Origin of the sequence: Limnobacter sp. UBA7229 (assembly GCF_002473065.1) — a bacterium.
Taxonomy (GTDB): Bacteria; Pseudomonadota; Gammaproteobacteria; order Burkholderiales; family Burkholderiaceae_B; genus Limnobacter; species Limnobacter profundi.
On sequence record NZ_DKTN01000020.1, the window covers coordinates 1 to 57,523 of the forward strand.

General features: G+C 53.2%; 55 protein-coding genes and 1 tRNA gene (1 of these 56 cut by a window edge). 37 read left to right on the forward strand and 19 right to left on the reverse strand.

What is annotated here, in order from left to right:
• Positions 1-518: 518 nt before the first annotated feature.
• The 4 genes from miaA to tsaE are packed head-to-tail and all read right to left on the reverse strand — an operon-like array spanning position 519 to position 5,218.
• Positions 519-1,475 carry a tRNA (adenosine(37)-N6)-dimethylallyltransferase MiaA gene (miaA, locus tag B4C79_RS10825; protein WP_291741632.1) on the reverse strand — a complete coding sequence of 319 codons (957 nt, stop codon included), beginning with the start codon at positions 1,473-1,475 and terminating at the stop codon, positions 519-521.
• A 14-nt stretch (positions 1,476-1,489) separates the two neighbouring features.
• Entirely contained in the window at positions 1,490-3,352 is a 1,863-nt protein-coding gene (gene mutL, locus B4C79_RS10830) for a DNA mismatch repair endonuclease MutL (RefSeq protein WP_291741629.1), read from the reverse strand.
• Positions 3,353-3,382: 30 nt separating this feature from the next.
• Positions 3,383-4,687, reverse strand: a complete 1,305-nt coding sequence (locus B4C79_RS10835) for an N-acetylmuramoyl-L-alanine amidase (RefSeq protein WP_371815390.1) — start codon at positions 4,685-4,687, stop codon at positions 3,383-3,385.
• A 45-nt stretch (positions 4,688-4,732) separates the two neighbouring features.
• Entirely contained in the window at positions 4,733-5,218 is a 486-nt protein-coding gene (gene tsaE, locus B4C79_RS10840; RefSeq protein ID WP_291739162.1) for a tRNA (adenosine(37)-N6)-threonylcarbamoyltransferase complex ATPase subunit type 1 TsaE, read from the reverse strand.
• Here tsaE and queG point away from each other — a divergent pair.
• Positions 5,217-6,302: a tRNA epoxyqueuosine(34) reductase QueG gene (gene queG, locus B4C79_RS10845; RefSeq protein ID WP_291739163.1), complete on the forward strand. Its 1,086-nt coding sequence runs from the start codon at positions 5,217-5,219 to the stop codon at positions 6,300-6,302. The genes tsaE and queG overlap by 2 nt on opposite strands.
• Before the next feature lie 11 nt (positions 6,303-6,313).
• On the opposite strand, the gene purM is transcribed toward queG, so the two are convergent.
• Positions 6,314-7,354, reverse strand: coding sequence for a phosphoribosylformylglycinamidine cyclo-ligase (purM, locus tag B4C79_RS10850; protein ID WP_291739164.1), 1,041 nt, complete (start codon positions 7,352-7,354; stop codon positions 6,314-6,316).
• 156 nt (positions 7,355-7,510) lie between these two features.
• Here purM and B4C79_RS10855 point away from each other — a divergent pair, with 156 nt between their 5' ends.
• The 8 genes from B4C79_RS10855 (at position 7,511) to panD (ending at position 13,597) form a co-directional block, all read left to right on the forward strand.
• Entirely contained in the window at positions 7,511-8,206 is a 696-nt protein-coding gene (locus B4C79_RS10855) for an HdaA/DnaA family protein (protein WP_291739165.1), read from the forward strand.
• Positions 8,187-8,852, forward strand: coding sequence for an HAD family hydrolase (locus B4C79_RS10860; RefSeq protein ID WP_291739166.1), 666 nt, complete (start codon positions 8,187-8,189; stop codon positions 8,850-8,852). The genes B4C79_RS10855 and B4C79_RS10860 overlap by 20 nt, the downstream gene beginning before the upstream one ends.
• The gene (pcnB, locus tag B4C79_RS10865) at positions 8,849-10,297 is read left to right on the forward strand and encodes a polynucleotide adenylyltransferase PcnB (protein ID WP_291739167.1); all 1,449 of its coding nucleotides are present in this window, start codon (positions 8,849-8,851) and stop codon (positions 10,295-10,297) included. The genes B4C79_RS10860 and pcnB overlap by 4 nt, the downstream gene beginning before the upstream one ends.
• Complete coding sequence (folK, locus tag B4C79_RS10870; protein WP_291739168.1) at positions 10,294-10,785, forward strand: 2-amino-4-hydroxy-6-hydroxymethyldihydropteridine diphosphokinase; 492 nt, start codon at positions 10,294-10,296, stop codon at positions 10,783-10,785. Before pcnB ends, folK begins: the two co-directional genes overlap by 4 nt.
• A 75-nt stretch (positions 10,786-10,860) precedes the next feature.
• Positions 10,861-11,502 carry a deoxynucleoside kinase gene (locus B4C79_RS10875; RefSeq protein WP_040513349.1) on the forward strand — a complete coding sequence of 214 codons (642 nt, stop codon included), beginning with the start codon at positions 10,861-10,863 and terminating at the stop codon, positions 11,500-11,502.
• Between the two features lie 25 nt (positions 11,503-11,527).
• Positions 11,528-12,358 (forward strand): 3-methyl-2-oxobutanoate hydroxymethyltransferase, encoded by an 831-nt coding sequence (gene panB, locus B4C79_RS10880; RefSeq protein WP_171100234.1) that lies wholly within the window; start codon positions 11,528-11,530, stop codon positions 12,356-12,358.
• 7 nt (positions 12,359-12,365) lie between these two features.
• A complete protein-coding gene (gene panC / locus B4C79_RS10885; RefSeq protein WP_291739169.1) occupies positions 12,366-13,217 on the forward strand; it encodes a pantoate--beta-alanine ligase in 852 nt (283 codons plus the stop codon).
• Entirely contained in the window at positions 13,217-13,597 is a 381-nt protein-coding gene (gene panD, locus B4C79_RS10890; protein ID WP_008251515.1) for an aspartate 1-decarboxylase, read from the forward strand. Before panC ends, panD begins: the two co-directional genes overlap by 1 nt.
• A gap of 22 nt (positions 13,598-13,619) precedes the next feature.
• Here panD and B4C79_RS10895 read toward each other — a convergent pair whose 3' ends face one another.
• From B4C79_RS10895 to B4C79_RS10925, 7 genes are all read right to left on the reverse strand, one after another.
• Positions 13,620-14,651, reverse strand: a complete 1,032-nt coding sequence (locus B4C79_RS10895) for an L-threonylcarbamoyladenylate synthase (RefSeq protein ID WP_291739170.1) — start codon at positions 14,649-14,651, stop codon at positions 13,620-13,622.
• Positions 14,638-15,813 carry a 5-(carboxyamino)imidazole ribonucleotide synthase gene (locus B4C79_RS10900; RefSeq protein ID WP_291739171.1) on the reverse strand — a complete coding sequence of 392 codons (1,176 nt, stop codon included), beginning with the start codon at positions 15,811-15,813 and terminating at the stop codon, positions 14,638-14,640. Before B4C79_RS10900 ends, B4C79_RS10895 begins: the two co-directional genes overlap by 14 nt.
• A gap of 16 nt (positions 15,814-15,829) precedes the next feature.
• Complete coding sequence (purE, locus tag B4C79_RS10905; RefSeq protein WP_008251518.1) at positions 15,830-16,351, reverse strand: 5-(carboxyamino)imidazole ribonucleotide mutase; 522 nt, start codon at positions 16,349-16,351, stop codon at positions 15,830-15,832.
• Positions 16,352-16,355: 4 nt separating this feature from the next.
• On the reverse strand, positions 16,356-17,252 hold the full coding sequence (locus B4C79_RS10910; protein WP_291739172.1) for a phosphoribosylaminoimidazolesuccinocarboxamide synthase: 897 nt from the start codon (positions 17,250-17,252) through the stop codon (positions 16,356-16,358).
• Between the two features lie 86 nt (positions 17,253-17,338).
• Positions 17,339-18,403: a class II fructose-bisphosphate aldolase gene (gene fba / locus B4C79_RS10915; RefSeq protein ID WP_105027056.1), complete on the reverse strand. Its 1,065-nt coding sequence runs from the start codon at positions 18,401-18,403 to the stop codon at positions 17,339-17,341.
• A gap of 39 nt (positions 18,404-18,442) precedes the next feature.
• Positions 18,443-19,921, reverse strand: coding sequence for a pyruvate kinase (gene pyk, locus B4C79_RS10920; RefSeq protein WP_008251539.1), 1,479 nt, complete (start codon positions 19,919-19,921; stop codon positions 18,443-18,445).
• The gene (locus tag B4C79_RS10925) at positions 19,921-21,102 is read right to left on the reverse strand and encodes a phosphoglycerate kinase (RefSeq protein WP_008251541.1); all 1,182 of its coding nucleotides are present in this window, start codon (positions 21,100-21,102) and stop codon (positions 19,921-19,923) included. Before B4C79_RS10925 ends, pyk begins: the two co-directional genes overlap by 1 nt.
• A gap of 89 nt (positions 21,103-21,191) precedes the next feature.
• Between B4C79_RS10925 and B4C79_RS15885 the strand changes: the two genes are divergently transcribed.
• Positions 21,192-21,746 carry a rhomboid family intramembrane serine protease gene (locus B4C79_RS15885; RefSeq protein ID WP_363608923.1) on the forward strand — a complete coding sequence of 185 codons (555 nt, stop codon included), beginning with the start codon at positions 21,192-21,194 and terminating at the stop codon, positions 21,744-21,746.
• On the opposite strand, the gene B4C79_RS10930 is transcribed toward B4C79_RS15885, so the two are convergent.
• From B4C79_RS10930 to tkt, 3 genes are all read right to left on the reverse strand, one after another.
• Positions 21,700-23,691, reverse strand: coding sequence for a S8 family peptidase (locus B4C79_RS10930; protein WP_291752288.1), 1,992 nt, complete (start codon positions 23,689-23,691; stop codon positions 21,700-21,702). The two genes, B4C79_RS15885 and B4C79_RS10930, sit on opposite strands and share 47 nt — an antisense overlap.
• A gap of 263 nt (positions 23,692-23,954) precedes the next feature.
• The gene (gene gap, locus B4C79_RS10935) at positions 23,955-24,965 is read right to left on the reverse strand and encodes a type I glyceraldehyde-3-phosphate dehydrogenase (RefSeq protein ID WP_008251545.1); all 1,011 of its coding nucleotides are present in this window, start codon (positions 24,963-24,965) and stop codon (positions 23,955-23,957) included.
• Positions 24,966-24,991: 26 nt separating this feature from the next.
• Complete coding sequence (tkt, locus tag B4C79_RS10940) at positions 24,992-26,992, reverse strand: transketolase (protein WP_291762611.1); 2,001 nt, start codon at positions 26,990-26,992, stop codon at positions 24,992-24,994.
• 137 nt (positions 26,993-27,129) lie between these two features.
• On the opposite strand from tkt, the gene B4C79_RS10945 reads away from it, so the two are divergent.
• From B4C79_RS10945 to ruvB, 14 genes are all read left to right on the forward strand, one after another.
• Complete coding sequence (locus tag B4C79_RS10945) at positions 27,130-27,906, forward strand: 16S rRNA (uracil(1498)-N(3))-methyltransferase (protein WP_291739529.1); 777 nt, start codon at positions 27,130-27,132, stop codon at positions 27,904-27,906.
• An 18-nt stretch (positions 27,907-27,924) separates the two neighbouring features.
• A complete protein-coding gene (locus B4C79_RS10950; protein WP_008251552.1) occupies positions 27,925-29,415 on the forward strand; it encodes an NAD-dependent succinate-semialdehyde dehydrogenase in 1,491 nt (496 codons plus the stop codon).
• Between the two features lie 78 nt (positions 29,416-29,493).
• Positions 29,494-30,420 (forward strand): glycine--tRNA ligase subunit alpha, encoded by a 927-nt coding sequence (glyQ, locus tag B4C79_RS10955; RefSeq protein WP_008251553.1) that lies wholly within the window; start codon positions 29,494-29,496, stop codon positions 30,418-30,420.
• Positions 30,421-30,425: 5 nt separating this feature from the next.
• A complete protein-coding gene (gene glyS, locus B4C79_RS10960) occupies positions 30,426-32,510 on the forward strand; it encodes a glycine--tRNA ligase subunit beta (RefSeq protein ID WP_008251554.1) in 2,085 nt (694 codons plus the stop codon).
• 27 nt (positions 32,511-32,537) lie between these two features.
• Positions 32,538-33,101, forward strand: coding sequence for a D-glycero-beta-D-manno-heptose 1,7-bisphosphate 7-phosphatase (gene gmhB / locus B4C79_RS10965; RefSeq protein ID WP_008251555.1), 564 nt, complete (start codon positions 32,538-32,540; stop codon positions 33,099-33,101).
• A 27-nt stretch (positions 33,102-33,128) separates the two neighbouring features.
• Positions 33,129-33,896, forward strand: coding sequence for a lysophospholipid acyltransferase family protein (locus B4C79_RS10970; RefSeq protein WP_040513369.1), 768 nt, complete (start codon positions 33,129-33,131; stop codon positions 33,894-33,896).
• Between the two features lie 3 nt (positions 33,897-33,899).
• The gene (locus B4C79_RS10975; protein ID WP_291739527.1) at positions 33,900-34,655 is read left to right on the forward strand and encodes a M48 family metallopeptidase; all 756 of its coding nucleotides are present in this window, start codon (positions 33,900-33,902) and stop codon (positions 34,653-34,655) included.
• On the forward strand, positions 34,652-35,038 hold the full coding sequence (gene gloA, locus B4C79_RS10980; RefSeq protein ID WP_291739526.1) for a lactoylglutathione lyase: 387 nt from the start codon (positions 34,652-34,654) through the stop codon (positions 35,036-35,038). Before B4C79_RS10975 ends, gloA begins: the two co-directional genes overlap by 4 nt.
• Before the next feature lie 175 nt (positions 35,039-35,213).
• Positions 35,214-36,263, forward strand: coding sequence for a tRNA dihydrouridine synthase DusB (dusB, locus tag B4C79_RS10985; RefSeq protein ID WP_291752293.1), 1,050 nt, complete (start codon positions 35,214-35,216; stop codon positions 36,261-36,263).
• Positions 36,260-36,514, forward strand: coding sequence for a Fis family transcriptional regulator (locus tag B4C79_RS10990; RefSeq protein ID WP_105027068.1), 255 nt, complete (start codon positions 36,260-36,262; stop codon positions 36,512-36,514). Before dusB ends, B4C79_RS10990 begins: the two co-directional genes overlap by 4 nt.
• 43 nt (positions 36,515-36,557) lie before the next feature.
• The gene (gene purH / locus B4C79_RS10995) at positions 36,558-38,150 is read left to right on the forward strand and encodes a bifunctional phosphoribosylaminoimidazolecarboxamide formyltransferase/IMP cyclohydrolase (protein WP_171100255.1); all 1,593 of its coding nucleotides are present in this window, start codon (positions 36,558-36,560) and stop codon (positions 38,148-38,150) included.
• A 27-nt stretch (positions 38,151-38,177) separates the two neighbouring features.
• Entirely contained in the window at positions 38,178-38,726 is a 549-nt protein-coding gene (ruvC, locus tag B4C79_RS11000) for a crossover junction endodeoxyribonuclease RuvC (protein WP_105027070.1), read from the forward strand.
• Positions 38,727-38,788: 62 nt separating this feature from the next.
• The gene (gene ruvA / locus B4C79_RS11005; RefSeq protein WP_105027071.1) at positions 38,789-39,379 is read left to right on the forward strand and encodes a Holliday junction branch migration protein RuvA; all 591 of its coding nucleotides are present in this window, start codon (positions 38,789-38,791) and stop codon (positions 39,377-39,379) included.
• Positions 39,380-39,394: 15 nt separating this feature from the next.
• Positions 39,395-40,450 carry a Holliday junction branch migration DNA helicase RuvB gene (gene ruvB / locus B4C79_RS11010; RefSeq protein ID WP_105027072.1) on the forward strand — a complete coding sequence of 352 codons (1,056 nt, stop codon included), beginning with the start codon at positions 39,395-39,397 and terminating at the stop codon, positions 40,448-40,450.
• Positions 40,451-40,497: 47 nt separating this feature from the next.
• Here the strand turns inward: ruvB and B4C79_RS11015 are convergent, their stop codons facing one another.
• Positions 40,498-42,039 carry a WS/DGAT/MGAT family O-acyltransferase gene (locus B4C79_RS11015; RefSeq protein WP_291739680.1) on the reverse strand — a complete coding sequence of 514 codons (1,542 nt, stop codon included), beginning with the start codon at positions 42,037-42,039 and terminating at the stop codon, positions 40,498-40,500.
• A 136-nt stretch (positions 42,040-42,175) separates the two neighbouring features.
• Between B4C79_RS11015 and ybgC the strand changes: the two genes are divergently transcribed.
• The 11 genes from ybgC (at position 42,176) to B4C79_RS11070 (ending at position 52,262) form a co-directional block, all read left to right on the forward strand.
• A complete protein-coding gene (gene ybgC / locus B4C79_RS11020) occupies positions 42,176-42,580 on the forward strand; it encodes a tol-pal system-associated acyl-CoA thioesterase (RefSeq protein ID WP_105027074.1) in 405 nt (134 codons plus the stop codon).
• Positions 42,581-42,623: 43 nt separating this feature from the next.
• Positions 42,624-43,301: a protein TolQ gene (tolQ, locus tag B4C79_RS11025; protein WP_040513351.1), complete on the forward strand. Its 678-nt coding sequence runs from the start codon at positions 42,624-42,626 to the stop codon at positions 43,299-43,301.
• Between the two features lie 55 nt (positions 43,302-43,356).
• A complete protein-coding gene (tolR, locus tag B4C79_RS11030; protein WP_171100262.1) occupies positions 43,357-43,785 on the forward strand; it encodes a protein TolR in 429 nt (142 codons plus the stop codon).
• Positions 43,782-44,660 (forward strand): energy transducer TonB, encoded by an 879-nt coding sequence (locus B4C79_RS11035; RefSeq protein ID WP_291739675.1) that lies wholly within the window; start codon positions 43,782-43,784, stop codon positions 44,658-44,660. The genes tolR and B4C79_RS11035 overlap by 4 nt, the downstream gene beginning before the upstream one ends.
• Before the next feature lie 14 nt (positions 44,661-44,674).
• Positions 44,675-46,012 (forward strand): Tol-Pal system beta propeller repeat protein TolB, encoded by a 1,338-nt coding sequence (gene tolB, locus B4C79_RS11040; RefSeq protein ID WP_291739673.1) that lies wholly within the window; start codon positions 44,675-44,677, stop codon positions 46,010-46,012.
• A 58-nt stretch (positions 46,013-46,070) separates the two neighbouring features.
• Entirely contained in the window at positions 46,071-46,598 is a 528-nt protein-coding gene (gene pal, locus B4C79_RS11045) for a peptidoglycan-associated lipoprotein Pal (protein WP_105027076.1), read from the forward strand.
• 18 nt (positions 46,599-46,616) lie between these two features.
• The gene (gene ybgF / locus B4C79_RS11050) at positions 46,617-47,363 is read left to right on the forward strand and encodes a tol-pal system protein YbgF (RefSeq protein WP_171100266.1); all 747 of its coding nucleotides are present in this window, start codon (positions 46,617-46,619) and stop codon (positions 47,361-47,363) included.
• A gap of 86 nt (positions 47,364-47,449) precedes the next feature.
• Complete coding sequence (locus B4C79_RS11055) at positions 47,450-48,565, forward strand: YeeE/YedE family protein (protein WP_291739670.1); 1,116 nt, start codon at positions 47,450-47,452, stop codon at positions 48,563-48,565.
• Between the two features lie 67 nt (positions 48,566-48,632).
• Positions 48,633-48,709, forward strand: a tRNA-Met gene (locus tag B4C79_RS11060).
• A gap of 306 nt (positions 48,710-49,015) precedes the next feature.
• Entirely contained in the window at positions 49,016-51,304 is a 2,289-nt protein-coding gene (locus B4C79_RS11065; RefSeq protein ID WP_291739669.1) for a galactose oxidase-like domain-containing protein, read from the forward strand.
• On the forward strand, positions 51,291-52,262 hold the full coding sequence (locus tag B4C79_RS11070; RefSeq protein ID WP_291739668.1) for a hypothetical protein: 972 nt from the start codon (positions 51,291-51,293) through the stop codon (positions 52,260-52,262). The genes B4C79_RS11065 and B4C79_RS11070 overlap by 14 nt, the downstream gene beginning before the upstream one ends.
• On the opposite strand, the gene B4C79_RS11075 is transcribed toward B4C79_RS11070, so the two are convergent.
• From B4C79_RS11075 to fabR, 3 genes are read right to left on the reverse strand one after another with little or no spacing between them, the layout of a single operon-like run.
• On the reverse strand, positions 52,259-53,827 hold the full coding sequence (locus B4C79_RS11075) for an ArnT family glycosyltransferase (RefSeq protein ID WP_171100273.1): 1,569 nt from the start codon (positions 53,825-53,827) through the stop codon (positions 52,259-52,261). The genes B4C79_RS11070 and B4C79_RS11075 overlap by 4 nt on opposite strands.
• A gap of 14 nt (positions 53,828-53,841) precedes the next feature.
• Complete coding sequence (locus B4C79_RS11080) at positions 53,842-55,254, reverse strand: UbiA family prenyltransferase (RefSeq protein ID WP_171100275.1); 1,413 nt, start codon at positions 55,252-55,254, stop codon at positions 53,842-53,844.
• Positions 55,251-55,952, reverse strand: a complete 702-nt coding sequence (gene fabR / locus B4C79_RS11085) for an HTH-type transcriptional repressor FabR (protein WP_008251655.1) — start codon at positions 55,950-55,952, stop codon at positions 55,251-55,253. The genes B4C79_RS11080 and fabR overlap by 4 nt, the downstream gene beginning before the upstream one ends.
• A 317-nt stretch (positions 55,953-56,269) precedes the next feature.
• Here fabR and B4C79_RS11090 point away from each other — a divergent pair, with 317 nt between their 5' ends.
• The gene (locus tag B4C79_RS11090) at positions 56,270-56,941 is read left to right on the forward strand and encodes a response regulator transcription factor (protein WP_171100277.1); all 672 of its coding nucleotides are present in this window, start codon (positions 56,270-56,272) and stop codon (positions 56,939-56,941) included.
• 45 nt (positions 56,942-56,986) lie between these two features.
• Positions 56,987-57,523, forward strand: the start of a protein-coding gene (locus B4C79_RS11095; protein WP_291739663.1) for a sensor histidine kinase. The gene runs 1,272 nt beyond the window's last position; 537 of the gene's 1,809 nt are visible here — the first part of the coding sequence; its start codon is at positions 56,987-56,989; the stop codon falls past the right edge of the window.

Genomic DNA, 57,523 nt, shown 5'->3' on the forward strand with positions numbered 1-57,523 from the left:
AACCTGTTGATCCCTTGCTGAGCCTTGCGATGCCTGAGACCGGCCCTCCTAAACTGCGGGTCGGGTCCGTTCTCTGTCACCCATACTGGGCGACACCGGCCCTGCTCGGCACGCAAGGGCAGGTTTTCTTGAAGGCGAGGCGATCGAAACACCGCCGCCGACTGGGGAGCTGAACTTGCAATGGGTCACACGATGACCAGTCAGAAAACTTGCCGGCTTGGCGCGCAGAGACTAACGATCGCGCCCTGGCGCGAAAGCCAAGACCCGACCGTTACTTTTGGAGGGCTTGGCTTAGTACAGGATCAAGCCGACAAGCCGAAATGCCAAGTTTTCGGGCAGCGGTGACCCTGCAAGCTCAGCTCTCAACAAACCAGTCCAGTCCGACACAACTAACCCATGCCGAGTTGAGCAAATAACCGCAACGAACGGCGACCCTTCAAGCTCAGTTCCCAATAAACCAGTCCAGTGCAACACAGGCAACCCATGCCAGGTTGGCAAGAAACAGCCGCGACGAGCCGTCAAGGCAACAAAGCCTCGATCTGATTTTGTATCCAGGGTTTCACTGATTGAAGCCAATTTGACTGCAGTGGGTCAACCACTTCTTTGTTGGACGTTGAACGCAGCCAGGTAATTTGCCGTTTGGCCAATTGGCGTGTAGCAGCAACACCCCGGTCTATCATTTCCTGCCGAGTGCAATGGCCGTGCAAATGCTCCCACACTTGCCTGTACCCCACACAACGCATCGAAGGCATGCTGTCATCCAATACGTAATTGTGACGAAGCTCAATGACCTCCTCAACAAGGCCCTGCTCCAGCATGTTCAGAAAACGCGACTCAATGCGCTTGTGCAATACAGACCGGTCAGAGGGTTCGATAGCCAGGGTGGGAATTTGCAAATCGGCCTGCTGATCCCGCTGATGAAAGCTTGAAAGTGGCTGGCCGGTAATTTGAAAAACCTCCAGTGCGCGCTGCAAACGCTGGGAGTCATTGGGCTTTAAGCGCTGGGCTGTAACGGGGTCTACTTCGGCAAGGCGGGCGTGAATGGCGGGCCAGCCCTGCTCCAGGGCCTGTTGTTCTATGGCTTGGCGAATTTCAGCATTGGCGGCAGGAAGGTCGTCCATGCCGCTGACCAGTGTTTTGTAATACATCATTGTGCCGCCCAAAATAACAGGCACTTTGCCTCGCGCACGGATATCCGCAATAAGTGCGTGGCATTGAACAACAAATTCAGCGGCGCTAAAAGTGTCGCTTGGCGTGATGATATCGATCAGGTGGTGCGGCACCAAAGCCAGTTCTTGCGGGGTGGGTTTGGCAGTGCCGATGTTCATGTCCCGAAACACCAGTGCCGAGTCGAGGCTGATAATTTCTATCGGGAACCCCTGATCAGCCATCCACAAGCCCAAGGCAGACTTGCCGGATGCCGTGGGCCCAAGTACAGCCAGGGCGGGAATAGCGCCAATGCTCACGTGATTCACGCCCCCCCCTTGCTCTATTGGCCGCGCAAAAACCACTTGTCCATTTCAGACAAACTGAAATGACGCCATGTGGGCCTGCCATGGTTGCATTGATCCGACCGTTCGGTGCGCTCCATGGAACGCAACAGCGCATTCATTTCAGTAACGGTGAGCTTTCTGTTTGCACGCACTGCGGTGTGGCAGGCCAAGCCAGCAAGCCATTCATTGCGCTGGCGTTCAAGCACATGCGCCACGCCGTACTGGTGCAAGTCTTCAAGCCACTGTTGCAGCAATGCAGACAAATCCTGACCCGCCAACATGGTGGGCACGGCGCGCACCGCGATTTCCTGAGTTGAAATGAGACTCAAGCGAAAACCCAGTTTTTCCCAAAGGTGCTGACCATTGTCGACTTCACTGGCCAGGCGCGGATCAATTTGCACCAACAAGGGCACCAATAACTCTTGAGAAGAAATGGTTTGCTGATTGTCCAGCGCATTCTTGAACTGCTCATAGAGCACACGCTCATGGGCTGCATGCATATCGACCACCACCATGCCATCGGGACGCAAAGCGAGAATGTAAATGCCGTGTACCTGCGCAATCGCCTGTCCCAAATACTCCGACAATTCGGCATGATCGGCCGCTTGGCTTGGCCGGCTTTCTTGCACTAAGGGTCGCGGTGTAATTGCAGTGGGGCGCGGCGCGGATTCAATCGGCCGATAGGCTTGAATATAATCGGCAAGCTCCTCCCGCAGGAAAGGAAGCGCTGCACTTTTTGCCTGAACCTGAACCACTGGCGAGGAAGCGCTGGACGCCCTCCACACATTGCCGTTGCCTGACACTGAGGGCGTTACAGAAGGTGCCCCGACCTCAACGCTTGCGGACGAATCACTGAGAGGAGCGACAGCCCTGGAAGGAGCCAGACAGGCCTGAATCGATTGACGCACCCATTGATGCACTGCCCGCGCGTTTCGGAATCGCACCTCGGTTTTTGCGGGGTGCACGTTCACGTCTACCTCGTTGGCTGGCAAATTCAAAAAAAGCACAAAGGCCGGAAATTTGTCGCCATGAAGCACATCTTCATAGGCTGACCGGACCGCGTGCCCAATCAGTTTGTCTTTCACAAAGCGGCCATTGACATAGAAAAACTGCATATCGCCTTTCCCGCGGGCCGCGTCGGGCAGGCCAACCGCACCATGCAATTGCATATCGGCAGTTTGGACGTCAATTGGCTTGGAAGCGCCATTGGCCATGGTTTCGAGAATGCTGAAGACCCGAGCACTCCAGCTGCTTTCCTGAAAACGGCTTTGTAATTTGCCATCGCGATACACCAGCCAAGTGACCGAGGGGTTGGCCAATGCCATGCGTTTAACGACGTCCAGACACTGAAAAAACTCAGTTTGCTCTGTTTTCAGAAACTTGCGGCGCGCGGGTGTGCTGAAGTAAAGCGATTGCACATCGACTGTGGTACCAGGGCTTGCCGATGAGGGCTCGACAAGCCACCGCCCACTTTGGTTACTGATGCTGTATGCGCATTCCTGACCTTTCGGATAACTGCTCAGCGCAAACTGACTTACCGAAGCAATGGAGGCCAAAGCCTCTCCTCGAAAGCCGAGGCTCATCACACTTTCAAGTTCACTCAGCGATTGAATTTTTGAAGTGGCATGGCGTGTGACTGCCAACTCGAGTTCGTCTTTCGGTATGCCTTTGCCGTTGTCCTGAATGCAAATTCGTTGAATACCGCCACCATCGATGCGAATGGTGATCTCAGACGCACCAGCGTCCAAGGCATTCTCCAGCAGTTCTTTGACAACCGACGCCGGACGATCAACCACTTCGCCTGCGGCAATTTGGCTGATCAATACATCGGGCAACAGGGAAATCGGGCGGTGGCTCATCCACTTATTATAAGTGGCAGCGCGCCCGGTTTAGGTTAGGGGAGTGCGGGCAACAGGAGGGTTCTTGGCGAAGTAATTTGCAATACCCTTGGCGATCGCTTCAGCCAATTCTTGTTGATGGGCTGGGTTGGCCAGTTTTTTCTCCTCATCCGGGTTGCTGATGAAGGCTGTTTCAATGAGGATGGAGGGAATATCAGGCGCCTTCAGTACGGCAAACCCCGCCTGTTCCACACGCGGCTTGTGCAATCGATTCACCTTACCCAAGTTACCGAGAACCGCATCGCCCAACTTCAAGCTGTCATTGATTTGAGCGGTGGTCGACAAATCGAGCAGTACGCGGGCCAGTTGCGAATCGGTGCCTTTGATATTGACCCCACCGATTAAATCAGAGGCATTCTCCTTGTTGGCGATCCACTTCGCGGCAGTGCTGGTAGCACCTCGTTCGGATAGAACATACACCGACGATCCGCCCGCAGTGGGACGAATGAAGGCATCTGCATGCACAGACACAAACAGGTCAGCATTCACGCTGCGGGCCTTTTGCACACGTGTATTCAAAGGCACAAAAAAGTCACCGTTGCGAGTCAACATGGCCCGCATGCCCGGCATTTTGTCAATTTCTGCCTTCAGTTTTTTGCTGATGGCCAACACCACATTTTTCTCGTAGGTGCCCCCTTTGCCAACCGCACCGGGGTCTTCACCGCCATGGCCAGGATCGATGGCAACCGTGATCATTCGTCTCAGCTCTGGTGCCGGCTTCTTCTCAACGGGTGCATTGGGCTGTGCCTTGGCGACTTCGGTTCTGCTGGCACCTTTTTCTGGCGCCACACCTTCCAGCTTTAAAGTGCCGTTTGTTTCTGATTCGGCCAAACGCAAAGCACGGGAAATCTCATCTTCCCGCATGGCCGGGTCTTCAGACTTTTTCAGCAAAGCCAGCAAAGGATCTGCCGGATTCTTGGGATAAAAATCAACGACAAATCGATTTTGATACTCGGCAATTGGATCAATCGTGAAAATTTCTGGTTTGACTTCTGCTTTCAGATCGAACACCAGTCGCACGGTGTTCGCATCGTATTGCCCGACACGAATTTGTTGCACATAAGGGTCTTCGGGATGCAGGCGACTGGTGAGGTCTTTCAGGGTGTTGTCGAGTCGCATGTCAAGCAAATCGATCACCATGCGCCAGGGATTCTCAATCAGGAAGTGTTTGTACTTGATCGCGCCTGCGTGCTCTAGCGTTACCCGTGTGTATTCATCTGCGGGCCACAGGCGCACATCCACAAACTTCACCTGGTCAGCAGCAAAAGCGCCCACAGGCATTAGTTTCAGAAGCATTCCTGCCCCAACGGTTTTCAACAAGTCGCGACGCGAATTCATAGGCTATTGTTGTTCGTTCAGTTGTTTTACCAAATACTGCCCGTCTGGCGACAGGGCCCTCACCTCGATGTGTCGCCCTGTTGTTTCAGGGTTCGCGTGTTGGTGATAACTCAGGTGAATTTCGATATCCGCTTGAGGAAGCAGGCCGCCAGCCTTCTCGGGCCATTCGACCAAACAAATGGCATTTTCCTCAAAGTAATCACGAAAACCGGATTCTTCCCACTCATTCTGATCGAAGAATCGATAAAAATCAAAGTGATACACAGAATAATTCGAGAAATTGTAAGGTTCTACCAACGCATAGCTGGGACTTTTAACCGCACCCTGCACTCCCAAAGCCCGCAAAAACGCCCGCACCAATGCTGTTTTACCTGCACCCAATGGGCCGGAAAGGTAGATGCGAAGCGGCGCTTGCGCAAGTTTGGCGAGCTTTTCCCCTACACTGTGGGTTGCGGCGTCGTCGGGTAAATAGCGGGTATAAGTTTTCATGCAGGCTCATCAAGAACAAGAGAACTGGGCATTGTTGCAACGTGTGGCCAAAACACAGGGTTTGGGCTGCATGGGTGTCAGCGACACCCATTTGCAGGCCTGTGAGCCACATTTGCAAACCTGGCTAAACCAGGGCATGCACGGCGAAATGGCCTACATGGAGCGCCACGGACTGAATCGCCTGAATGCAGACACCCTGTTTCCCGGTGCGATTCGAATCGTATCACTGCGTGTGCCTTACGTACCTGAAACAACGCTGAACCAGCCTGATGCGACGACATTCACCGAGAAAACCCTGATGGAAATCGAAGCCCACAACAAACCCTATGTGAGTTTGTATGCGCGCGGGCGCGATTATCACAAGGTGATACGCCAGCGCCTGAAACGGTTCGCCGATGCCGTGAATTCCGAGGTAGGTGGATTCGGGTTTCGTGTCGCTGTGGACAGCGCTCCCACTGCTGAAGTGGAAATTGCACGCAAGGCTGGCTTGGGCTGGCGAGGCAAACACACTTTGCTTATTCACCCCGAGGAAGGTTCGCTGTTTTTTTTAGGTGAAGTATTCACGAACATGCCTTTGCCGCTGAGTGGTGAATTTGGCAAGAACCACTGTGGTACGTGTACCAGCTGCATCACAGCCTGCCCTACCCGCGCAATTGTGAAACCCTACCAGGTGGATGCCCGGCTGTGCATTTCTTACCTGACGATTGAGCACGACAGCGAAATACCCCTTGAACTTCGCCCACTCGTGGGCACCCGAATTTATGGTTGCGACGACTGCCAATTGGCATGCCCGTGGAACAAGTTCGCCAAGCCTGCGCAATACGCTGACTTCAATCCGCGCGCCGAGTTTGAAAAACCCGACTGGTTTGCCATGATGCGCTGGACTGAGCAGGAGTTTTTAAGAATAACCGAGGGCAGCGCCATTCGCCGGATTGGCTACAAGCGGTTTAGAAGAAATTTGGCAGTGGCCGCAGGCAATAGTGTGGGTGTTGTTGGCATGCGTGAGGCGCTGCTCGAAATGCGCTCAAGCGCCGATGCATTCCTGATGGAACACATCGACTGGGCTTTATCCCGGCTTGATTAGTCGGTGAACACTTATTTTGCAGGTCGAACAATGGTGTGTGCTTCGCCCTCAACACGCGGGCGTACCACGCCCACTTGATACACCTTTTCACCCGCTGCGCTTAACAAATCCATTGCAGCCTTGGCTCGTTCTGCGGGCAACACCACAACCATGCCAATGCCACAGTTGAACACGCGGTTCATTTCATCAAACGGCACCTGACCGTTTTGCTGCAACCACTTGAACAAATCCGTTTCTGGCCAGGTACCACGGTCGAGCTCAGCCACCAAATTGTCGGGTAACACACGGGGAATGTTTTCGACCAAACCACCACCAGTGATGTGGGCCAGCGCATGAACCGGCACCTTCTTGATCAACTCAAGCACAGGCTTCACATACATCCGCGTTGGGGCCATGATGGCCTCGCGCAAGGGCATGCCATCGCAAAGCTGGGTTAAATCGGGTTGGGCACGTTCCAGAATTTTGCGCACCAACGAAAAACCATTGGAGTGAATGCCATTGGACGCGAGGCCCAAAATAACATCGCCGGCCTTCACCTTGCTGGCATCCAGAATTTCGGATTTTTCAACAATGCCTACCGCAAAACCAGCCAAGTCATATTCACCGTCGGGATACATGCCGGGCATTTCAGCGGTTTCGCCACCAATGAGCGCGCAACCCGCTTGTTCACAACCATAGGCAATACCGCCCACTACACTTGCGGCTGTTTTAACGTCCAGTTTGCCGCATGCAAAGTAATCGAGAAAATAAAGGGGCTCTGCGCCTTGAACCAAAATATCGTTGGCACTCATGGCCACCAAATCAATACCCACGGTGTTGTGAATGTTCCACTCAAAGGCCAGACGCAACTTGGTACCCACACCATCGGTGCCGGAGACGAGCACGGGTTCTTTGTACCCTTTGGGTACTTCGAACATGGCGCCAAAACCGCCAATACCAGCCAGCACACCTGGGCGCATGGTGCGCTTTGCCATGGGTTTGATTGCATCAACCAGATCATCACCGGCTTGCATGTCAACGCCGGCGTCTTTGTAGGTCAAGGGAGAATTCATTGAAATTCGGTCCGAAAAATTGTGGTGCTGGGTTGCTTGCTTCAGGTTTGTGGCCACAAGCGCGAGTCGGTGTATTTTAACCGAGACAGGGCGTAAAAAGTGTTATTCAAGGGTATTATTGGGAGCTGCTCGATTCCCCCCGCTTTGGCAATGCCCATGCAACAGTTGCTTCTCGATGTGTTCACGCCCCCCAGGCCGACACTGTCCAACTTTCTGGTTGGGCAGAACGGTCAGCTTGTGCATGAACTGCGAGAACTGATCAACATGAAGGGAACCAGTCCGTTTGTGTACATCTACGGACCTTCAGGTTGCGGAAAAAGTCATTTGCTGCGGGGCGTGGCCAGCCAACTGGGAGTAAATGTATTTGCCGGCGGCAATCGCTTTGTGTTCAAGCCCGGCGAACAGGCCTTGGTGATCGACAACATTGACCGCCTGACCCCGTACTCCCAGGTGCAATTGTTCAATGCGTTCAATTCAAGCATGGCCGAGAACAAACCCGGTAAAATCGTGTTGGCGGGTGAGCACCCCACCACCGAACTGAAACTGCGTGATGACTTGCGCACACGCATTGAAGCTGGCTTGTGCTTGCGCGTGCACCCGTTGAGCGATCAGGAAAAACATGCGGCACTGCAAGCCATGGCGAAATCGCGGGGCCTGCAGTTAAGTGAAGAGGTCATTGAGTACGCACTTCGCTATTTCCAGCGTGACATGGGCTCGCTGATGGCGGTGATGGACGGGCTGGATCGCTTTTCCCTTGAACAACAAAAACCAGTGAGCGTGAATTTGCTGCGCCACTGGATGAAACGACGAGAAAGTCTGGTAATTCGAGAATATGAAACTCGCACTGTTTGACCTGGACAACACCCTGTTGCCCATTGACTCCGACCATGGATGGTCGCAATTCCTCATCAACAAAGGTGTGCTGGACCGGGCCGAATTTGAGGCGCGCAACAATCAGTTTTTTGCGGACTACAAAGCAGGCACGCTGAACATCGACGAGTTTCTGGACTTTCAATTGCGCCCGCTGCGCGACAACAAACGTGCACAACTGGCGGCTTGGCACAATGAGTTCATGGCTGAAGTCATTCGACCCAACTTGAAACCAAGCGCCATTAAGCTGGTAAAACAGCACCAGGCGGACAATGCCGTGTGCGTGATCATTACGGCCACCAACAGCTTTATTACCCAACCAATTGCACAGGCATTCGGTATTGAAGCCCTGATCGCAACCGAGCCCGAATTGGTCGATGGTGAATACACTGGCAAGGTCACTGGTGTGCCCAGTTTCAGGGAGGGCAAAGTGACAAGGCTGAACGACTGGTTGGCCGCGAAGAACTGGACTTTGAGCAGCTTTGAGAGCAGTTACTTTTACAGCGACTCCATCAATGACCTGCCCCTTCTGGAATGCGTAAGCCACCCAGTTGCAGCAAACCCCGACAACAAACTGGCTGAAATTGCACAAACACGCGGCTGGCCTGTCCTTGAGTTGTTCAAATGATCAAGAAACTGTTTAAACGGATGTTTTCCAAGCCGGCCACGCTGGGGCGTGAAACCCCGGGGCCAGCTGCGCACTTGAACCTGGGGACACCCAAGAAAGTGAAAGCAAGCTACGGCGTGCACAAACCCAAGGTGTGGGGTGTGGCCGAGCACAAAATTGATCGCCGCCTGGTTAGCCACAATGCGATCCGCGTGTGCGAAACCTTGCAAAGCAAGGGTTACAAAGCCTTTGTTGTGGGCGGTGCCGTGCGCGATTTGCTCTTGGGCATGCGTCCCAAAGACTTCGACGTGGCCACTGACGCAAGCCCTGAACAAACCCAAAGACTGTTTCGCCGCGCACGGGTCATTGGCAGGCGCTTTCAAATTGTGCACGTGATGTTTGGCCCTGAAACCATTGAAACATCAACCTTCAGAGCCCTGGCCAGTGCAAGCAACGAGAAAGATGAGCACGGCAGGGTGCTGCGCGACAATGAATTCGGGCGGCAAGACGAAGACGCCTCAAGGCGCGACTTCACCGTGAACGCCATGTACTACGACCCCAGCACGGAAACCGTGTGGGACTACCACCATGGCATGGAAGACCTGCGTGCGCGCGTGCTGCGCATGATTGGAGAGCCAAGCCTGCGCTACCGCGAAGACCCGGTTCGAATGCTGCGTGTGGTGCGTTTTGCAGCCAAACTGAATTTCGAGATTGAACCAGCCACCTACGCGCCCATCGCCGAGTTGTCTGACTTGCTGCGCAATGTGCCTGCCTCGCGGCTGTTTGATGAAATGCTGAAGCTGCTGATGAGCGGCTCGGCCATGGCCTGCTTGAAAGGTTTGCGAGAGGCTGGATTGCATCATGGTGTATTTCCCTTGCTCGATGCAATTCTGGAGCACCAACGCGGTGAACCCTTCCTGACCGAGGCTTTGGCCCGCACCGACAAACGCGTAAAAGAAGGCAAGCCACTCAGCCCTGGCTTCCTGTTTGCCTGCTTGTTGTGGCATTTGGTGCTTGAAAACTGGGAGAAGAAACTTGAACAGGGGGAACTGAAATTCCCGGCACTGTTTGCCGCGATGGACGATGTACTGGCCGAACAGGCCGAACGCACGGCCATTCCACGTCGCCTAACCGGCGACATGCGTGAAATTTGGGCATTTCAACCACGTTTCGAAAAACGTGCCGGCAAGGCGCCATTCCGCATGCTGGAGCAACAGAAATTCCGGGCATCGCTCGATTTCTATGAATTGCGTGCCATGGTGGGCGATGTAGACGCCGATGTTGAATTGGCCGAATGGTGGCGCGAATTCAGCGATGGCGATGTGAACAACCGCCAAAACATGCTGGACGCCCTGCGCGGAACACCCGCAGGTACCGATGGAGCAGCCAAGAAAAAACGTCGGCGCAGAAAACCCAAACCAGGCGCAGGTGCGATTGGTGCTGGCCAGGGCCAGCAGGGCGAGTGAACCACGAAGTGAGCCATACACTGTGCTATTTGGGCTTGGGTGGCAACTTGGGGCATCCCATGGCCTTGTTCGATGAAGTAATTGACTATTTCCGAGCCCATTCTTGCGCCAAGGCAGTGCGGGAATCTCTGCGTTTTGAGAGTGCCCCTGTGGATGCCACAGGTCCGAACTATGTGAACTCCGTGCTGGAATTGATGTGGCAAGGCAATGCCGAACAACTATTACATACATGTATGGCCATTGAGTCACAATTGGGGCGGGTTCGTACCACGCGTAATGCCCCACGCCCCATCGACGTGGATGTGCTCTTGTTTGGCCAGCAAACCGTTAATACCTCACAGCTTAAAGTGCCTCACCCCCGCATGCACTTGCGGCGTTTTGTGCTGGATCCGTTGCTGCAGTTAAACCCGGAAATCGAGATTCCCGGCCTGGGCCCAGCGAAAAATCATTTGCCGGGCACGCTGGATCAGATCGTCAAGGCAATTTGAACTTTTTTTCCAATACCAGCTTCACCCCTGCGCTACACTGAGGCCGCGCGCAAGCCACCCACCGGAGAGTAAAACTTGTTGTCAGAAAAGTATCGCCACATCGTGATTGAAGGCCCAATTGGCGTGGGGAAAACCTCGCTGGCCCGACTGATCGCCCAGCGATTTCAGGCAGAGCTGTTGCTCGAGAAGCCTGAAGACAATCCGTTTCTTGAGAAGTTTTACCAAGAACCTGCACGTTATGCCCTGCCCACCCAATTATTTTTTTTGTTTCAGCGCATTGGGCAACTGAGGGATTTAACCCAGCGGGACTTTTTCGAAAACATGGTGGTCAGTGACTTTCTGCTGGAAAAAGACCGAATGTTTGCCAGCCTGACGCTGGACGAAGAAGAACTGAAGCTTTACCAGCAAATTTACCAGCACCAAAGCCCTCAAACCAGCGTGCCTGATTTGGTCATTTACCTGCAAGCCTCGCCACAGGCACTGATTGAACGGGTGCAAAAACGCGCAACGCCCTATGAGGTGAACATTACCGAGGCGTATTTGTCCCAGTTAAGCGATGCATACAGCCGGTTTTTTTACCACTACGACGACGCACCCTTGTTGATTGTGAACACCGAGCATTTAAACCCGGTTGATCATTCCGAAGATTTTGATTTGTTGTTAAACCAGATTGACGGGATGAAAGGTCGACGCGAGTTTTTCAACTGGTCTGAGTAAGACACACCCCACAAGAGAGCACACCATGAGCGCACAACCCCAAGCCGCTGCCAACAGCACCCGCAAGGCTGTTACCTTGCCCGCGTTGCTTGAGATGAAAAAAAATCAGGAAAAAATCGCCATGCTGACCTGCTACGACGCCTGCTTTGCCAGCGTGCTCGATGCAAGCGGCGTGGATGTTTTGTTGATTGGCGACTCTTTGGGCATGGTACTGGCTGGCATGCCCAGCACCCTGCCTGTGACCATGGACATGATGGAGTACCACACACGTTGTGTAGCCGCTGGCAACAAGAATGCATTTGTGGTGGCCGACATGCCGTTTGGCAGCTACCAGGAAAGCGTGGAGCAGGCCTACCGCAATGCCGCCAGGCTGATGGCAGCAGGCGCGAACATGGTGAAACTCGAAGGCACTGCATGGCTGGCCCCGACCGTTGAATACCTGACCACACGCGACATTCCTGTGTGTGCCCATTTGGGCCTGACGCCGCAATCGGTCAGTGCGCTGGGTGGTTATCGCGTGCAGGGCCGCGATGCCAAAGCCGCGAAAATACTGAAAACCAATGCCAAGGCCATGCAAGAGGCTGGCGCCCAAATGGTGCTGTTTGAACTGATTCCGGGCAAACTTGCGGCCGACATTTCCAAAAGCCTGACGGTACCCACCATCGGCATTGGTGCCGGGGTTGATTGTGACGGACAAGTTTTGGTGCTACACGACATGTTGAATGTTTTTCCGGGCAAAAAACCGAAGTTTGTGCGCAATTTCATGGATAATCAGCCCTCGATTCAAGCTGCCGTGCAGGCCTATGTGTCTGCGGTGAAAGACAGAACCTTTCCCACAGCAGAACACACATTCTGAGTATTTGATGAGACAGATTTCTTCAATTTCCGAGCTGCGCGATCAACTGCGTGGCCAAAACCGGGTGGCTTTTGTGCCCACCATGGGCAATTTGCACGAGGGCCACATGTCCCTGATGCGAATTGCTGCCAAACACGGTGACCCCGTGGTCGCGAGCGTGTTTGTGAACCGTTTGCAGTTTGGCCCCAATGAGGATTTCGACAAGTACCCGCGCACCATGCAGGAAGATGCGGAAAAACTGGAAAAAGAACAGGTGTATGTGATGTTTGCGCCCACCGAGCGCGACCTGTACCCCGAGCCACAGGATTACCGTGTAAAGCCGCCCGATGACCTGGGTGGCACACTGGAAGGTGAATTTCGCCCTGGTTTTTTTGAAGGTGTCAGCACAGTAGTAACCAAGCTGTTTAATTGCGTGCAGCCCAAAGTGGCAGTTTTTGGCAAAAAAGACTACCAGCAGTTAATGATTATTCGGCGCTTGGTGGCCCAACTGGCCATGCCGATTGAAATTATCGCGGCGCCCACCGTGCGGGCCGAGGACGGCTTGGCGCTTTCGTCACGCAACCGTTACCTGAACGAGCAAGACCGTGCCGAAGCACCGTTTTTGTATCAACTTTTGAATGATCTCTCGAATCAGGTAAAATCGGGTCGCCCGAATTTGGACCAGTTGGTACAATTGGAGCGAAAATGCGCCGACACATTGGCAAGCCGTGGCTGGAAGCCCGATTATTTTGAGGTACGCAGGCAATCAGACCTGCAGCGCCCCACCGATGAAAACCTGTCCGATCAAACGCCGCTGGTTATACTGGCCGCGGCCAAGCTGGGTCAAACCCGCCTGATCGACAATCTGGAGATTGACTAATGCATCGTGAGATGTTGCTCGGAAAAATTCACCGAGCCAAAGTAACCCACTGCGAACTGCACTATGAAGGTTCTTGCGCGATTGATGAAAACCTTCTCGAAGCGTCGGGCATTATTGAATTTCAGCGCATCGACATTTACGTGATCGACAATGGCGAGCGTTTTTCAACTTATGCCATCAAGGGCGAGCGCGGAAGCGGCATGATTTCCCTGAATGGTGCGGCTGCACGCCGTGCTCAAAAGGGTGACTTGGTAATTATTGCGGCCTATGGCACGCTGGATGATCAGGAGTGCAAAACATTCCAGCCCAAGCTGGTGTTTGTGGATGACAACAATGTGATTGCCGAGCAGCGCGGGCACATTCCAACCCAGCAAATGTAATTAAACCAAGCAGCGTGGCAACTCAGGCGGAAGCGCGTTTCAAGCGGTCGTTGACCGCTTCCCATTCCTGATTTTGCCCTGGCCTTTCGAACAACAATTGTTTGCAGGCCAATTCGTCAGCCTGTCTCAATGTCGCGTACAGTGCTTTGGCTACCTCTGCTGGTTTGTCACTCAAAGCTTCAACCAACACTTCCCCGAACTTTTCTCGCAGTGCGTCGGCTTGCGCCAGGAATTCATCGGTCCAGCCCACACACAAGGTTTTATTCTGCAACTGCAGAGCAGCCAATTCACTGGCCTGCAATACCCACACTTTGGCATCCGGGCTGTAGTGCTTTTCAAGCGCCCCTGAAACCCGTGGGTTGGCATTTGGGGTTTTCGAAACCTCAACATGACTTTTCACGGGTACGCCCAGCACCGCCTCTATTTGTGCAGCAGTAATGGCACCCGGCCGAAGTATGGCGGGTTGCTCTTCAAGCAGTGAGACGATGGTGGATTCAATGCCCACTTCGGGCACATCGCCATCAAGAATGAACGGAATTCGATCGCCAAGCTCGGCAAGTACATGGCTTGCGCGTGTGGGGCTGACTTTGCCAAACCGGTTGGCGGAAGGCGCAGCCACTGGCACCCCAGTGGCCTTTAACAGCTTGATTGCAACCGGGTGGGAGGGGCAACGAATACCCACAGAATTCTGCCCGCCAGTCACTTCAAATGGCATGCGCTCACCTTTGGGGACCACTAAGGTTAGTGGACCAGGCCAAAAGGCATTCATCAACTTTTGCATGGTGGGGGTAAGCTCAGCCACCCAGCCGACCAAATTTGCGCCGGGAGCCACATGGGCTATCAGCGGGTGTTCAGTGGGCCGGCCCTTGGCTTTGAATATACCTTGAATGGCATCAAGCCTGGAAACGGCGGCGCCCAGGCCAAACACGGTCTCTGTTGGAAAAGCGACCAAGTGTCCGTTCTGAAGTGCTTGGGCACAACGCTGAATATTCGCATCACTGGCGGCCAACAGTTCGGCATGCATGTGAGGCATGCCGGAATCAGTCGTCGTCATCGCCAATGCCCAGAATATCCCGAACTTCTTGGGCAACCGCCAGGGCACGGTCAAGGGTTTCGGCGATCACCGTGATGTGGCCCATCTTGCGCCCAACCCTAGCCTGCTCTTTGCCATACAGGTGAAGTTTCACCTCGGGAATAGCCAATACTTTTTCCCAGGCAGGTTCGCGCGTGCTGCCGTCTTCGCCGTACCACAGATCACCCAACAAATTCACCATCACAGCCGGGCTGTGCTGGCGAGTGTCGCCCAAGGGCAAACCGGCAAGCACACGGGCCTGTTGTTCGAATTGACAGGTGACACAGGCATCGATGGAGTAATGACCACTGTTGTGGGGGCGCGGTGCAATTTCATTGACCACCAGGCCCAGATCATCGACAACAAAAAACTCGACACACAGCACCCCCACGTAATCAAGGGCGCCGGCGATGGAAATGGCGTTGGCGCGGGCTTGAGCAGCCATGGCATCATCAATGCGGGCAGGCACAATGGTGGTGGCCAGAATACCTTTGCGGTGGTGATTTTCAGCCACAGGAAAGGTGGCACATTCACCTTTGTGGTCACGCGCCACAATCACCGACATTTCCTTTTGCAGGTTGAGACGCTTTTCAAGCACACATTCAACTTCATTCAGATCGGCGAACGCCTTGCGTACCTCATCCAGCGTTTTCACACGAACCTGGCCCTTGCCGTCATAACCCAAACGGGCTGTTTTTACGATACCTGGCAGCAAATGCTCAAGATCATCGGTGATGTCAGTTGTGCTGCGTAGGGCCGCATGAGGTGCAACAGGCACGCCACAACCTGTGATGTAGGCTTTTTCTTCAATGCGGTTTTGCGCCACACCCACCGAGAAGGCCGACGGGCTGACTGGAATGCTTTTGGAAAGTGTATCCAGCGCCAAAGCAGGTACGTTTTCGAATTCGGTGGTGACACCCACGCAACGTTGGGCCAGGCGCGCCAGGCCTTGATCGTCCATGTAGTCGGCAAGCACCTGGTCGTCAGCGACTGAACCGGCAGGGCCGTTGGCGACCGGGTCGAGCACCAGCACTCGATAACCCATGCTTTGTGCGGCCATGCAGAACATGCGGCCCAATTGGCCACCGCCCAACAGACCCAGCCACTGGCCGGGTTTGGCTGTTTTGAATTCGATCTTGCTCATGTGTTTGGCTTAAAAATCAACGCAAAGGGGGCAGTTCCATTTCACGGGCCACATTGGACTGGCTCACGCGAAAATCCTGCAATTTCTGGTTTAGTTCAGTGTTGGTCAAGGCCAGAATGGCAACGGCACCCAGAGCGGCATTGGCTGCACCCGCCTCGCCAATGGCAAAGGTGTGCACCGGAATTCCCTTGGGCATTTGAACAATGGACAACAGGGAATCTTCTCCGCGCAGGTACTTGGAAGGTACAGGTACGCCCATGACCGGAACAATGGTTTTCGCTGCCAGCATGCCGGGCAGATGCGCCGCACCGCCAGCACCGGCAATGATCACCTGAATGCCACGGGTGGCCGCAGTTTCTGCGTAGGCAAACATTTCATCAGGCATTCGGTGCGCGGAAACCACACGGGCTTCATAGTCCACGCCAAAGTCGCGCAATACCTGCACGGCGTTTTTCATCACTTCCCAATCGGAAGACGAACCCATGACCACGCCCACTTTGGGATGGTCAGAGGTGTGCAGGTGTGTGGCTTCGTTCATGTGCTTATCCAATCCAAAGGCGGCCAGTCAAAATTTCATAGGCTTGACGATATTTGGCCGCTGTTTTGTCGATGATGTCTTGTGGCAGTGTAGGCGCTGGTGCCTTTTTGTTCCAGCCCGGTACGCTTTCCAGATAATCGCGTACAAACTGTTTGTCGTAAGAAGGTGGGGAAATGCCCACCTGGTACTGATCTGCAGGCCAAAAACGGGAGGAATCGGCAGTCAACACCTCATCCATCAAGGTCAAGGTGCCGTTTTCATCCAGCCCGAACTCAAACTTGGTGTCTGCAATAATAATGCCCTGGCGCGCCGCGTAGTCACTGGCCTTGGTGTATAAAGCAATTGACACATCGCGAATTTGCTTGGCGAGGTCACTGCCAACCACGTCGCTCATGGTGTCGAAATCAATATTCTCATCGTGCTCACCCATTGCTGCTTTGGTGGCTGGCGTGAAAATAGGCTCGTTCAATTTGGCAGCCATTTGCATGCCTGGGGGCAATTTGATGCCGCACACTGCGCCAGTGGCCTGGTAGTCTTTCCAGCCAGAACCGATCAGGTAACCACGCACCACGGCCTCGATTGGCAAAGCTTTCAGCTTTTTAACCACCATGGAGCGGCCCTTGATCTGGGGTGCTTCTTCAGCCGACACCACTGTTTCGGGAGCAATGCCGGTGAGGTGATTGGGCACTACGTCAGCCAGAATGTCGAACCAGAACTGAGCCATCTGGGTAAGCACCATGCCTTTTTCGGGAATGGGTTGATCCAGAATGACATCGAATGCAGACAGGCGGTCGCTGGCCACAATCAACATTTTGTCGTCGCCAACAGAGAAATTTTCCCGAACTTTGCCGCGGTGCAGCAAAGGCAGGGAAGTCAGCTTGGTTTCAAACACAGTACTCATTCAAATGGCCTCGTGGGATTCAGGCTTTAAAAATAAAACACGCGGGGCACAGCCCGCGTGAGCTTCAACAGGCTTTTGCTGACCGTTTATTGAACGATTTGCGCGAGTTCGCCTTTGGCGTATTTCTGTGCAATTTCGCTCATGGGGATCGGCTTGATTTTCGCGCCCTGCCCTTCACAACCAAATTCCATGTAACGCTGTTTGCAAATTTGCTTGGCCGCTTCACGCGCGGGTTTCAGCCACTCACGCGCGTCGAATTTGTCGGGGTTCTCGAACAAGAACTTACGCACCGCACCAGTCATGGCCAGACGAATATCGGTATCAATGTTGATTTTGCGCACACCATACTTGATGGCTTCCTGAATTTCCTCCACAGGCACACCGTAGGTTTCTTTCATCTTGCCGCCATACTGGTTGATGATGGCCAGCAATTCTGCGGGCACCGACGATGAACCGTGCATCACCAGGTGGGTATTTGGAATACGGGCATGAATTTCCTTCACGCGTGAAATGGCAAGAATATCGCCAGTGGGCTTGCGGCTGAACTTGTAGGCACCATGACTAGTACCAATGGCGATGGCCAAAGCGTCCAGTTGTGTGCCCTTGACAAACACGGCAGCCTCTTCGGGATCGGTCAGCATTTGGCTGTGATCCAGTTTACCCTCGGCGCCAATGCCATCTTCCTCGCCCGCTTCACCAGTTTCCAGGTTACCCAGGCAACCCAGTTCACCTTCCACTGTCACACCCACCTTGTGCGCCATGTCTACCACTTTGCGGGTCACTTCAAGGTTGTAGTCGAATGAAGCCGGTGTTTTGCCGTCTTCCATCAAAGAGCCATCCATCATGACCGAGCCAAAGCCCAGGTCGATTGCGCCCTGGCAAACCTTGGGGCTTGTGCCATGGTCTTGATGCATAACCAAAGGAATGTGCGGAAATGCTTCCACAGCCGCTTGAATGAGGTGCTTGATGAATGGCTCGCCTGCGTACTTGCGGGCACCCGCGCTGGCTTGAAGAATAACAGGCGCACCCACTTCATCAGCGGCGGCCATAACAGCCTGAACCTGTTCCAGATTGTTCACGTTGAAGGCGGGGATGCCATAGCCGTTTTCAGCGGCATGGTCCAGCAGTTGGCGCATGGATACGAGAGGCATTTCAAAGTCTCCGAAAAATAAAATTAGTCAAATAACTGGTTAATTCAGCAGGCCAATGTGTTCGCCAACGCGAACTATTTTCATGGTGTTGGTTCCACCCGATTTACCAATTGGCTCACCGATGGTGATCACGATCAAGTCACCCAACTCAACCACTTTGGCATCCAGCAAAGCCTGCTCCGATTTCGCCAGCAACACTTCACGGTCTTCTGTTTCGTACTGCATCATGACCGTGCGCACATCGCGATACATTGACAAGCGACGGCGGGTTTTTTCCTCGGGTGTGAGTGCAAAAATTGGAACGCCACTGTTCAACCGCGACATCCACAATGCTGTTGACCCGGACTGGGTCAGTGCGGCAATCGCCTTCACCTCAAGGTGGTGCGCAGTAAACAAAGCAGCCATGGCAATCGACTGGTCAACACGCTTGAATTTGCGGTTCAGGAAATCAGTGTCCAGGCTGATGGTGGCTGACTTTTCTGCCTCAACGCACACTCGGGCCATGGCCACGATGGTTTCCACAGGAAACTTGCCTGCAGCGGTTTCGGCCGACAACATTACAGCATCGGTTCCATCGAGCACTGCATTGGCCACGTCCGACACTTCAGCGCGAGTGGGCACAGGGCTTTCAATCATGCTTTCCATCATTTGCGTGGCCGTAATGGTCAACTTGTTGGCTTCCCGGGCTGCGCGAATCAGGCGCTTTTGGGCTGCAGGTACAGCGGCATCACCAATCTCAACTGCCAAATCACCACGCGCCACCATCAAACCGTCGCAAGAGCGAATCAAGTCATCCAGATTCTCCAAAGCCTCGCAACGCTCAATCTTGGCGATCATCATGGCGTGGCCACCTGCTGCGCGAGTCAGTTCTCGAGCCATGTACATGTCTGCGCCGCTTTTTGGAAAGCTGACCGCAATGTAGTCTGCCTCGAAAGCCACCGCGGTGCGAATGTCCTCCATGTCTTTAGATGTCAGCGCAGGCGCAGAAAGGCCACCGCCCAATTTGTTGATGCCCTTTCGGTTTTTAAGCACACCACCCACTTCAGTTTCGCATTGGATTTGACTAGGGGTTACTTTTTTGACCTTCAGTACAATTTTGCCGTCATCGAGCAACAGGGTGTCCCCTGTTTTCACATCATTCACCAGCTCGGGATAATCCAACCCAACGCGCTCATCATCGCCTGAATCACACTTGGCTTCCAGCACAAAGGGCTGACCATTGACGAGGTTGGTGGACCCATTTGCAAACACACCAATTCGAATTTTAGGCCCTTGTAAATCGGCCATCACAGCGATGTCTCGCTTCAAACGGGCTGCGATTTCACGCACTGTTTTGACCCGGTCAATGTGCTCTTGGGCTGTGCCATGAGAGAAGTTGACACGCACTACATTCATGCCCGCAGCGATCATTCGCTCAAGAACTGCGGGATCAGTGGATGCCGGCCCCAAAGTGGCCACGATTTTGGTTTGACGGGGTACGTACACGTTGGGCACCAATTTGCTCCCTGAGTTGGCCATCAAGCCGCTCTCTGTTGAAGAATTTCCACGGCTGGCAGGGTTTTACCCTCCAGAAATTCAAGGAATGCACCGCCACCGGTGGAAATATAACTGACCTGATCACCGATGTTGTACTTGGAAATCGCAGCCAAGGTATCGCCGCCACCGGCAATCGAAAAGGCCTTGGAATTTGCAATGGCCATGGCCAGGCGCTCAGTGCCTTTGCCAAACTGGTCGAACTCGAACACTCCCACAGGGCCGTTCCACACAATGGTGCCGGCTTTGTCCAAAATGGCAGCCAGTTCCTCGGCTGTGTTAGGGCCAATATCGAAAATCATGTCATCTGCGGCCACATCAGCCACCTTTTTACTGGTGGCATAAGCTGTCGGGGAAAACTCTTTGCCCACCACCACATCACTGGGAATTGGCACGGCAGCGCCACGGGCTTTCATGTTGTCGATAATTGTTTTGGCCTCATTGACCAGGTCGTGTTCAGCCAGCGACTTTCCGATGGGCAAACCCAGCGCAGCCATAAATGTGTTGGCAATACCGCCGCCCACAATCAATTGGTCTACTTTGTTGGCCAAGCTGTTCAGAATGGTCAGTTTGGTTGATACCTTCGAACCCGCAACAATGGCCACCATTGGGCGCTTGGGTGCTGAAAGTGCTGCGCCCAAGGCGTCCAGCTCAGCCGCCAGAAGCGGACCTGCACATGCCACTGGCGCATATTGGGCTGCGCCGTGCGTAGTGGCCTCCGCGCGGTGGGCGGTACCAAAGGCATCATTAACATAGATGTCACAGAGCGCAGCAATTTTTTGTGCCAGTTCAGGGTTGTTCTTTTTCTCGCCTTTGTTGAATCGGCAATTTTCCAGCAGCAATACTTCACCTGCTTTCACGTCCACGCCATTCACCCAGTCTTTCACCAGACGCACAGGGCGACCCAACAATTCACCCAGGCGCGCCGCCACAGGCGCCAAACTCAGCTTCTCGTCGTACTCACCCTCGGTAGGACGACCGAAATGGCTGGTCAACAGCAAAGCAGCATTGTTACTCAAACAGTATTCAATGCCCGGCAAGGAGGCACGAATGCGGGTGTCTTCCGTGATGTTGCCATTTGCATCCACTGGCACGTTAAAATCGACGCGGATCAACACGCGTTTGTTGGATACGTTTTGGTCGGTCAGGCGCAGGAAACGCAACATTGCTGTTCAACTCTCAAGGAAGGTTATTGGAAACAATCCGGAATTATAACGCCCCCAGCCCACTTTTCCTCGGGGTTGCCTACTCCTTTGTGATTGGAATATTGGCAATTGCAGGGCAAGTTTTTATACCCGACTTTGCCCGGCAAGGGCTTGATTTAATTGACTCATTCTTCATTTACGTTCTGGTAGCTCAGTTTACCCATTTAGGTTGGGTTCACCTAAGCCTGAACCTGGCAGGTTTGACGATTGTAGCCTGGGGATTTTCGAACCACCGCAGCCACAGAGAATGGCTGTTTGTACAGCTACTTTCCCTGCTGTGGCTCGCTTTTTATTTAAGCTGGATTGAGCCTGTTCAATGGTATTGCGGTTTAAGCGGCGCCCTGCATTTTCAATTCGCAGCCTGCCTTCTGCTTGCGCTGCACAGAACCCAAAACAAACTTGCCCTTGCCTGGCCGTTGTGGGTGCTTGCTGCCGGGCTTATTGCAAAACTGATACTTGAATGGAATTCAGGCCCCACCACCGATTCTCTGGTGGGAGGCCCGATTGCTTTCGAGGCGCACAGGGGAGGTGCCTTGGGTGGTGTTTTGTTTGGACTGGCTATGATTGGGCGGTCATTGAGGTTGAAGCAGAACCCAACTTCCTGAACAGCCCAGCCAGTAGAGTGAAGAGCAACAAACCTGGCAAGGTAGTCGCACCCCCGCCACCGCCGCCGCCACCTGCAGAAACTGCCGAGCTGGAGCCCGAACCATTGTCGGTGGTGGGCGTGGTAGTGCCGCCGGAGCTGGCGTTGGCTACCGATGAGGGCGAGCTTCCATCATCACCACTGGCCACGACTCGCAGGGCGGTAAAACTGCTGTGAGCCTCACCAACAGAATCGGTTACGGTGAGCTGAAACACCAGGTCAGAACTTGATGTTGGGGCTGGCAAGTCCACGTCGGCCGAGGTTTGGGTGCCACTCATTAGCTGCTCACCCGACACCTGCGTCCAGGAGTACGATGCGATACTGCGCCCTGCCGTCACACTGCTGGCCGAACCGCGCAAGCGAACCGGGTTTAAGCCAGTGGCGCTTTCCTGATATCCACTGGTGCCCAAGCCGTTGGCTGAAGCGGAGGCGTTAGCGACAGGACGCGTGCCTTTCACAGCAGATACCGCTGCAAAGGCATCCAGCATGCCAGTGCCACACAATGCGGTGGTGCAATTGCAGCTGCCTGAACCCTGATTGGCCGTGCAAGTGCTGCTTCTGGGGCTTAGAAAACCTGAAGTGCTGCCCAAAATTTGGCTACGCAATTGGGCGGTGCTGAGCGCAGGGTTGATTGCACGCATTAACCCGGCCGTGGCCGCCACCAAAGGCGCAGCAAACGAGGTTCCGGTTTTGCTGACCAAACTGGCCGAAGCCGGTGTGGTAGTACCTGAATTGCCCAAGCCCACCAAGCCATTGCTAAAACCGCCAGGCGCCATCAGGCTTACTGCCGTACCAATTGCGCTGTAACTGGCGCGGCTGCCATCGCGGTCTAAAGCCCCCACTGAAAGAACATTGTTGCAATTGGCCGGCGAGTCAACCGAACCACCGCTGTTCCCCGCGGCAGCTACCACCAAAGTACCCGCTGCATTCACCCGATCCACCACTGTTTGCTCAAACGAAGTACAAGTAGTGGGACTCCCCAGGCTCAGGTTGATTACATCGGCTGGGTTAGGATTGCGCGGAATTCCGGGTACATCAAGGCCGGCAGACCACAGCATGGCGTCCAGTACATCTGACAGCAAGCCACCACATTTTCCCAGCACACGAACCGGCAACACCTTCACATTCCAGTCGGCTCCGGCCACGTCAGAGTCGCTGTGGGTATTCGCAGCGATTTGACCAGCAACAAAAGTGCCATGCCAGCTTGAATTCTTGACACTACAGCCCGAGAATGCCGAGGTTTGCGCATCAGCACTGCTGATCCAGTTACCGGGGTCTGCTGCATTGGCATCGCGACCGTTGCCGTCATTGGCCGTGGGTACGTCAGAGACAAAGTCGTAACCACTGAGCAATCGCCCCATCAAATCCGGGGTTTCGAAAACCACACCTGTGTCCAGCACAGCCACCACTACATCCGCACTACCACGCACGATATCCCAAGCCTGATCAAACTTGGCACCCGCTGTGTTGAACGTTGAACGAAGGGCCCACTGGTTGGCAAAGGTTGGATCATTGGGCGTTGCAAAGGCGCGCACTGGACGATCTTCAATGGCAAATTCAACTTCGGGATCACTGACCAGCCTGTTCAGCATGGATTGCTGATCACCTGCACGCACGCTGCTGCCCCAACGCATCACATGAGTACCCACCGAACCTGCGCGCAACCAGGTGGCATCCACATTGTTTCTCGCCATCACATCGGCAAGAAATTCACCTTCTTTTTCCAGGCGGCGCAGGGACGGCGCACTGCTTAGCTCAACCGAGTTCTTCAATTTGACAATGAATTGAGCACCGCCACTTTGAGCATGGGCAGGTGCAATCAATACAATCCAAAGCATGAACAAAACGCTGGTGACCAGCACACGCAGGGGCGTCAGTTTTTGCTTTTTGGGTCGGAAGGTCAACATGGCAGTACTCGCTTATCACAATGGGTTCAGGTTACCCAGCGAGGTGTGCAATCAATTTGTTGAATAGAAAGCAGAACGGAGCCTACTTCTCAGCCACCTCGCCGAAGCCCGACGAATACCGCTTTAACGGCATGAAACAAGGCTTTTCGCATGACCAATAGGGGTAGGGAGACCCACAAAAGGGGGAGGTTTTTTTGAGGAATACAAGGCGAAAAAAAACCGGACTCAAGGCCCGGTTTTTTCATTCACTACACGCTGGGAAATTACTTGGCGTTCATCAGTGCAACTGTGGTGTCCAACATGCGGTTGGAGAAGCCCCACTCGTTGTCATACCAGCTGGATACCTTCACCAGCTTGCCGCTGACTTTGGTCAAGGTGGCATCAAATGCGCTGGAAGCCGGGTTGTGGTTGAAGTCGATGGACACCAACGGTGCCTCGTTGTACTCCAACACGCCCTTCAACGGGCCTTCTGCCGCAGCCTTCAAAATGCTGTTCACTTCTTCAACGGTGGTGTCGCGCTTGGCAATGAACGACAAATCAACCATGGACACATTGATGGTGGGCACGCGAACTGCGTAACCATCAAGCTTGCCGTTCAATTCCGGCAATACCAAACCAACCGCAGCGGCCGCACCGGTTTTGGTGGGGATCATGCTCATGGTGGCAGAGCGCGCGCGGCGCAGGTCTTCATGGTAAACATCGGTCAACACCTGATCGTTGGTGTAGGCATGAATGGTGGTCATCAAGCCTGTTTCCAGACCAATCGCATCGTTCAATGGCTTGACCAATGGGGCCAAACAGTTGGTGGTGCAAGAGGCATTGGAAATCACGGTGTCGGTGCTTTTCAATACATTGTGGTTGACACCAAATACGACTGTGGCGTCAACGTCTTTACCGCCAGGCGCGGAAATAATCACTTTCTTGGCACCGCCTTTCAGGTGGGCAGATGCTTTTTCCTTGGAGGTGAAAAAACCGGTGCATTCCATCACCACGTCTACACCCAGTTCGCCCCATGGCAATTCAGCGGGATTACGGTTGGCCAAAACCTTGATTTTGTCGCCATTCACAACCATGTAATCGCCATCCACGCTCACGGTACCGGGGAAACGGCCGTGGGCTGTGTCGTACTGGGTCAGGTGGGCGTTGGTTTTGGGATCACCCAAATCATTGATCGCCACGATTTGAATGTCGTGTTTTTTGCCGCCTTCATAGTGGGCACGCAGTACGTTTCGGCCGATGCGGCCATAGCCGTTGATCGCTACGCGAATGGTCATGACAAATCTCCTTGAAAGTAAATCAGTTATTTCTGTACCAAAGCCAATGCGGCCTCGGTGAATTTCTCGGTGGTCAGCCCGAAGTGCTTGAACAAGGCGCCTGCTGGTGCTGATTCACCAAACGTGCTCATACCCAGCACCGTGCCTTTCACCCCAGCCTGCGCAATGTACTTGTACCAGCTGTCGGTCATACCCGCTTCGATGACTGCGATTGGGGCTGTTCCAAGCACTTCGGCTTTATAGGCTGCTGCTTGACGATCAAATACATTGGTTGAAGGCATGGACACCACACGCGCTGCGATACCTTTCTCAGCCAAAGCTTTCTGCGTATTCATGGCGATTTCGATTTCCGAACCTGTGGCAATCAAGGTAACCTTGGCGTCGGCCACATCGACCAATACATAACCGCCTTTGACGATCGAGTTCAATACCGATTCAGAGCGCGCCAGGAATGGCAGGTTTTGGCGGCTGAACAACAAGCTGCTGGGGCCGTCTTTGCGCATGACCGCACTATTCCAGGCAGCCATGGATTCCACTGAATCAGCGGGACGCCACACGTCCATGTTCGGCAGCAAACGCAAGGTTGCAGCATGCTCAACTGGCTGGTGGGTGGGGCCGTCTTCACCCAAACCGATTGAGTCGTGGGTAAACACAAAAATATTGCGCTTCTTCATCAATGCAGCCATGCGCAGCGCATTGCGGCTGTAATCCGAGAAGGTCAGGAAAGTAGCGCCAAAAGGAATGTAACCGCCATGAAGGGCCACACCGTTCAGGGCGGCGCTCATGCCGAACTCTCGTACACCCCAATTAATGTGGTTACCGGCTGTGAAGCCTTCGGTGTTGCGGCGAACAGCCACGCATTTGGGCCAGTTGGTCAGATTAGAACCAGTGAGGTCAGCAGAGCCGCCCAGCAGTTCAGGCAATTCAGCAGCCAACAGCGTAATTGCATTTTGGCTGGCTTTGCGGGTGGCAATTGTTTCACCCTTGGCGGCCACTTCAGCCAGCAAACGGGCAGCAGTCTGTTCAAACTGGGCAGGCAAATCACCCGCCATCCGGCGCTTGAACTCTGCGGCCTTGGCCGGAAATTTGGCGCTGTAAGCCTCAAATAGTTTGTCCCAGGCCGACTGGCGTGCAGCGCCTTCAACCTGCGCGTCCCAGGCGTTGTAAACCTCGGCGGGAATCTCGAAAGGCGCATGCTCCCAGCCAATGGCGGCACGGGTAGCGGCAATTTCAGCCTCGCCCAGTGGGGCGCCATGCACTTTGTCAGTGCCAGCCAAATTGGGCGAACCTTCACCAATATTTGTTTTGCAGCAAATCAGGGTTGGGCCCTTGTCCAAGGCAGCGTTTTGTTTGGCTTGGGCAATTGCGGCATCCACGGCGTCTACATCATGGCCATTCACATTCGGAATCACGTTCCAGCCGTAGGCTTCAAAACGCTTGGGCGTGTTGTCGGCAAACCAGTGCTCTACTTCACCGTCAATGGAAATGCCATTGTCGTCATACATCACGATGAGCTTGGACAGGCCCAAGGTACCGGCCAGCGAACAGGCCTCGTGAGAAATACCTTCCATCAGGCAACCATCGCCTAGGAACACGTAGGTGTTGTGGTCAACGACAGGGAAACCCGCTTCATTGAATTCAGCAGCCAACAGCTTCTCGGCCAAAGCCAAACCAACCGCGTTCGCAATACCCTGCCCCAATGGGCCGGTGGTGGTTTCAACTCCGGGGGTAATGTCAACCTCAGGGTGGCCTGGTGTTTTAGAATGCAGCTGACGGAAATTTTTCAGTTCCTCAATCGGCAGGTCATAGCCGGTCAGGTGCAGCAGCGCGTAAATCAGCATGGAACCGTGACCGTTGGACAACACGAAGCGATCACGATCAGCCCACAACGGGTTCTGAGGATTGTGCTTCAGGTGGCGGGCCCACAAGGCCACAGCGATTTCGGCCATGCCCATTGGCATGCCAGGGTGCCCGGATTTGGCGGCTTGAACTGCATCCATGGCGAGCGCGCGAATCGCGTTGGCCATGTTCTTTGACGAAGAGGACATAGGTATGGGGATTGAGGGTTATGCCTGTGGCAAAGTTGGAAAAAAATGAATTTTATCAAAGCTATTCCAATAAAGCGCCCCTTCGCGGACAAACCATTGAATAAAGACAGGGAAACATGAAACACGACAAAGGCAAGCGCTTACCACGCTTCTTGCTAGAACACTGCAATAGCGTGGGCCAAGTGCTTGATCTGTCAGACGACTTGATGCACTACGCCTCCCGGGTTTTGCGCCTGCGAGAAGGAGAGGCGCTGCGCGTATGGAACGGAAAGGGCTGTGAGTACCACGCCACAATTCACTATGCGTCGAAAAAACTGGCTCAAATTCAGGTCGGCGAGCAACTGGCCCTGCGAAACACCGAGCTAAATCGACCAGTGCACGTGCTTCAGGCATTGCCAGAAGGCGACAAAATGGATTGGGTACTCGAAAAATGCACAGAATTGGGCGTAGCTGGCTTTCACCCGGTTCAAGCCCAGCGCAGCGTGGTTAAACTGGAAGGGGAACGGGCGAACAAGCGGCAAGCCCACTGGGAACGGGTCGTGTTGGCAGCAAGCCTGCAAAGTGAACGGGGGCAAATGGCCCAGGTTGAACCGGTCCGAACGCTTTCCGCTGCACTTGAACACGTCGCGCTCACATGGCCCAACGCCCATGTACTTTGGTTTACACCGCAGGCTGAACTGGCATTGAGAAAGTGGACGCCCCAAGCTAACCCTGGGGAACCTTTGATCATTTGCGTAGGGCCTGAGGGTGGATGGTCACCTGAAGAGACTGATGCTGCCACGCAACTTGGCGCCTTGCCCCTGAATTTTTCGCAGCGCGTGTTGCGAACTGAAACATTTGCAGTCGCCTGTACAGCGCAGCTAACAGCCCTGCTAAACCTTGAAGCACACTGAACAACGAGAGAAACGGACATGAGCAGTACCCAAAGCAAAACAATGAACCATCAATTCAAGTTCAAAAACCCCAGCCTGTTGCAAACCAATCCGTTTGTATACGGCAGCTTTCATGAATGCGAAACCGACTTCGAAGTGGACAATCCGTCCACTGGGCAAACCATTGCGCAGGTTGGCAATACGTCCATTGCGCTGACCCATGACGCAATTCTGTGCGCGGAAAAAGCACTGAGCAGCTGGCGCAACACCACCGCCAAAAGTCGGGCGCAAATTTTGCGCAAGTGGTTTGACCTGATTATTGACAACGCCGACGACCTGGCTTTCTTGATGACCCTGGAACAAGGCAAACCACTTGCTGAGGCCAAAGGCGAGGTCATTTACGGTGCAAGCTTTGTGGAGTGGTTTGCTGAACAAGCCAAACGCATTGAAGGCAGCGTGCTGGAATCGCCCCAATTGGGTCGCGAATTGTTGGTGCTTAAACAGGGTATCGGCGTGTGCGCTGCCATTACACCCTGGAATTTTCCGATCGCCATGATTACCCGCAAAGTAGCACCTGCGCTGGCTGCGGGCTGCACCGTGGTTATCAAACCTGCAGAACAAACCCCGCTCAGCGCGCTGGCGCTGGCCGAACTGTCCCGCCAGGCGGGTATCCCCGCGGGCGTGCTGAACGTGATCACTGGCGACTCCAGCCGTTCTGTCGAGATCGGCAAAGTGTTGTGCGAAAGTGAGGTGGTCCGCAAACTGACCTTCACCGGCAGCACCGAGGTGGGCCGCATCCTGATGCAACAATGTGCGCCAACCATCAAGAAATTAAGCCTTGAACTGGGCGGCCATGCGCCATTTATTGTTTTTGAAGACGCAGATCTGGACAAGGCAGTGGAAGGCTTGGTGGCCTCCAAGTTTCGCAATGCTGGCCAAACCTGCGTGTGCACCAACCGTATTTATGTTCAACGCAGCGTGCAACAGGCTTTTGCCGAGAAACTGCTTGCCAAAGTGGCCAAACTGGAAGTGGGCGATGGCCTGAAAACCAAAGCCAGCATTGGCCCCATGATCGACGAGCAGGCAGTCGTCAAAGTTCAAAAGCATGTGGACGATGCCCTGAGCAAAGGCGCCAAACTTCTTCATGGCGGCAAGCCTCACGAACTGGGTGGCCGTTTTTTCCAGCCAACCCTGATCGACAACGCCGACCATCGCATGCTGGTGGCTCAGGAAGAAACATTTGGGCCACTTGCTGCCATTTTTCCGTTTGACACCGAAGAACAGGCCGTCAATTACGCCAACAATACGCCTTACGGCCTTGCCGCCTACTTCTATACCGAGAACTCGGCACGCACGTTCCGCGTAAGTCGCGCACTGGAATACGGCATGGTGGGAATCAATGTGGGCGTTTTCTCCAACGAGGTGGGTCCTTTTGGCGGGGTTAAGCAGTCAGGACTGGGTCGGGAAGGCTCGGTGTGGGGCATTGAGGAATTCCTGGAAATGAAGTACCTGTGCATTGGCACGCTCTAAGCTCGACAGCCCCGGTAACCATTACAATACGGGGCAATCAATGACCAAAAAATTGAATCAAGAAGGACACAGGCGCACATGCAAAAGAAACCGCTGACGTTTCAACAGGCCATTCTGACCCTGCAAAACTATTGGGACCAACAAGGTTGCGCCCTGTTGCAACCCTTCGACATGGAAGTGGGCGCTGGCACCAGCCACACCGCCACTTTTTTGCGCGCCTTGGGCCCTGAACCCTGGAATGCCGCCTACGTTCAGCCCTCGCGCCGTCCCAAAGACGGCCGCTACGGTGAAAACCCCAACCGCATGCAGCACTACTACCAGTTTCAGGTTGTGTTGAAGCCATCGCCAGAAAACATCATTGACCTGTACCTGGGCAGTCTGGAAGCCCTTGGCATTGACACCCAACAAAACGACATTCGGTTTGTGGAAGACAACTGGGAAAACCCAACCCTGGGTGCCTGGGGTTTGGGTTGGGAAGTGTGGTTGAACGGCATGGAAGTGACCCAGTTCACTTACTTTCAGCAAGTGGGCGGCCTGGACTGTTCGCCAATTTTGGGCGAAATCACCTACGGCATTGAACGCCTGACCATGTACCTGCAAGGCAAGGAAAATGTTTACGATCTGGTGTGGACCGAGCGCGAAGAAAAAGGCGTCAAGAAAGTGCTCACCTACGGCGATGTGTTCCACCAAAACGAAGTGGAGCAATCCACTTACAACTTTGAACACAGCAATGCAGACATGTTGTTCCGCCATTTTGGCGAGTACGAGACTGAGGCCAAACATTTGATCGAAGTTGGCCTGGCCTTGCCCGCTTACGAAATGATTCTGAAAGCTGCACACACGTTCAACCTGCTGGATGCCCGTGGTGCCATTTCCGTGACAGAGCGTGCGGCTTACATCGGCCGAATCCGCAATTTGTCGCGTGCAGTGGCACAGGCCTATTTCGATTCCCGCGAGAAGCTGGGCTTTCCCATGTGCAACACCCCCAACTCACAAGCCGCTTGATACACATGAATTCAACATTACTGGTAGAGCTGTTCACCGAAGAGCTCCCACCCAAAGCGTTACAAACACTGGGCAACGCGTTCGCCGAACTGCTGAGCAAAACACTGCGCGATGAAGGCCACCTCGCGGACAACAGCGCGGTGGAAGCTTTTGCCAGCCCACGCCGACTGGCATGCCGCATCACCAACGTGGCTGCGGTCAGCCCTGAGAAAAAAATTCAGGAACGCCTGCTGCCTGTAAAAATTGGTCTGGATGCCAACGGACAGCCCACCCCACCCTTGCAGAAAAAACTGGATTCACTGGGACTGGGCGCCATTGCTGTGGATCAACTGGAAACCATCAGCGATGGCAAACAGGATGTGCTGCACATTTCGCGCACCCAGGCAGGCAAGGCGCTTGAAGATTCGCTGACCAAAGCCCTGGATACTGCCACCACCAAACTGCCCATTCCCAAGGTGATGAGTTACCAGCGCCCAGATGGCAGCACGGTGCATTTTGTGCGCCCCGCCCACCGCCTGGTTTGCCTGCACGGTGACAAGGTAGTACCCGCGCAGGTATTGGGACTGGAGAGTGACCGAATTACACTGGGCCACCGCTTCCTGAGCCAGGGTGTGCTGAATATTGCCAGCGCCGACAGCTACGAGACACAACTTGAAACCGAAGGCAAAGTCATCGCCAGTTTCACGAAACGCAAGGCAGCCATTGTGAAATCACTGGCTGAACAAGCGGCTGGAGACAAGGTGGTACAACCCGAAGATTTGATCGACGAAGTGTGTGCACTGGTTGAATGGCCAGTGGTGTACGAAGCCGGCTTCGAAAAAGAATTTCTCGAAGTGCCGCAAGAGTGCCTGATTTTGACCATGCAGGCCAACCAGAAGTATTTCGCGATCACCGATCAAAACGGCAAGATGAAAAACCGCTTCTTGCTGGTTTCAAACCTGCTTACATCGACCCCGCAGTTGATCACAACCGGCAATGAACGCGTGTTGCGCGCGCGCTTGGCGGATGCCAAATTCTTTTTCGATCAAGATCGTAAAAAAACCCTGGAAAGCCGCCTGCCCGGCCTGGCCAATGTGGTGTACCACAACAAACTGGGCACCCAGAAGGACCGCAACGGTCGTTTGGTTGAGCTCGCCGCCGCCTTGGCACCCCTTTGTGGTGCCGATGTTGAACTGGCCAAACGCGCTGCCCTGCTTTGCAAGGCTGACCTGCTCACTGACATGGTGGGTGAATTCCCCGAGCTTCAAGGCAATATGGGCGAGCACTACGCGCACCACGACGGCGAACATGCGGATGTGGCACAGGCGATTGCAGACCATTACAGCCCCCGTTTTGCCGGTGACCAACTGCCACGCAACCCAGTTGGCTTGGCGGCAGCATTGGCCGACAAGCTTGAAACCATGGTAGGTATTTATGGCATTGGGCTGATTCCCACTGGCGACAAAGACCCGTTTGCCTTGCGCCGCCATGCCCTGGGTGTGATCCGCATGGTGATTGAGAAAAACCTGAAGCTGGATTTGATCGACGCATTGAACAAGGCCAGCAGCCTGTTCTCCGCATTCCCTGATTTCAAGCAAAGCGTAGAGGGCCTTGCCGGCTTTATCCAAGACCGCTTGCGCGGGTATCTGAAAGACCAAGGCTACACCACCGCAGAAGTTGAATCAGTACTCAGTCAAAACCCGAGCCAGTTCGCCGACCTGCCCAAACGCCTTGAAGCCGTGCGCGCATTCTCGCAATTGCCTGAATCGCAAGCCCTGGCAGCGGCCAACAAGCGCATCACCAACATACTGAAAAAGACCGAAGTGGGTTCTTCTGACGTGGATGCCAGCCTGTTACAGGTAGACGCCGAAAAGGCGCTGGCTGCGCAAGTCAAAGAAGTGGAGCCACATGCCACCCGGGCGTTCGAACAGGGTGATTATCAACAGGCCCTGTTGGTATTGGCCCCACTGAAAGCCAATGTAGACGCCTTCTTTGAAAACGTCATGGTCATGGACAACAACGAAGCGCTGAAGAATAATCGCTTGGCATTGTTGAAACACATGCATGGCTTGATGAACCGCGTGGCCGATATTTCACAATTGGCCGCTTAAAGTCAGAACACAGAGCAAGGACAGTTCATGAAACTTATCGTGCTGGATCGGGATGGCGTCATCAATGAAGACTCGGACGAGTACATCAAGTCCGTGGATGAATGGATTCCCATTCCCGGCAGCATGGAAGCGATTGCTCGCTTGAACCGTGGCGGATTTCGCGTGGTCGTCGCCACCAATCAAAGTGGAATATCGCGCGGCATGTTTGATCTTGAAACGCTTTCAGCCATGCACAAAAAAATGCATGAACTGGCTGGCGTTGCTGGCGGGCACATTGAAGGAATTTTCTTTTGCCCCCACGGGCCGGACGACAAATGCAATTGTCGCAAACCCAAACCAGGTCTGTTCCAGGAAATTCAGGCACGCACCGGCTTTAACCTTGAGGGTGTGCCCTGCGTGGGCGACTCACTCAGGGACCTGCAAGCAGGTGCAAGCATGGGTTGCAACACATTCCTGGTTAAAACCGGCAAAGGCAAAAAAACACTGGAAAAAAGCAAAGACGAATTGCCCAAAGGTACTTTGGTGTTCGACAATCTGACTGCAGTCGCCGAACATTTGGTACCCGACGACCCTTTCGCAAACAATCGATAACAACTAAAACTCGTTCGGAGGCCCGTGGTGAGATCCTTCATTGGTTCTATCCTGTTTTTTGTCTACGTGGTGGTGTACACACCCATTCACGCAACGCTGTTGCTCTTGGTCTCCCCCTTCATTTCCATCCGCAACAGGTATGTGTTTGCCTGCTGGTGGAATGCACTGAACATCAAAATGTTGCGATTGTTGTGCAATATCCAGTACAACATTGAAGGCATGGAGCACCTGCCCAACACAGGCGCCATCATCCTGGCCAAGCACCAGTCAGCTTGGGAAACATTTGGTATTCCCGCAAACCTGTTACCGCGCCAGCTCTGCCTGGTGTACAAAAAAGAATTGCAATATGTGCCATTCTTCGGCTGGGCGTTGTGGGTGCTGCGCATGGTCCCAATCGACCGAAAAAATGGTGTTGAAGCATTCGAACAGGTAAAAACCATGGCCGGCAAGCGCATGAAAGAAGGCGCCTGGATGATGTTTTTCCCCGAGGGTACCCGCGTGCCTGTGGGCTACAAGCGCCGCTACAAAACTGGCGGCACCAGGCTGGCGGTTGCCACCGGCACACCGGTGGTGCCCGTGGCTCACGATGCGGGTGAATACTGGAAACGCAAGGGATTTTTCAAAAAAGCAGGAACAGTCACCTTGCGTTTTGGTCCACCCATATCCCCCGAGGGCCATGATGCAGAAAGCCTGATGAAAGTGGTTGAAGACTGGATTGAGGGTGAAATGCACAAGATCAGCCCGCACCGCTACACCAGCGCCGAAACCCCTTTGGTGGGCAAAGGCGACAGCTAATCCATGCAACTTACGGCAGCACCTCACCCCACTGAAGTTCGCAGCATTGAACTGCCGTGGGGGCTGTGCAGCTATATCCTAAAGCGGAGCAAACGCCGGTCAGTCGGGTTTTTGATTGGCGATCAAGGTTTGCAAATTTCTGCACCCTTGCGCCTTTCAATCACCGAACTGAACTCGATTATTGCGGGCAAATCGTCATGGATTGAGCAGCGCCTGAAACAATGGGAAACACGCAGCCGACAAACGATTTCCCTTTCCAGCCTGCTCGATGATGGCAAACCCATTCCAGTTCGAGGCGAACCCTACCATCTGGAAACCCTGCCACCGCGAAGCAAGGCACTGTTGAACCCTTGGACAAAAAGCATTGCTTTACCAGTCTGTGAAAGTTCTGCGCAACGCAACAAGGCCATTGAAAAAGTATTGAAGGCCCACGCCAAGGAAGTGTTTACACACATGGCCAGCAAGTTGCTTGAGCGACAGCCCGCAGCGCAGCGTTTGCCTAACTTTTCGATTCACTTGAGTAGCCCAATTTCACGTTGGGGCAGCTGCAACAGCCAGCGCGAGGTTCGCCTGAACTGGCGCTTGGTTCACTACCCGCCGCAACTGATTGAGTACGTGATTGCACACGAGTTGGCACACCTTGTTGAAATGAATCACAGTGCGCGCTTTTGGGCCGTGGTTGAAAGCCTGATGCCCGATTACCAAACGCCGCACAAAACCCTGTCAAAAATGAATCCTGCCGAGGTACCTGTACTATGAGAATTCTTCACACCATGCTGCGCGTTGGCGACCTTCAACGGTCCATCGATTTTTACACCAAGGTCATGGGCATGAAAGTGATTCGAACCACTGAGCGTGCAGATCAAGGTTACTCACTGGCCTTTGTCGGATATGGCAGTGAGCAGGAAGGCGCTGTGCTTGAACTGACCTACAACCACGGCGTTGACAGCTACGATCTGGGCACGGCATACGGACACATTGCAATCGCAGTAGAAGATGCTTATACACAATGCGATCGCATTTTGGCAGCCGGTGGCAATGTCACTCGCCCCGCTGGTCCAGTGAAAGGCGGCAGCACCATAATCGCATTTGTAACAGATCCCGATGGCTACAAAATCGAATTGATTCAGACTGCAGGCTAAGCCACACGGTACGTAAACAGGTCCCCTGCCTGCGAGCACAGGCAAGGCCTTGCGGCCCACTTTGACAAACAGAAGTCAAGTAAAAAATTTCCGTTTTTTTCCAGTTTTAGGGTCGAATAAAATCGCCCTGCCCGTTACAATGGGCTGCTCGAAATTTGCTTAAATTTTGTGCAACGTGCGCATTGCTCATTTAACACTTCCAAATAATCTGTTCTTGGCCCCAATGGCCGGCGTGACAGATCGCCCCTTCCGCCAGTTGTGCAAAAAACTGGGCGCGGGACATGCTGTGTCGGAAATGGCGGCAAGCAACCCCGCTTTGTGGAAAACTGACAAAAGCACGCGCAGATTGAACCACTACGGCGAAACCAAACCCATCGCAGTACAAATTGCGGGAGCCGACCCGGAAATGATGGCGCACGCCGCTGCCTACAACATTGAACGCGGCGCACAAATCATCGACATCAACATGGGCTGTCCCGCAAAAAAAGTGTGTGCGGTTGCGGCAGGTTCTGCATTGTTGCAAAACGAAAGTCTGGTCGAGCAGATTTTAAAAGCTGTGCATGCTGAATGTGAACAACGCGGCGTGCCACTTACTTTGAAGTACCGCACGGGCTGGTCACCCGAACACAAGAATGCAATTCACATTGCGCAAATGGCTGAATCGATTGGCGTATCGCTTTTAACCCTTCATGGCCGCACGCGTGCCTGCGGATACGCAGGTGACGCCGAGTACGACACCATCAAGGCCGTGAAACAGGCAGTCAATATTCCGGTCATAGCCAATGGCGACATCACCAGCCCTGAGAAGGCAAGATACGTACTGGATTACACTGGCGCAGACGGTCTGATGATAGGCCGGGCTGCCCAAGGCAACCCCTGGATTTTTAGAGAAGTACTGCATTACCTGAAAACGGGTGAACACATTGATCCACCCACCCTCGAAGAAGCCCATGATGTCATGATGCATCACTTGCGTGATCACCATGAATTTTATGGAGAGAAAACGGGCATGCTCACCGCCCGAAAGCATTTGCAATGGTATCTTTGCGGCCCAGCCGGAAAAAACAACACTGTGGTCGACCAACTCATGTTGGCGCAAACCACCTGCGAACAATTGCGCATTGTTGATGAATTTTTTCTGAACTGGTTATCAAGCGGCCAGCAGTACTTCGCCGCTGCAAACGATTCACTCCAACCAACACCAAAAAGAAGATTGGCAGCATGAAACCCAATGACAGTGATCTAAGTCCTATCACCATTTCAGAGTGCATACGCAATAACCTGGACAAGTTCTTTGACGATCTTGAAGGTGAATGCGCCAAGTCGGTTTACGACATGGTGCTGTCTGCCGTGGAGCGACCCATGCTCGAAGTGGTCATGGAAAAAGCCAACATGAACCAAACCATTGCAAGCCAAATGCTGGGCATCAACCGCAACACACTGCGCAAAAAACTGCAGCAACACGGCCTCATCTGATTTTTAATTTTTACCGGCCGCCTCAAAACCGGCCTCTGAAACCATGACATCAAATCCAACCATCAAACGCGCGCTGCTGAGCGTGTCCGACAAAACCGGCATTCTTGAGTTGGCCAAAGCGTTGGCCGATCGCGGTGTGGAAATATTGTCCACAGGCGGAACTGCCAAACTGCTGGCTGAGAAAGGCCTGGTCGTGAAAGAAGTAAGCAGCCACACCGGCTTTCCTGAAATTATGGATGGTCGCGTAAAAACTCTGCACCCCAAAATTCACGGTGGCATTCTTGCGCGCCGCGATTTGCAAAGCCACCTGGATGCCATGGAAGAACATGGTATTGGCGCAATCGATTTGGTGGCAGTGAATCTGTATCCCTTCGACAAGGCGACTGCCGGCGACAATGTGAAGCTGGAAGATGCAATTGAGAATATCGACATTGGCGGCCCAGCCATGGTGCGCGCTTCTGCAAAAAACTACACAGGCGTCACTATCATTGTTGACCCCGCCGATTACGGCAAAGTCATCGATGAAATCAAAAGCAATGACGGTTCAACCACACTGAAAACACGCAGTGGTTTGGCAGCGAAAGCTTACGCCCACACTGCGCGCTATGACGGCGCAATTGCTGCCTTTCTGACCAGCCTCACAGGCACTGAAGGTGCACTGGAAGACACACCCGCTCGCATTGAATACCCGGAAGTGCTTTCCATGCAATTCCACAAAGTGCAAGACATGCGCTACGGCGAAAACCCACATCAAAGTGCTGCTTTCTACCGCGAGGCGAAGGCGCCCGTGGGTCTACTGGCCAACTACCGCCAATTGCAAGGCAAAGAATTAAGCTTCAACAACATTGCCGATTCCGATGCAGCCTGGGAATGCGTAAAAACATTTGATGCACCAGCCTGTGTCATCATCAAACACGCCAACCCATGTGGCGTGGCTGTCGCAGAAGGCACATTGAATGCCTATCACAAGGCTTTCAAAACAGACCCCACTTCCGCATTTGGCGGCATCATTGCCTTTAACCGCCCAGTCGATGAAGCCACCGCACAGGCCGTGGCAAAACAGTTTGTCGAAGTGGTCATCGCACCTTCGTTTGATGAAGCCGCACGCACGGTATTTTTCGCCAAACAAAACGTTCGCCTGCTGGAAATTCCAGTAGAGACAGGCATGCACAAGTTTGATTACAAACGCGTGGGTGGTGGCTTGCTGGTGCAAAGCCCCGATGAACGCAATGTGCAGCAAAGTGAAATCAAAGTGGTCAGCAAACGCCAGCCTACCGAGCAGCAATGGGCTGATTTGATGTTCGCCTGGCGCTGTGCGAAATTTGTGAAAAGCAATGCGATTGTGTTCTGCAAGGACGGCATGACCATGGGTGTGGGTGCTGGCCAAATGAGCCGTGTGGATTCTGCACGCATTGCATCCATCAAGGCACAAAACGCAGGCCTTACTTTGGCCGATAGCGCTGTTGCATCCGATGCATTCTTCCCCTTCCGCGATGGTCTGGATGTGGTGGTCGATGCAGGCGCAAGCTGCGTAATTCAGCCCGGTGGTTCCATGCGCGACGAGGAAGTGATTGCAGCGGCCGATGAACGCAACATTGTGATGGTGCTGACCGGTGTGCGCCACTTCCGCCATTAATTTCAACACCACACACCCTCAGCTGTGATGCGCATACTTGGCATAGACCCGGGCCTGCGCATCACCGGTTACGGCGTGGTCGATATCATTGAAAGCCAACAGATTTACGTGGCCAGTGGTGTGATCCGCTCCAATTCCGACGCTTCCCTGCCCGACCGTTTACACACCCTGTTCACTGGGCTTTGCGAACTGGCCGATCTGTACAAACCCCAAGTGGCCGTGGTTGAAAAAGTGTTTGTGAACGTGAACCCGCAATCAACACTGCTGCTTGGTCAAGCACGTGGTGCGGTGCTCACCGCACTCACCCACAGTGGGCTCGCAGTAACTGAATACACCGCATTGCAAATCAAGCAAGCAATTGTTGGGCACGGCAAAGCCAACAAAGAACAGGTGCAGGAAATGGTGAAACGTTTGCTCAAGCTGCCAGCCCACCCTTCAGCCGATGCGGCCGATGCCTTGGCCGCGGCCTTAACCCACGCACAAAGCAGCAAACTGTTGGGTGCACTGGCTGCCAAAGACCTGCCTGCCAGTATTTTCAAAACACGCACCCGAAAGGGCCGCACCAGCTGGAAATGAATTCGCTTGGCGTATAATCAAATTCAGTTTACTGTGATTATGAACAGTGTGGAGAAACTGCAATGATTGGTCGCCTGAAAGGCACTTTGCTCGAAAAAAATGCACCCTGGGTTCTGGTCGATGTTCAAGGTGTTGGCTATGAACTGCAGGTGCCCATGAGCACGTTGTTCAACTTGCCGGAAATTAATGGCATTTGCACCTTGCTTACTCATCTGGTTGTTCGCGAAGACGCGCACACCCTGTACGGCTTTCAAAACATTGCGGAAAAAAACCTGTTCAAAACCTTGATCAAGGTGTCAGGCATTGGTCCGCGAACTGCCTTGGCCATTTTGTCCTCTATTTCCACCCACGACTTTCTGCTGGCCGTACAAAGCCAGGAAACAGCGCGCCTGGTGAAAATTCCCGGCATTGGCAAGAAAACAGCTGAACGTCTGTTATTGGAACTGAAAGGACAAATTGTGGCACTGGGCGGCACCGCCAATATTGCAGAAGGCATGCCACTGCCAATTGGAAATCAAAGCGAAATTGTTCAAGCCCTGTGCGCACTGGGTTATTCTGACAAAGAAGCCGCGCTGGCCTGCAAGGGTCTGCCCGAGGGCACCAGTGTCACTGATGGCTTGAAGCTGGCACTACGCAATTTGTCAAAAGGCTAACCGAGATAATCCACGATGATTGAACCCGATCGCCTCATCAGCCCAAGCAAAACCACTCCCGCCGAAGAAGCCTTTGAGCGCGCATTGCGCCCCAAGCATTTGGACGAATATGTGGGGCAACAAAAAATTCGCGATCAACTCGATATCTTTATCGCAGCAGCGCGCGCGCGCAAAGAAGCACTTGACCACGTGCTGCTATTTGGCCCACCTGGCTTGGGCAAAACCACACTGGCCCATATTCTGGCCCGTGAGATGGGTGTAAACCTGCGCCAAACTTCAGGCCCGGTGCTTGAACGCCCAGGCGACTTGGCGGCATTGCTGACCAACCTTGAAGCCAACGATGTGTTGTTCATCGATGAAATTCACAGATTGTCGCCTGTGGTGGAAGAAATTTTGTATCCCGCGCTTGAAGACTATCAAATCGACATCATGATCGGCGAAGGGCCAGCGGCTCGAAGCGTGAAACTCGATTTGCAGCCATTCACGCTGGTGGGTGCCACCACCCGTGCCGGCATGTTGACCAACCCGCTGCGCGACCGGTTTGGCATTGTGTCCCGGCTTGAGTTTTACACCCCCGAAGAGCTTTCGCGCATTGTGGCTCGTTCAGCCAATTTGCTGGACACCCCGGCAGAGGCCTCAGGCTGCCTCGAAATTGCACGCCGCTCACGCGGCACTCCACGCATCGCTAACCGCTTGCTGCGCCGAGTTCGCGATTATGCGCAGGTGAAAGCCGATGGCGTGATTACTGCTGCTGTGGCCGATGCTGCCCTAAGCATGCTAGACGTGGACAAAGTGGGCCTGGATCCGATGGATCGCCGATTACTGGAAACCATCATCCACAAATTTGGTGGCGGGCCAGTGGGGCTCGAAAGTGTGGCCGCTGCAATTGGTGAGGAAAAAGACACGATCGAGGACGTGATTGAACCCTATCTGATTCAGCAAGGCTACATTCAACGCACGCCTCGTGGCCGCATTGCAACCTTGAATACTTACGCACACTTTGGTTTGACTGCACCAGCCAGTTTGGCGGGCACGCATGCAGCAAATTCGCAGCAAGGCGATTTGCTGTAGGCCCTGGGCTGCAGATTTCCTTCGCCAACTCAGCAGCGAAGTCCCAATCAATCCTCAGCCGCTTTCACCGGCTTACTTGCACCCACTTTCGCCGTGGCTGGCTTTCGCACCGCCGGCTTCTTCGCCGCTACAGGTCGCTTTTCAGTGGTTGCCTTGCTAGAAACAATCGGCTCAACCCTCTTGCTTTCCCACGTCACGCCCAACGCGGCTTCAAGCTCTTCCAGTGCCTCGCCGGTGTACACCGACAAACGCTGCATGGAAGGCAAGGCATCGTGATCGCCAGTAAACGCCACATTGAACTGGCCTGAATAACTCACCACCGTGATATTCAAAGCCTGCCCATGCGGAATCAGGGAGATTGGGTAGAACTGCTCCAAGCGGCAACCCGAGAAATACAAATCACGTGATGGGCCAGGGACGTTCGATATCACTGTGTTGAAAATTGGACGCGTCAAGCCACCTAAGCCTGACACCAATTGCAACATCATTGGCGCCATCAACATAATGGTGTAGTTGTTGATCGCCTCTTTGGGCATGGCCTGCAAATTGGCTTTGGCCAACTGCGTCGAACGTCGAATTTCTTTCAAACGCGTCAGAGGATCGGCTTCGGTTGTGTACAGGTTGGCGATGATAAAGCTGATCGCATTGCCGCCATCCAGGTCGTCGGCCGGGCGCACGGACACTGGCAAACCGGCTGTCAACGACTCGGACGGCAAGGCATCACGTTCCAGCAAATAGCGACGAATGGAACTCGAACAAATCGCCAGAAAAATATCGTTCACACTCACCTTGGCCGCCTCGGCCACGGCGCGAATACGCTCTAGCGGATATGTTTGAGTGGCCAGTCGGCGGGCTCCACCCACGCGCTTGTTCACAATTGATTTCGGACCTGAAAACGGTGTGGCCAAAGCCGGATCTGTGGGTTTGACCGCTTCTCGCATCAAATCCATGAGTGCACGACCCGCGGCGGGCAAGGATTGCCCACTGAGCTTTGCAGCCTCCCAGGCTTCCCGAGCCTGGTCCGCGAAGTGCTGGGGTTCAGTGTTCTTTTTCTTTCGGCTAATGGTGCCAACAGACCAAGGGGCAGGCAGCGACATACTTTCTTTTGCAGACTTGCCAAAAATGCGCTCCATCAAACGCATACCACCCACACCGTCCATCAGCGAATGGTGCATTTTGGTGTACAAGGCGAAACGATTGCCGTAAAGGCCTTCAATCAGGTGCATTTCCCACAGTGGTTTTCGAAAATCCAGCGGGTGAGAATGCAGACGGGAAATCAGTGTACCCAATTCGCGTTCACCGCCAGGTGCCGGCAAAGCGCTGTGACGGAAGTGATAATCCAGATCAATTTTGTCAGCCTCAATCCATTTGGGCATCAAGGTCAACAAGCGGGGACTGGACAAACGGTAATTGAAAGGCGGTGCAAACTCCACGGAGTTTCGCAGCAACTGAACGATCCGGCCGACGGCTTGTTGAGTGGTTTCGCCCTCTGGCACAGTGAAAATTGCCATGCTGCCTACATGCATGGGCGCTTCTTTTGATTCGACGTACAGCCAGGATGCATCCAGCAATGGGATATTTCTCGCCATGTCAGTGGTCTCCGCTTCTCGTTGTTATTTGAATGTGAATATTTAATTAATTTAATAGTGGCAGGATCCCACAACCCCAAAGGAAAGCCCTACTCCTGCTTACAATATTGTAAGCATACTAGAGACGGGCCATTTCATGACATTCAAGTACTCTCTGCGCGTTTATTTTGAAGACACCGATGCCGGGGGCATCGTTTATTACGGCAATTACCTCAAATTCATGGAACGTGCACGAAGTGAATGGTTCCTGCAGCAAAGTATCGGCATGAAATCGCTGATGAATGACCATCATTTGGTGTTCGTTGTCAGCCGAACAGAATTGAACTACCTTCGCTCTGCTAAACTTGAGGATGTACTTGAAATATCAGTGGAACTCACTGAACTTAAGCGAGTTTCCGCAGTCTTCAAGCAAATCGTAACGCGCAACGGCGAGGTGCTGTGCGAGGGCAAAACCAAGGTGGGCTGTGTCAACACGGAAACCCTGAAACCCAGCGCAATACCCCCCGCTGTGTATCAACAACTCAACCAATTGATGCCGTAGTGCGTTACAAGAAACAAATCATTTTCCTTACCGCGGATTGTTAATGGATATCTCTACCGACATGTCGTTCATTTCCCTGATCGCAGAGGCCAGCCTGGTTGTCCAGTTGGTCATGTTGATTCTGGTCATGATTTCCCTCATTTCATGGGCCACCATTTTCAAAAAATGGGCCGTATTGAAGCGCACCAAGCAACAGGCCGACAAATTTGAAGAAGAATTCTGGTCGGGCGGAGACCTGAATACCCTGTTTCAACGCGCCGGCATGCGCCGCAACGATGCAGGCCCGCTTGAACGTATTTTCGAGGCTGGCATGAGCGAGTTTCTTCGCGCCCGCGACAAAAAAGGTTTAACTGATTATTCCCTGATCATCGACGGTGCCCGCCGCGCCATGAAAGCCGCATTCCAGCGCGAGAATGAAATTCTGGAACGCAACCTCCCCTTTCTCGCATCGGCCGGTTCCGTCAGCCCCTACATTGGCCTGTTCGGCACGGTGTGGGGCATCATGCATGCCTTCGTGGGCTTGGCCAATGTGCAACAAGCCACCCTGGCGTCAGTAGCACCGGGCATTGCTGAAGCGCTGATTGCTACCGCAATCGGTCTGTTCGCCGCCATTCCGGCAGTGGTGGCTTACAACCGCTACGCCAATGACATTGATCGCTTGTCTACCCAGTTTGAATCTTTCGTTGAAGAATTTTTGAACATTCTGCAACGCCAACACTAATGGCAGCACGAATGGCAGCAACGACACCAGCAATGAGCAACAGGAAATTTAATCGATGAAAGCCGAACTTGGACGAAAATCCAGACGCGCCATGAACGAGATCAATGTGGTGCCCTACATTGACGTGATGTTGGTGTTGCTGATCATTTTCATGGTCACGGCCCCAATGATTACTCCATCAGTGATTGATTTGCCGTCCATGGCCAACACCAATCCACCCAAGCAAATGCGCCCCATCGAAGTGACTGTACGCCAGGTGGGCAATTTGCTGGTCAAGGACATGAAAACCAATAAAACCACCGAAGTGACTTTGGAAAACCTGGCCGCTGAAGTGAAAAAATTGCAGGCCGACGAGCCCGATCGCCCTGTGGTCATTTCAGCCGAGAAAGCCATTCAGTATCAGGCCGTGGTTGACGCAATGGATGCTTTGCAAAACGCACAAATCCAGAAAGTCGGCCTGCTGGTGAAACCGAAAAGCAAATGAGCGCAGACTTAACCCGACCACGCAACGGCTGGGAATTCACACCAGCCCACCAAGCATTGCTTTCCAAAATGAGCAAGGAAAGCGGGCTTGAGGCACGCCTTGACCCCCCGGTGGACCACACTGGCGAAAAGGCAGGGCTGACCGTGTCCGTGCTTGCGCATTTAACTTTGGTGGCGTTTTTTGTCGTGGGGTTGAACTGGAACACAGAGGAACCGGCTGCGTTTGAAGCAGTGTTGTGGTCTGAAATGCCGGCCAATGAGCCAATTGCCGTGCAACAGCCCAAACCCGAACCAGTGCCGGAACCCGAGCCACCAAAGCCTGTGGTTGAAACACCGCCACCACCCAAGCCAGTGGAGCCACCCAAAGCCGATATCGAATTGCCCAAACCCGAGCCCAAGAAGAAGCCAGAGCCCAAGCCAGAACCAAAAAAGCCGGAGCCCAAGCCAGAACCGAAAAAACCCGAACCCAAGCCTGAGCCGAAGAAGCCAGAACCCAAAATTGACCCTGAAGTGGCCAAGAAACTTCGCCAGGAAGAGCTTGCGCGCATTATGGGTGGAGCACCCAATACCGGTAGCACCTCTGCCGGCACCAGTCGAAACAAAGCGCTGTACAGTGACCGAATTCGGCAATATGTACGCAGTAAACTGGTGTTTCCCGGGGCCGACACCGTCGACGGAAACCCGGAAGCAGTGTTCGAGGTCAAGCAACTTCCCAATGGGGAGATTGTCTCTATCACACAGAAAAAAAGCAGTGGGTTGCCAGCGTGGGACAGCGCTGTGGAGCGTGCCTTGCAGCGCTCCAGCCCGCTACCCAGGGCCGAAGACGGTTCAGTTGAACCAGTGCTTGTCCTCTCATTCCGTCCAAAAGACGTTTAATTCATAGTGAAACAATGAACTACGCCAACCAAGCCATGTATTTACCAACAACAACTACGCTGTGGCTTCGCCTGCAGCGAGCCGCGCGCGCCCTGCTGGCTGTCGCTGTGTTTGCTGCAGTACCAATATCTGCGCAGGCACAACTGAAAATTGACATCACCGGGGTGGGCACCAATCAAATTGCATTCTCGGCAGCACCTTTCCAGGGCAACCAGGGTTTGCCTGAAGACATCAAAAAGGTGATTGAAGACGACTTGGTGCGAAGTGGTTTTTTTCGGGCCATCAACACCACCAGCAATGTTGAATTGAATGAATCCACGCTGATCGACCCCTCTGCCTGGAAATCAATTGGAGTGGATGCCCTGATCGTGGGTTCGGTGAAAAAGCTGCCTGACGGGCGGTTGGACTTGCGCTTTAACCTGCACGACACAGCCCAGCAAAAGTCACTCGGCAAATTCAGCTATGTGATTGCACCCTCAGCCTTGCGCCTGCATGCCCACAAAATTGCTGATTTTGTGTACGAAAAAATGCTGGGCGAGAAAGGTGTGTTTTCCACGCGCCTGGCCTATGTTGAAAAAGCCCCAGGTCGCTACCGCCTGATTATCGCGGATGCCGATGGTGCCAACCCACAAGTTGCGCTGGCCTCCAAAGAACCCATTATTTCGCCAGCTTGGTCGCCAGACGGCACGCAACTTGCGTATGTTTCCTTCGAAACGCGCAAACCTGTTGTGTTTGTTCACACACTTGCAACAGGTCGCCGCAAGGCAATGGCGAATTTCAAAGGCAGCAACAGTGCGCCTGCCTGGTCAGCCAATGGCCAACAACTTGCAGTGGTACTGACCAAAGATGGTGGATCGCAAATTTTCTCGATGAATGCCGATGGATCAGGCCTGAACCGACTGACCAATACCGGTGGAATCAACACCGAACCCGCGTACAGTCACGACGGTCGAAGCATCTATTTCACTTCTGACCGAGGAGGTGGTCCACAAATTTATCGAATGAGCACAAATGGTGGTGATGCGGCACGCGTAACGTTCGAAGGTGGATACAATATCTCGCCTCGAATTAGTCCCGATGACAAAACATTGACCTATGTGACTCGTCGAGACGGGCAATTTCGAATCGCCGCACTGGATTTGGCAGGTGGCACAGAAATGCTTCTGACAAATACTGGGCGCGACGAAAGCCCAAGCTTCGCACCGAATGGCCGCTACATTTTGTATGCGACCAAGTCGGGCGGCAAAGGGACCCTGGCCGTGGTGTCAAAAGACGGACGAATCAAGTACACCTTGAGCAGTTCGGGCGCTGACATTTCGGAACCCACCTGGGGCCCGTTCATAAATGATTGATTTTGAATTTGTTTTAACTGGTTTTACACTAAACATTCTTTAGGTCTGGAGAAAAAAAATGAAACACTCAATGGTCAAGTACTTGGCGATTTCCGCAATGGTGGCCGTATTGGCCGCTTGTAGCTCTGCCGTTCCTTTGAACGACAAGCCTACAGTTGAATCAAAAACCGGCACAGCGCCTGGTTCTGGTGACGGCCGCGCCGTACCCACAGTAACCCCAGGTGATGCCGATCCCCTGAACGATCCTCAAGGCGTGCTGGCCAAGCGCAGCGTTTATTTCGACTACGACAGCTACACTGTCAAGTCAGAGTACCGTGAGCTGGTTCAAAACCACGCCAAATACCTGGTTGCCAACCCCAACCGCAAAGTTGTTATTCAAGGCAACACCGACGAACGCGGTGGCGCTGAATACAACCTGGCCTTGGGCCAGCGCCGTGCCGACGCAGTGAAAACGCTGATGTTGGCTTTGGGCGTAAAAGAAGGTCAGATTGAAACAGTCAGCTTCGGCAAAGAAAAGCCAAAAGCAACTGGTAGCAACGAAGCCGCTTACGCTGAAAACCGTCGCTCTGACATCGCTTATCAGTAATCAAGGAAACCATTCGAGATGACTTTGAACTTCAAGCAACAAGCCTGGGTAGCTGCCCTGTTCTGCGCCTTTGCATCCAATTCCGCATTTGCGATATTTGATGACACGGAAGCACGCAAGGCAATTCTGGACTTGCGCCAGCAGGTTAAGGTGCTAGAAGACCGGGTTGCTCGAATGGAAGCCGCGAATCAGGGGCAGCTGTCATTGGCCCAGTCCCTGAGTGACAAAGACCGAGAGATCGCCCGCTTGCGTGGCGATCTCGAAGTCGCCAACAACAACATTCGCAAGCTACAGGAAGACAATCGCATCCTGTATACAAACCTTGACGACCGCATCAAGAAACTTGAGCCCAAAGCCGTTCAACTTGATGGTGAGGAACTCACGGTTCCGCCCGAACAATTCAATGATTATCAAGCCGGTCTTGATCATTTCAAGGCGGGTAATTACAAAGACGCAGCCCTGCAATTTCAGGATTTCCTGAACAAATACAAACAAAGCAAGCTTGAACCACAAGTTCGCTACTTTTTGGGCAGCACCCAGTTTGCACAAGGCGAGTACAAAACTGCGCTGGTAACACAACGCGACCTGGCGAAAGATTTTCCGGACAGCCCACGTGCACCAGACGCGTTGCTCAGCATGGCCAGTTCACAACTGGAGTTAAAAAGCATTCCTGGCGCCAAGAAAACCCTGGGTGAGCTGATCGCCAAATACCCCAGCAGCCCCGCGGCCGCCAGCGCGAAAGCCCGACTCGAAGCGCTGAAATAATCCCCGGGAAGTTATCGCAGCAACTATGCGCGCTTTTGCGCATACACAGTTAAAATACCGGCACTTCAACACAAAGGTGCCGGTTCATGGAAGAAATCAACCTTAGCAGCATTCAAAGCATCGTGCTTTGGGCCACTTTTGCCGTGGGCCTTGCCTTCGGTGCCATTTCCCATCGCACCCACTTTTGCACCATGGGTGCAATTGCCGACGTTGTAAACTTTGGTGACTGGAATCGCATGCGGATGTGGCTTCTGGCGATCGCCGTTGCAACACTTGGCCTTCAGGGATTAAGCATCACGGGTCACGCCAATCTCAACGACACGATTTTTTTGAACAGCCAATGGTCTTGGCTGTCAGGTATTGTCGGTGGCCTGCTGTTTGGCGCGGGCATGGTATTGGCGTCGGGTTGCGGCAGTAAAACATTGATACGCCTGGGTGCCGGAAACTTAAAAGCCTTGATGGTTTTCGTGATCATGGGAATCACTGCGTACATGACCCTCAAAGGCGTCTTCGGCGTGTTTCGCGCCAACCACCTTGATCCGGTTCGCTTTGAGTTTAGCAGCAGCCCCTATTTGCCCGAGCTATTGGCCAATCTGTTCAGCCAAGAGCCAGCTGGTTTGATACCCATTCTGGCTATCGCTCTGCCTGTGATCCTGCTGATCATGGCATTGGGTAGCAAATCAGCCTGGAACAAAGAAGTAATTGTTGGCGGTGCTGGCGTGGGTCTCACTATCGTGGCTGCCTGGTGGGTCGTATTTCAGGTGGCTTACATTCCAGAACACCCAGACACGCTGGAAGCAGCCTATTTGGGCACATATGCCAACCGGGCTGAAGGCTTCAGCTTCGTGGCACCTTATGCCTACACACTTGAATGGTTGATGTTTTTTTCGGACGTTACACGGGTGCTCACAGTGGGCGTTGTGGCCTGCTTTGGCGTCATTCTGGGAGCCACTGCCAACGCCTTGATGGAGAAATCATTTCGCTGGGAAACATTCCAGGGTGTCGAAGACACTGCCAACCACACTGTGGGTGCCGTGATGATGGGTGTGGGCGGTGTACTCGCCTTGGGCTGCACCGTGGGCCAGGGTTTAAGCGGCGTAAGCACCCTGTCATTGGCCTCATTCGTGGCCTTGGGCAGCATTGTAGTTGGCGCCCTGGGAGCCTTGAAATATCAAATGTGGCGCGTGGAGCGCATGGTTTAACTTTCATGACAAAGAAGTGAAGAAGCTCTTCTTTTTTTAAGAAAGCTCAGTTATACTCTCGGTCTTCGGCGAATTAGCTCAGCCGGTTAGAGCGACGGAATCATAATCCGCAGGTCCGGGGTTCGAATCCCTGATTCGCCACCAAACAAAAAACCCCTCAGTGAAAGCTGAGGGGTTTTTCTTTTATGCCCAACTGTTGACTTTGCTCACAAATCCTTCTCAAACAGCATCCAAACATCGCCTCCTTATACGTTGCATTACTAACTTTAATTAGTATAACAACGATTGTTCAAAACCATAATCACGGTTATTATTTTTAGAAAGATGCATCTAAAAATGCACTTTAACAGTAACAACTGTTAACAAAGGCAAGAGAGAACAGTCGCAGTACCTAAACAGCTGCAACCGTCCTTTCTTCTACAAAAACAGCTTGCTAGGAGGAGATGACACGTGTTCAAGCTGAATAAACTATCTGCAGTAATCGCCATTGGATTGGGAACTGCATTACCCGTACAAGCCGGTCTGCTCGACGATCTGATCGGTGCCAAATTCAACCCGGTCAGCACCAACAAAGGCGTAGCACCTGAGGGTCAGAAAGGCTCCTTCAGCAAGCCATTTGCGGAGCCTTTTGTCTACGAACGCTCCGTAGCTGACGATAACAATCCGGATTTACAAGGCATTCGAACAGACAACAAATGCGAAGGCATTGGCGCGAATGGCAAGCTACGCTGCAAACCTGCAGCGGGTACCATCTCCATGCTACCCAATGGCGACTTCCTGTATTTCAACGCGCTTGAAGGCACAGAGGATTTTGAGTTCAGCATTTTGGTGGACTTCGGTCAAAAAGCGATTAACGACCAAACCCGCATGATGCGCATCCCGGAAGGGGCAAATGCGGCCAGCTTGTGGACACGCCCGACAGACGTGGATTCCGGTGCCAATCCGGATGGCTATGAAATCACCGAATTGATCCCGGGTCTCACCAACAAAGAAACCAATAGCGCTGACGGAGCGCTGTTCTGTGCCGACGTGGCCATGCTGGCTGATGGCCGCATTATGGCTGTCGGCGGAACGGCCTATTACAGCGAACCCGGCAGCAACTTGATTGGTTATGGTTTGACCGAACTGGAAGGCCTGAAAAACAGCCGCGCCTACAACGCCAACACCAACACCTGGAGCCAACTGGCAGACATGAACTTCGGCCGCTGGTACCCAGCGCTGATCACCCTGCCCGACAGCAAAATGTTTGTTGCCAGTGGCGTAACGAAGCTGTTGAAGCCCATCTACCCACAGGCCCCAGAACAAAGCGGTCGCAATGTCCCACAAACCGAAACTTATGATCCGGTGACCAACAAGTGGACGGTCAATGCGCAAACAGCGCAGCGCTCCTTGCCACTTTATCCTCGCCTGCACCTGCTGCCCAACGGCCATGTGTATTACAACGCTGGTGGCCAGGCCTTCAACCCGTTTGGTCAGTCTTACGACCAGCCATTGTGGAATATTGCAGCCACTTACAACCCAGCCAACCAAACATGGTCTGATCTGGCCTACGCTGGCTTCCCGCTGAAGTTCAGCGATGCTGGTCTGGAGTCACTCACCCAAATCCTGAATCCATTGACTGCCCCCAACGCAGCCATGAGCGCACTCACCAAAACCTTGATGAGCGCGCCTATGAAGAGCCCTCAAGCGCTACAAAAACTCTTGAGCACAGTGACCACGGGCAACCCTGAGCAAACCTTGCAGAAAGTGGTTGGTGCTGGCATGCGCGGTTCAACATTCTCAATCATGATGCCGTTGCGCCCCAACGCTCAAGGCCAGTACAAAGAGGCCAGCTTCCTGACTGCTGGCGGTGTACTCCCACTGGTCGGCTTGACCTCGCCAGGTGGATATGTAGCGGTAGCCTCCTCACGTATTGACACCGTGAAAACAGAAGGTGACAACATTGTTGATTACCAAAGTGAAGTTACTGGTTCTCTGAACGAGACTCGCTGGTATGGTTCCGGTGTGTTGATGCCCGATGATTCTGTGATGGTGTTCAGTGGTGGTGACCGCGATGGCGTTGCTGCACCCGGCGTGGAGTTCCCACGTAAAACCGCAGAACGCTTTGATCCGGTTACCAAGAAGTGGACTCAAATGGCTGTGGCCAACAACCCCCGCACTTATCACAACACTGCATTGCTGATGCAAGACGGTCGCGTGCTGATCGGTGGCCACGCGCCCATTTCCACCCTGTACCTGAAGAACATCAATTTGGCTGCATTTGGTTTTTCACCCAACGATGGTCGTGATCCCTCATTCGAGATTTACTCACCACCTTATGTGAACAATCCAAACCGCCCCAACTTGATCGGTTTTGCAGGTGGCAACGCCACACCAGCTGGCGACGGTAAAACAATGATGCGTGAATTCCGCAAAGGTCAACAAGTCACACTGCAAATGGCACCCGGTACGGACATGAGCAAGATCGACTCAGTCACCTTGGTACGCCACACAGTGACAACTCACTTGACCGATGCAGATCAGCGCACTGTTGTTATTCCTAAAACCCAGCTGTCTGTAACAGGTCAAAGTCTGCGCTTTACCATTCCAGATCAGGCCGCTGTGGTTCCACAAGGTGCTTACATGACCTTTGTGCGCACCAAGCAGGCGGATGGTTCACTGTTGCCGTCCAAAGCTGTCAGCTTCATGTTGAAGCATGGCAATGGACAAGGAGTGATGACTGCCAATGCCCGTCGTTAAATCGAATTGGGTGAAGAAAACGCTGGGCGCATGCCTGGCGTTTTCTTTTTCTACCCTGCTAATTTCAAGCCCCTTTGTCAGCACCACAGTTTTAGCACACGCCGAACACGGTTCGGAGGGTGGAATTCCCACTGTAAGTGCGAAAGCCAAATTGCCCAAAGGCCTTTCATTGCAAGTGGTTAAAACAAATGCCTATCAATTTGCATTGGCCACCGATGGTCAACAGCGTGTCGAAATACTGGGCGAGGACAAACGCGCTTTTTTGCGATTTGACCGTGACAAACTGTATGCCGATTTAAACGCAACTGGTTGGCACCGTTCCCGACAACCCGGTGGTGGTCCAATCCCCGAACGCCTTAAAGACAACCCAAAGTTAAAACCGAATTGGGTTCTGCTCGACAAGCAGCCTGGCTATGGTTGGTACGATCCCCGCTTGATCAAAGAAGACCTTGCCCACTTTAATCTGGCCATGGTCGCCAACGGCAAACCCATCAGCGTTCGAATTGAACGCATTGAGGCCGAGCCTATGACAGGTTACTGGCGCCCGTTGTTGGTCAATGAACCCGAATTCACTGGCCTGAATGCCATGGTGCCTGGGCTGAGTGGCAACAATTTCATGCTCAGCCGCATGGGCACAGCGAAAAGTGAATTTCAGGTGCTGGATGATCAGGGTGCACCATTCCTCGAGCTTCGAGAAGACGGAGTCTGGCTAAACAGCATGCATGCCTGGGCCAGTTCAGTGGAACTGTTTCATAGTCCTGGCACTGAACAAGCGCCCTGGGTGAAAGTGTCAGAAACCGGAACTGTGACTTACGCAGACCCGCGACTGAACAAAAAACCTGTGAAAACATCAGAAACCGGCAGTTGGGTAATTCCGGTGAAGCAGAAGGAAGGCGAGCAACAAAATTTGCTGAAAGGCGAACTGAAGTGGCAAACCATTGTTGAACAAGTCAACTAGTTTTTTGCCGCCTGGGGCTCCAGGCGGCATTCTTCCTCAAATCCATACTTGCGTGCAAACGGGCAATCAAGCACAGGCAATGTCGATGGAATTTGGTAGTACTTTTCCACAGCTTCGCGCAATACCACATCCCTGAACCGTTGGTAATTGAAGTTGCTACCATCCACAATCGTGAAAGGCACACCCTCGATCGTTTGCGTTGTTACTGAAACGTTGCTCAGGTAATCCTGGTAAAGCGCTGGGTCAATTGGCTTGGCTTTGGCCACAATCCGAATGGGTTTGCCATCCATTTCCCGCCAGTCCACAAAGGTGTCATCATTGCGCGCGTGGTATTTGCCAGGGCCAAAAACAGGCACCACTTTGCCGTAGTGATAAGTCATCAGGGCCGCAGGCGAATAGGCAATGGTGGTCAATACACCATTGGCTGGCATACCATTGCCAAGTTCAGCAAGAATGGCTGGCATATTCCGGTGAAACAACACGTCTTCCTGAAAGTCTTTTTTCGGCCAAACCGACACATCGGCGTGCATCAACAAGCCAAACAACACCAGGTGAGGAATCGACAACACAGCATTAAAGCCAATGTAACGCCTCATCCAAACACCTTGTGTACACAGTGCCAAAAGCACAAAAGCAATGGGCAGAAAACCCAACACCCAATGCAAGCCCACTGTTTTTTCAAGGGAGATGAGCAGAAATAGAGCCAGTGGCACCAGCAAGGCAAAGGCCAGCGCACTTTGGCGCAACCAAACCCGGCTACCCTTGAGCAAACTCCAAAGTGCCCAAGGTGTTATCAGATAAATCATCATGCCCAGGTAGGTCAACACCGTACCCCACCCCAACTGTGCATCCTCGTGCCGATTCACCAGATTAAACATGATGTTATTCCAGCAATTGTGCAGGTTGTAGCCAATGTTCACACTGGCAAATGGCAACACGCCCGCCAACAACAAGAACAGGTATTTGAAACGCTGCGGCTGAAACAACAAATGAAATCCAAAGGCAAAACCCAATAGAACAGCGAAGTATTTGGACAAAAAGGCAAGGCCCAGAAAGCACCCGGCGAGAAACATTGCCGAACCCGATTCAGCACGAATCGCCTTCACATAGGTGAATATGGCCAGGCCCATGAAAAAGATCAAAGGCGTATCGGTGGTTACAAATACGGCAAACCAGGACACTGGCATGGACAAATAAACGGCGCCAGCCAACCAGGCTCGGGGCTCCTGCTCGCGCGGCAACAGCTCACGGGCCAGCAGCACCACACCCCAGGCGATCACAGTGGTTAACAACAAGGTCAGGCTGCGAATCACAACAGGTTCATTGCCCACATGGCTTAGCGCCCACAACCACCAACCCACCATGGGCGGGTGATCGTAGTAGCCCCAATTCAGGTCGGTCGACCACAAATGGAAAAAAGCCTCGTCGCCAGTCATGGGGAAAAACCACGCCAGCCAAAGTTTGATTACGGCGGTCAGCAATACCGTCCAGCCAAACACGCTTTTGGCAGTTTTTAGCGTCAACTCGGGCCCTTGGGGCCGGGACAAAGAGAAATGACTCGACATGGGTGTTGGATATCTCAGGAAGCCAGGTACACAAGCACACCCACTGAGGCCAAAAAGCCCCAACTGATGCGATCGTGAATGGCGAAATGCACCGGATCATCGATCATTTCCTTGCGAGAAGTCATGATCCAGATTCTCATCAACCAGTACAAAAACAGGGGACAAATGCCCCACAAAAATTCGGGTGTTGCGTACAGCATCGAACCATTCTGACTGTCTACATACAAGGCCAATACCAGTACGGCCACAAAACCGCTTGAGATACCCATAGACACCAGGTAACTCAAATCGCTCATTCGGTAACCACGTCCCTGCGGCTGAGTGCCCTCAAGCTGCAAGAACTCCAGTTCGGCACAACGCTTGACCAAAGCCAAACTTAAAAACACAAAGAGTGAAATGGCCAATAGCCAGCTGGAAAGCTCAATGCCAGTGCCCACGCCGCCTGCAATCACGCGAACCGTGTAAAGCATGGCCAACAGCAACACATCAACGAAGGCCGTACGCTTGAATACAAAGGTGTACAGCAGTGTAACCACGGTGTACACCAACAGCACCAGCGTAAATTGCCAACCCACTGCCAGCCAGGCCACCGCAAAGCCGGCTATGCCCAAACACTTCATGAACAAGAAAGCCTTGCCAATGCTGAGCGCACCGCTGGCCATGGGGCGATGGCGCTTGCGCGGATGTTGGCGATCCGCATTCAGGTCCATCAGGTCGTTCCAGATGTAAGTAGAGGACGCCAAAAAGCCAAACGCCAGGAAACCCCACATCATCTTGCCCCAAAGGGTGAAATCGGTTTCATGCGCGGCAATCAAAGGTAGAAACAGCAAACCGTTTTTGGCCCACTGCTGCAGGCGCATGGCTTTAAGCCACACCTTGATTCCGGTGCTGCGCGTATCAAGCCGGTTCAGCTCAATACCAGCCGCCATCGCCTTGCGTCGGGTACCTGAGGAAGTATTCACGCCAAATGCCAGTGCAGCCTTTTTCCAGATTGGAATATCGACCAGGGCATCACCAAAATACACAAAGGGTTGCCCATGGCTGTCTGCCTCAATGGCTGCCAGTTTTTGCTGGCCCTTCAAATTACTGTGCTCGCTGGCGATTACACGGGCAAAAAGGCCCAGGCGTGCGGCTATCTTGAGCACATCACGACGCATCGAAGCACTGGCCAACACCAATTCATGGCCAGCCGCTTTCAATTGATTCAGTCGCTCAAGCACCATGGGATCAATCGGCAGATGATCCAGCACAGGATCGATTCGTTTGGCCACCTCAGTTTTAAATACCCAGGCGCCCCGAATGGCCCACAACAACATGGGAAAGACGTAGAAAATGTTTTGCTTTAGCAGCAACAGGCAACTTTCGAGCAGCACATCCGATGGGCTCAACGTGCCGTCCAAATCAACGTAAACAATCGGCTTGGTCATTTTGGTTTGGACAAACCACTGAGCAGTGACTGCGTGGGCTCTTCTTCCCAATGCGCCGCACCAAGAAACACCATCACAATTTGCTTCACAAAATTGTCGAGCATTTCTTTTTCAATTTGCGGTTGATCTGGCCTGACGTCCAGAAAATCAGTGGCCGAATTCATCATCAACGTAACCACCAGACTGCAAATCAAAGTCAGGGTGTGTGTGGACAAGCCGGGGAAAATATTCAACAGGCGCAGGTCGCTGGCCATTTCATTGGTGAAGTGTGCAATTTCATTGCGAATGGCATTGCGCAGGGACTGCGAACCGCCAGACCTTTCCGAGCTGATAAAACGCCACTCCAGGTGGTGTTGCTTCAGGTAAGTCACAAAAACACTCACCGAGTGCCGAATCATGTCCTCACCTGGCAGGCTGGCCTGGCGAGCCTCTCGCAACAACCTACGCAAGGTAATGCCGCCATCCTCGACCAAGGCCAGGCCCAGTTCATCGGTAGTTTTAAAGTGGCGGTAAAACGCGGTCGGCACCACACCGGCTTCTCGGGTAATTTCCCGAATGCCCAACGCAGTAAAGCTGCTGCCGTTTCCAACAAGGGTAAGCGCTGCCTGCATCAAATTTTGGCGTGTCTGTTCTTTGCGCCGCACCCTGGCCTGGGTTTCGTCCACCGGCTTGGTTGCGGCGCTTAATCTTGTTCTCATGGTTCTTGCTCGAGCCTAGACTGGATTAGTCAACTTCCTGACCTACCCCGATATTGTAATGAAAAGAAGCTTGTTCACAGCTTAACAGCCTGCAAGCCCGTGAAATAGGACCTGAACACGATGAAAAGAACTAACAGAACCAAGCCACTTCAGGAATTATTACTGTAATTACGGGTTTTGCGTATTGACTGCACGAACCCAAGACGGTTAACTCCCCCTAAAGAGGGTTGGAAAAAAGTGTTAATCCAATAAAGATGTTCATATGCTCACATGTGGTGACACCTTTTCAACTAGCTTTTCCTCGGGAGGAGACATTCATGCCATCAAACCAAATTCTGGTTATTGAGGATCACCCACTTTTCGCAACAGGCATCAAAGACCTGGTTGAATTCGTGGCGACCAACGCAGACATACTCTGCGCAGCCAGCATTGCACACGCCAAAGAGTTATTCAGTAAAAACTCGCCTGCGCTGGTCATCACCGATCTGCGTTTGCCAGATTGCCAGGGTCAAGATGTGATCGACACGCTGGCCCTGATGAGTGCCAACCTGCCCACCTTGATCATGAGTGGCGATGACACACTTCTTCATTCTATCGTACCCAACCAGCATGCCCCCTCCTGGACCCTGTCAAAATCCGAAGGGTTTGAGCAAACTTCAGCAGTATTGCTGGAAGCGCTCACCCGCGCCGGTGTTCAGGTTCAGTGGCGCCCCAACGCCCTGTCAAACCGCCAAACCAACGGCGAGCACATCACCGGGCGACTGGGTCAAAACAACGGCATTCAGTTAACCCACAAACAACAACAAGTCATGCACTTCCTGGCTTCGGGCCTTTCCAACAAGGAAATTGCCCGCAAACTCGACTTGTCACCCGAAACCATAAAAACACATTTGCGCGAAATTTTCACACGTATGAATGTGAAAAACAGAACCCAGGCCGTCAGTCTTTATCGCAAAATTCCGCGACTCAATGCCTCAGCCTTGGTATAGAAACCAAAAAGCCGGCAACAAGCCGGCTATTGATATAACTATAAAATGACAGACAGTTCACTATCAGGGCTCGCCGTATTGCTGGGTATTGCCTTATACCCGTTCTTTGCAAACCACCTTCCCAATCAGCGGCAAAATGCCGCCGCTGTCATTGGTGTGGTACTGCTTGGATTTGTAATTCTGGGGCACGACACACAGCAAGTACTTCAACACGGCACGCCAGTTCATGCAGCCCTGCAGGCTGCATCGTTTCTGTTTTTTGGAAGCGCTTTTCTTGGGCGAAAAAGAGGCATCGTGGCCGCTGAACGTTCTGCGCTGGTCCCGTTCTCGATTGCTTGCATTACAGCAATTGCCGATATGTTTACCACGTCTGGTTTGGTGTACACCGCGTTCATCGGCGTTCAGGCCATTTGCCTGCTGGCTATCACCAAAACCTACAGCAACCTGCCCAAAGTTACCCTGATCAAAGCTGTGTATTTCAGTTTGCTGTACTGCATCATAAACGGCCTGTTTCATGCCTCCACATCGACTGAACTCGCATTGGTCATCGATTTCAGCATTGTGAAGATTCTGTTCTATGTC

Bases quoted from the DNA above. Each gene is read 5' to 3' on its own strand.
- B4C79_RS10895 (WP_291739170.1), bottom strand. From the start codon at position 14,651: ATGACGACGACTGATTCCGGCATGCCTCACATGCATGCCGAACTGTTG.
- mutL (WP_291741629.1), bottom strand. From the start codon at position 3,352: ATGAGCCACCGCCCGATTTCCCTGTTGCCCGATGTATTGATCAGCCAA.
- B4C79_RS10925 (WP_008251541.1), bottom strand. From the start codon at position 21,102: ATGTTGCGTTTCCTGCGCCTGACCGACCAAAACGTATCCAACAAACGC.
- glyS (WP_008251554.1), top strand. From the start codon at position 30,426: ATGAATTCAACATTACTGGTAGAGCTGTTCACCGAAGAGCTCCCACCC.
- tkt (WP_291762611.1), bottom strand. From the start codon at position 26,992: ATGGCCAACGCGATTCGCGCGCTCGCCATGGATGCAGTTCAAGCCGCC.
- purE (WP_008251518.1), bottom strand. From the start codon at position 16,351: ATGAACGAAGCCACACACCTGCACACCTCTGACCATCCCAAAGTGGGC.
- B4C79_RS11035 (WP_291739675.1), top strand. From the start codon at position 43,782: ATGAGCGCAGACTTAACCCGACCACGCAACGGCTGGGAATTCACACCA.
- tolR (WP_171100262.1), top strand. From the start codon at position 43,357: ATGAAAGCCGAACTTGGACGAAAATCCAGACGCGCCATGAACGAGATC.
- pyk (WP_008251539.1), bottom strand. From the start codon at position 19,921: ATGGCCAACTCAGGGAGCAAATTGGTGCCCAACGTGTACGTACCCCGT.
- B4C79_RS10930 (WP_291752288.1), bottom strand. From the start codon at position 23,691: ATGTTGACCTTCCGACCCAAAAAGCAAAAACTGACGCCCCTGCGTGTG.
- B4C79_RS10835 (WP_371815390.1), bottom strand. From the start codon at position 4,687: ATGCTTCTGAAACTAATGCCTGTGGGCGCTTTTGCTGCTGACCAGGTG.
- ruvA (WP_105027071.1), top strand. From the start codon at position 38,789: ATGATTGGTCGCCTGAAAGGCACTTTGCTCGAAAAAAATGCACCCTGG.
- panC (WP_291739169.1), top strand. From the start codon at position 12,366: ATGAGACAGATTTCTTCAATTTCCGAGCTGCGCGATCAACTGCGTGGC.
- tsaE (WP_291739162.1), bottom strand. From the start codon at position 5,218: ATGAAAACTTATACCCGCTATTTACCCGACGACGCCGCAACCCACAGT.
- panD (WP_008251515.1), top strand. From the start codon at position 13,217: ATGCATCGTGAGATGTTGCTCGGAAAAATTCACCGAGCCAAAGTAACC.
- purH (WP_171100255.1), top strand. From the start codon at position 36,558: ATGACATCAAATCCAACCATCAAACGCGCGCTGCTGAGCGTGTCCGAC.
- ybgF (WP_171100266.1), top strand. From the start codon at position 46,617: ATGACTTTGAACTTCAAGCAACAAGCCTGGGTAGCTGCCCTGTTCTGC.
- gmhB (WP_008251555.1), top strand. From the start codon at position 32,538: ATGAAACTTATCGTGCTGGATCGGGATGGCGTCATCAATGAAGACTCG.
- B4C79_RS10900 (WP_291739171.1), bottom strand. From the start codon at position 15,813: ATGAGCAAGATCGAATTCAAAACAGCCAAACCCGGCCAGTGGCTGGGT.
- B4C79_RS10855 (WP_291739165.1), top strand. From the start codon at position 7,511: ATGCAACAGTTGCTTCTCGATGTGTTCACGCCCCCCAGGCCGACACTG.
- pal (WP_105027076.1), top strand. From the start codon at position 46,071: ATGAAACACTCAATGGTCAAGTACTTGGCGATTTCCGCAATGGTGGCC.
- gloA (WP_291739526.1), top strand. From the start codon at position 34,652: ATGAGAATTCTTCACACCATGCTGCGCGTTGGCGACCTTCAACGGTCC.
- ruvB (WP_105027072.1), top strand. From the start codon at position 39,395: ATGATTGAACCCGATCGCCTCATCAGCCCAAGCAAAACCACTCCCGCC.
- B4C79_RS11055 (WP_291739670.1), top strand. From the start codon at position 47,450: ATGGAAGAAATCAACCTTAGCAGCATTCAAAGCATCGTGCTTTGGGCC.
- B4C79_RS11075 (WP_171100273.1), bottom strand. From the start codon at position 53,827: ATGTCGAGTCATTTCTCTTTGTCCCGGCCCCAAGGGCCCGAGTTGACG.
- B4C79_RS11090 (WP_171100277.1), top strand. From the start codon at position 56,270: ATGCCATCAAACCAAATTCTGGTTATTGAGGATCACCCACTTTTCGCA.
- B4C79_RS11015 (WP_291739680.1), bottom strand. From the start codon at position 42,039: ATGGCGAGAAATATCCCATTGCTGGATGCATCCTGGCTGTACGTCGAA.
- B4C79_RS11070 (WP_291739668.1), top strand. From the start codon at position 51,291: ATGCCCGTCGTTAAATCGAATTGGGTGAAGAAAACGCTGGGCGCATGC.
- ybgC (WP_105027074.1), top strand. From the start codon at position 42,176: ATGACATTCAAGTACTCTCTGCGCGTTTATTTTGAAGACACCGATGCC.
- gap (WP_008251545.1), bottom strand. From the start codon at position 24,965: ATGACCATTCGCGTAGCGATCAACGGCTATGGCCGCATCGGCCGAAAC.
- fba (WP_105027056.1), bottom strand. From the start codon at position 18,403: ATGCCTCTCGTATCCATGCGCCAACTGCTGGACCATGCCGCTGAAAAC.
- tolB (WP_291739673.1), top strand. From the start codon at position 44,675: ATGAACTACGCCAACCAAGCCATGTATTTACCAACAACAACTACGCTG.
- B4C79_RS10950 (WP_008251552.1), top strand. From the start codon at position 27,925: ATGAGCAGTACCCAAAGCAAAACAATGAACCATCAATTCAAGTTCAAA.
- tolQ (WP_040513351.1), top strand. From the start codon at position 42,624: ATGGATATCTCTACCGACATGTCGTTCATTTCCCTGATCGCAGAGGCC.
- B4C79_RS10975 (WP_291739527.1), top strand. From the start codon at position 33,900: ATGCAACTTACGGCAGCACCTCACCCCACTGAAGTTCGCAGCATTGAA.
- pcnB (WP_291739167.1), top strand. From the start codon at position 8,849: ATGATCAAGAAACTGTTTAAACGGATGTTTTCCAAGCCGGCCACGCTG.
- B4C79_RS10945 (WP_291739529.1), top strand. From the start codon at position 27,130: ATGAAACACGACAAAGGCAAGCGCTTACCACGCTTCTTGCTAGAACAC.
- B4C79_RS10910 (WP_291739172.1), bottom strand. From the start codon at position 17,252: ATGAGTACTGTGTTTGAAACCAAGCTGACTTCCCTGCCTTTGCTGCAC.
- fabR (WP_008251655.1), bottom strand. From the start codon at position 55,952: ATGAGAACAAGATTAAGCGCCGCAACCAAGCCGGTGGACGAAACCCAG.
- B4C79_RS10990 (WP_105027068.1), top strand. From the start codon at position 36,260: ATGAAACCCAATGACAGTGATCTAAGTCCTATCACCATTTCAGAGTGC.
- purM (WP_291739164.1), bottom strand. From the start codon at position 7,354: ATGAATTCTCCCTTGACCTACAAAGACGCCGGCGTTGACATGCAAGCC.
- glyQ (WP_008251553.1), top strand. From the start codon at position 29,494: ATGCAAAAGAAACCGCTGACGTTTCAACAGGCCATTCTGACCCTGCAA.
- panB (WP_171100234.1), top strand. From the start codon at position 11,528: ATGAGCGCACAACCCCAAGCCGCTGCCAACAGCACCCGCAAGGCTGTT.
- B4C79_RS11080 (WP_171100275.1), bottom strand. From the start codon at position 55,254: ATGACCAAGCCGATTGTTTACGTTGATTTGGACGGCACGTTGAGCCCA.
- queG (WP_291739163.1), top strand. From the start codon at position 5,217: ATGCAGGCTCATCAAGAACAAGAGAACTGGGCATTGTTGCAACGTGTG.
- ruvC (WP_105027070.1), top strand. From the start codon at position 38,178: ATGCGCATACTTGGCATAGACCCGGGCCTGCGCATCACCGGTTACGGC.
- B4C79_RS10860 (WP_291739166.1), top strand. From the start codon at position 8,187: ATGAAACTCGCACTGTTTGACCTGGACAACACCCTGTTGCCCATTGAC.